This window comes from Bacillus sp. MUM 116 (assembly GCF_001866655.1).
In the GTDB taxonomy this organism is placed as follows: domain Bacteria; phylum Bacillota; class Bacilli; order Bacillales; family Cytobacillaceae; genus Neobacillus.
Genome location: NZ_MLYR01000037.1, coordinates 1 through 57,671 on the forward strand (window position 1 = coordinate 1; position 57,671 = coordinate 57,671).

The following is a 57,671-nucleotide window of genomic DNA, read 5'->3' on the forward strand; positions in this document are numbered from 1 at the left end:
ATTTACTATTACAATCACAAACGGATGAAGGCAAAATTAAAAGACCTGAGTCCGGTGGAGTACCGAACTCAAGTCTTAAAAGTTGCATAAAAATATTTGTCTAACTTTATTGGGTCAGATCAAGTTGGTGCTTTTTTTGTTGTGTAATTTGACAATTTTAAAAAAAGGGGTCTAGTAGTTATTTATTAAATAGTTACCTTAGATAACTAATTAGTGAGGAGTGTGGAGTTTTCGAAATGCAAGGGTTTTTCCAACAATATTTAAGAGTATATCGTTCCTCTAATAAGCAAATTAAATGAGACGCTTAGAGAATTTGAGTTGTCCTACTCGTTTTGGCAAGTTATTTTGTACGTAAACAAATATGGGCAGTCAACACTCGTAGACATTTCCAATTATTATAATGTGGAAAAGCCTACCGTTACAAGAGCGGTCAAACGGTTACAAGAAAAGCACATTGTAGAAGTCATTTCCGGGAAAGATAAACGTGAGAAAATCATTCAACTGACTGAATTGGGGAAAGAGCGATATACAACCATCAGGAAGAAAATTACAGAGCTTGAATACAGTGTCATGGAAAGCATTCCTAAAGAGGAACAAAACGCTGCATTTCATTTACTTTCAAAATTAAGAGAAAACATTATTAAAGAAGGTAGAAAAAATGAATAAACCCAAATTGTGGACAAAGGATTTCCTGATCGTTTCAGCAGCAAACTTTTTTCTTTACTTTACATTCTATTTATTAATGGTAACCATCACATTATTTGCTTCGGAAAAATTTCATGCAACACCAAGTGAGGCCGGTCTTGCTTCAGGGATATTTGTTGTAGGAACACTGATTGCCCGTCTATTCTCTGGAAAATCAATTGACCGGGTCGGATGGAAAAAGATGTTATACATTGGCTTTATCTTATTCTTACTTACCACCTTATTATATTTTGCCGTAAACAGCCTTGGCTTTCTTCTTGTCAATCGTTTCTTGAATGGTGCCGCCATGGGGGTTGCTTCCACGGCAACAGGAACGATTGTGGCGAAAATTATTCCGAATGAAAGACGCGGGGAAGGTACCGGTTATTATGCATTAAGTGTGACGCTTGCAGCCGCGATTGGACCTTTCTTAGGGATGTTCCTTATGCAGCATTCAAGTTTTAATATGAATTTTATTGTTTGTCTTGTTTTTTTAGTCATGAGTTTTGTTGCTATTTTCTTTTTAAAGGTTCCGAAAATCAAACTATCGCAGGAACAATTAGCGAAAATGAAGGGATTTTCGGTTCATAATTTCTTTGAAGTAAAAGCCATTCCAATTTCGATTATTGGTGCATTGGTGGGCTTTGGGTACTCAAGTATCCTTACATTCTTAACTTCATATACAAGAGAAATCAATTTAGTTGATGTTGGAAGTTTCTTCTTTATTGTTTATGCTGTCTTCACTTTGATTTCAAGACCATTTACTGGTAAATGGTTTGATCAAAAAGGCGAAAATTTTGTCATGTATCCGTCCTTTTTATTCTTTGCCGTTGCATTAATCTTGCTTAGCCAGGTTCACCAAGGGATTATGCTGTTAGTCGCAGGTGCATTAGTCGGTCTTGGATATGCAACCTTCTCGTCCAGCGCCCAAGCGATTTCCATTAAAGTATCGCCAAAAAATCGGATGGGGTTGGCCACTTCGACCTTTTTCATTTTTGTTGATGGCGGAGTGGGGATTGGACCTTTTATCCTCGGCTTTTTCGTTCCTTTAATCGGCTACAGAGGTCTGTATTTTAGTGTCGGTATCGTAGTTTTTGCTTGTATCTTCCTATATTACTTCTTACATGGTCGAAAATATAGCCAGGGAAGAAGCGAACTTGTTGAATTACATTAATTAATAATAAAAAAGCACGCAGGGTTTGAACTGCGTGTTTTTTCATCAAGACCTTTTTGTTAGCTCTTCATTGCACCAAATAAAATAAAACAAACCCCCAGGAATATCCATAAAATTTTATAGAAAGAAATGTTTCCAACCATTCCTAAAACGCCAATGGTTGTGGTAAGGATTAAAATAATTGGTCCCACAAGAGCAAGCGAACTATTCACCATTAAGGCTTTTTCAATTGAGTTAAATTTGATCATTAAAATAGCGGCAGTTATTTCAATACATCCTGAAAGAATTCTTAATAAGGCCATTCCCAATACGATTTTTTCAATAAAAATAAACATTTTTGCCCCCCGAAAAAAGAATATCTTCCACAATATATGCGGTAATTTCAAAAAGAAGGACAGGTTTTAAGAGCATGATGAAGGAATGATTAAATGGGATCCTTTTTCACTAGGAATAGAATGGTTGACGAAATCAATTAAATATGATATTAAAATAATGTGTTAGCACTCTTGATGATAGAGTGCTAAAATAATGATAGAATTGTTGATATAAAACTTGAAAGGAGCATTTTAATGGAAACGAAACAGTTTCAGGCTGAATCAAAAAGATTATTGGATATGATGATTCACTCCATTTATACACAAAAGGAGATTTTTTTAAGAGAGTTAATTTCCAATGCGAGTGATGCGATTGACAAAATCTATTATAAGGCCCTAACAGATGAAAACTTGAGCTTTGATAAGGAGCGCTACTACATAAATGTAGCCGCTGATAAAGAAAATAGACTTCTAAAAATCACCGATACCGGTATCGGAATGACAGCGGAGGAACTTGAAAATAATCTTGGTACGATTGCCAAGAGCGGCTCGTTAGCATTTAAAACGGAAAATGAATCAAAAGATGGCCATGAAATCATTGGACAATTTGGGGTGGGCTTCTATGCTGCCTTTATGGTTGCTGATGTCGTAACCGTGATTAGTAAGGCATTGGACAGTGACCAAGCTTACAAATGGGAATCAAATGGGGCTGAAGGCTATACCATCACTCCGTGTGAAAAAGATGCAGTAGGAACAGAGATTATTTTAAAAATTAAAGAAAATACCGAAGAGGAAAATTATGATGAATTTTTAGAAGAGTACCATTTAAAATCCATCATCAAAAAATATTCAGATTTTATCCGCTATCCAATTAAAATGGATGTGACCAGTCGCAGACCTAAAGAAGGCAGCGAAAACGAATACGAGGACTTTGTGGAAGAACAAGTCATTAACAGCATGGTGCCAATTTGGCGGAAAAATAAAAAAGAATTAACGGATGAAGACTATCAGAATTTCTATTCGGAAAAACGCTACGGATTTGACAAGCCAATTAAACATATTCATATTAGTGTTGATGGTGCCATTAGATATAATGCAATTTTATATATCCCAGAGAAAACTCCATTTGATTTTTATTCATCGGAATATGAAAAAGGTTTAGAGCTTTATTCCAATGGCGTCTTAATCATGAATAAATGTGCAGACCTTCTTCCTGACTACTTTAGTTTTGTTAAAGGAATGGTCGACTCAGAAGATTTATCACTGAACATCTCGCGTGAAATGCTTCAGCATGACAGACAACTTAAACTGATTGCGAAAAATATTAATAAGAAAATTAAGAGTGAACTCCAAGGCTTATTAAAAAATGAACGCGAAAAGTATGAGGAATTCTATCAATCGTTTGGCAGACAATTAAAATTTGGCGTATATAGTGACTATGGAATGCATAAAGAAGAGTTGCAAGACTTATTATTATTCTATTCTTCAAAAGAGAAGAAAATGGTTACTTTAGATGAATACGTATCAAGAATGCCTGAGGATCAAAAATATATTTACTATGCATCCGGCGAAACGATTGAAAGAATCGAAAAGCTGCCGCAAACCGAGGTAGTTGCGGATAAAGGCTACGAAATTCTTTACTTCACTGATGATATTGATGAATTTGCCATCAAGATGTTAATGGCTTTCAAAGAAAAAGAGTTCAAATCGGTTTCAAGCGGTGATTTAGGAATTGATGCAGATGAGGATAAAAACAATAATGAATCTGAAGAAAATGAAAATAAAGAGCTTTTTGAAGCATTGAAAAAAATCCTATCCGATAAGGTAAAGGATGTTCGGGTTTCAAAACGATTAAAGAGCCATCCAGTATGTATCACCGCTGATGGCGAAATTACCTTGGAAATGGAAAAAATTCTAAAATCCATGCCTGGAAATCAAGATGTAAAAGCGGACCGCATTTTAGAAATTAATGTTCATCATGATGTGTTTGCTTCCCTAAAAGATGCATTTGAAAAAGATCAAGAGAAATTGGCTTTATATACCAACCTCTTGTATAATCAAGCATTGTTAATTGAAGGCCTGAAGGTTCCAGATCCTGTAGAATTCACAAACGATATTTGCAAAATTATGGTATAAAGATTAGAGCTGTCATTATGGCAGCTCTTTTCTTATAAGAAAAACCGGGGGATCCCCGGTTAACTTGTTGTTGATTTGTTAATGGATTTAATTTTATCATCGTTTCTTCGCTGCGGGACGGTATTTTCGTCGCCAGGCATTAGCCTCCATCCCTTTGTAACCACAATCCGCAGCCATGTTCCAGGAATCCATGAGGTCACTAAAGCAAGCATGACAAGAATAGCGAAAAATTCCTGGTTAATAATGCCTGTCGTGTAAGCCACAGATGAAAGAACAATTCCCGGTCCTCCACGGTCATTGATTGCCAGTCCCAAATTAAAGCTGGTGAAACGGTCCTGTTTCATCATTCGTGAAGTAAAATAAACGGCGGCCGTTTGTGTTAAAGTGGCAAATAATAAATAAGTTAAGAAGAACCATGGATTAAAATGCCTTACAAGATCTAATTGTAATCCTACGGTTGCAAAATAAATGGGGATGAACCACGAGAAAGATATATTGGAGACACTTTGCTCAAGTCGTTCGGATACAGGATTCGGTAAAGCTACCTTTGCGATAATACCTGCGAGCAGGGCTCCAAAAATGGTTTCTACCTTTAGACTTCCGGCAAGGGAAGCGAGCATGAACATGATAAATAGAAAGTATCCCAGGTTAGAGGATCGGAATAAGAGGTTCTGCTTTACAATCGTTAAACGTTTAAAGAGGAGATACCCTAGTAGCAGCGTGCCAAAAATAAATCCTAACGATATTCCAACACTTGTAAACGCTGTACCAACCGTAAAGACACCTTTCTGGCTCGCAATGGCAGTAGCAAATCCTAATGCAACCCAAAGAAGTACATCATGGATTCCGGCACAGGCAATTACAATTTTTGCAAACCGTGTATGCATAATTCCAAGATCATTAAAAATTTTTGAAATAACGGGAATTGAGGTAACAGCAATTGAGATGGCAATGATGATTTTCATGGCTAATGCATTGTTAGCGCTTCCTAAATATGGAGTGATATTAAAAAAGTCTGCTGCAACCCAGCCTACGATAAATGCCGGAATTGTTGCACCGATGACGAGTGCGGAGGTTATTTTCGCATCCTCCTTATTAAAGCGTGTTTGAAACTTCAGACCCGAACAAAACATTAACATTAGTAAACCAAATTGATAAAGTAAGCCAAATAATTTATCCTCGGTCGGAAAGCCTAAAAAAAGCCATTTAAACGCATCAGGAAAAAAATGTCCCAGTAGCGTCGGCCCGAGGACTAAGCCTGCAGCAACCTCACCAATCACGCGTGGAATGAACATCCGTTCCGCAATAAACCCAAGTAAATGGGCCATTGCTAGTAAACATCCCATCGCAAGGAGAAAATGACTAATTTCAGCTCCGGTTAAACTAAACATTTCAAAACCCTCCTTGAAAAGTTTTTTCTTTTTAGGGTATGCGAAAGTTGTCCAATGGTCATGGACAACTTTGAATTTTTGCCAAAATTAGGTGATTCAAGAAATCTTTTTGGAAAGGTCCTCATTTTTTTCAATCCAAATCTTTCCGGTTGAATGAAAGCTGCAATAATTAAAGATTTCGAGCTGATAACCTGTCCCGTTCGGAAGGGTAAAGGTGTATGCCAATTCCTTCTCTGAATGGTTCCCGTAAAAAATGACGCTTTCAAAGTATTCAATAGAAAGCCCAAATTTGCTCAATTTTACGATGGAATATTTGATTGGTGAAAGATGATCATGTGTAGTTTGTGAACCTCTAATGGTAATGGTCTTATTCTCGATATTAAATTTTGAACTGAAATAGAATGGTGAATCGGTTCTTAATCCCCAGCTAACTTCCGTACTTCCTGGTTTCAATGGTTTTACAGATTGACGCCGAACCCGTTTATTTAATAAATGTAAAATTCCCCTAAAACATATGCAGTTTGCCCTCCTTTGTCAATTGTTACTATATTATCTTCATCATGACGGTAAATTGTAACGGCAAATCCCCAGTATGTCTTATTTTTATAAAAAATATTAAGAAAACGAATAAGTTCCTCCTTCTTACACAAAATATAAAAAAATAAAGGAGTGTGAGAGTATGAAAAAAATAGTTCTCTTACTGGTTTTGTTGTTCCCTATCAGTTTTAGCAGTTATTTTCAGACGGTTCATGCAAAAGTAAGCGGGGACCCGCAAGCTGAAAATAAAGTCATCTCTGAAAAAGAAGCCGGGAATATTGCTTTAAAAAAGGTAAAAGGTAAAATTGTCAAAGTTGTCCTGGAAGAAGATGATGGCAGATCCGTTTACGAAGTGAAAATTAAAAGCGCAGGCATTTTTTATGAAGTGGAAATCGATGCGAAGACAGGTAAAGTGTTAGAGGTTGAAAAAGAGGGATCCAACGGTGATGATGACGGTCATGGTAACGATGACCACGAACATGGTGATGATGACGGACATGGTGACGACGATCATGGAGATGATTAATAAAACTTTTAAAACGCTGCACGTCATTTTTTGATGTGCCGTTTTTTATCTTGAGGAGAACTCTTATGATAAAAAAATACTTCATCCTTATTATTTTGCTATATAGTTGTTTAGCACAAGCGTATCCTTCCTATGCGGAATCAGTGGAAGCAGAAAAAAATAAAGAAATGGAAAAGGTTGTTCCCGCTCCAAAAATAGAGAAGCTCAAGGAAACGGAAGAAAATGCCGATACCGAAAAAGAAGCGGAAGAAGATAACGATTCTGAAAAAGAACCCGATGGTGAAAAAAAAGATAGTGAAAAATGGGATTCAGATTTAACTTGTACAAAAGATATAAAGTATACACTAGCCCAAAAGCAGCGTCTTGATCAAATCTATCACCGAATTTACATGGACTATATCAGCTTGATTGAAACGTATGCCTGGGCAGGGGCACTCAGCCAAGAAGAAAAGCTTCTTCGCTACAAAATGTTGAAAAACTACATACTAACTTTTCAAAAACGAAACTATAAGTGGTGCAGTGAATACGAGGAAGATGAGTGGGAAGAGGAATGGTTTAATAGTGATAATGATTAAAGAAATTTTAGGGGACACTTTATATTAGGATTGTCGCTTTTAAAATGAGCAAATTTTTTGACATCCTAACCAATTTTTACGTAAGCTTAATGAGTTGTAACATACAACTATTTTGTTGTGCAAGGGGGAAATGCAGATGAAACTAGTAGCTATAGTTGGAAGTATTCGGAAGGACTCATATAACTTGAAGCTGGCCAAATATGTTCAAAGAACCTATAAAGACCGTTTTGACCTTGAAATTTTGAATATTCGAGACCTTCCTCATTATGACCAAGATATCGAATTAAATCCGCCACAAGTGGTTTCTGATTTTAAGAAAAAAGTAGCAGAGGCAGATGCTGTTCTTTGGATCACACCAGAATACAATTATTCGATTCCGGGAGTATTAAAGAATGCAATGGATTGGTTATCCCGTGTCGATAAAGTGATGATTGGAAAGCCATCATGGGTTATGGGGGCAACAATGGGAACACTTGGAACCGTTCGGGCCCAACAGCATTTGCGTGATATTCTTTTCTGTCCGGGAATTGGTTCACCAATCATGCCGGGAAATGAAGTATATGTTGCTCAAGTTCATGAAAAAATTGATCAAGACGGAAACCTTACCCACGAACCAACCATTAAGTTCTTAGATCAAGTTGTCAATAACTTTATCCAATGGTCTAGCCAACAAAAACAACTTGTGTAACAAATTAACCTCAAAACCAACACTGTAAATAGAAAACAGTGTTGGTTTTTTTATTCCTTCAAACATTTTTTCCAAATTATGCAAATGAATAATTTGTCCTATTTTTGATTCTGAATCATATAGATTTAGAGGGCTTGTTTTTTATAAAAAAAGGGGAGGGTCAACATTGAAGTTAAAGAAATCTTTAGCCTTATTGTTAACGGGAGGGTTGGCAGCAAGTCTATTTTTAGCAGGCTGCAGTTCCAAATCAGGAGACACAGGAAAAAGTAGTTCCAATGTAATCAAAATTGCGACACAAACACCACTTTCTGGCGGTAGTGCGACCATAGGGGAAGCGATTAAGCTGGGGGCACAGCTTAAATTGGACGAAGAAAAAGCAAAGTTTAAGGAATTAGGCTTTGACTTGCAATTGGTTCCGTATGATGACCAAGGGGATCCGAAAAAAGGAGTGGCCAATGCTCAATTGATTGGTGCCGATAAATCCATTATGGCGGTGGTCGGGCACTTTAACTCAGGTGTTGCAATTCCATCATCAGAGGTCTATGAAAAATATGCGATTCCAATGGTTTCACCAGCTAACTCTGCCGTTGAGGTAACAACAAGAGGATTAAAAACGGTAAACCGAATTGTTGCCCGCGATGATTTCCAAGGCCCTGCCGGTGCAGAATATGCGGTGAATACTTTACATGCGAAAAAGATCTTTATCGTACAGGACAAAACAGCATATGGTACAGGTCTTGCAGAAGCTTTTAAAAAAGCGGCTGAAGAAAAGGGTGCACAAATCCTTGGATTTGAAGGAATTACCGTTGGTGAAAAGGACTTTAACGGGGTTCTTAACCAAGTTGTCTCGAAAAAACCAGACCTTGTGTATTTTGGCGGAATCTATGCAGAGGGCGGCTTGTTAATCAAACAAGCGCGTGAAAAAGGCATCAATGTTCCATTCATGGGCGGAGACGGCATGGATGCTTCCACTCTTGTTGAGATTGCTGGTGACGCGATTAAAAACACCTATATTACTTCTCTAGCTGGGGACTCTACCAAATCTGCTGATGGGAAAAAGTTTATCGAAACCTATAAAGCTAAATTTAACAAAAATACAGAGTCCTATTCAGTATATGGTTACGATACGATGGGTGTTGTTTTAAAAGGAATTGAGGATGCAATTAAAGCCAATAACAACAAAGTGCCTACACGCGAACAAGTTCGTGATGCCGTTCGCGGGGTGAAAGATTTTCAAGGTGTGTTAACGAAGGTAAGATTTGACGGCAACGGTGACAATGAATATGCGAAAGTGTTTATTTATAGCTTTAAAGAAGCGAAATATCCGGCAGAATTTGTTGGGGAAGTGAATAAATAAGTTAATAGTTTGAAAAGGGTATTACTCAAGGGAGAGTACCCTTTTCTTCTATGAATTTTGGGACAAGGGGGTTCATTATGCTGAATGAAATGGTCCAGACAATTCCGCAGGTGCTGATTGATGGACTTACATTAGGGGCGGTCTATGCCGTTATTGCATTAGGGTACACCATGGTGTATGGGATTTTGGAATTAATTAACTTTGCCCATGGGGAAATTTTTATGACTGGCGCCTTCATGGGAACAGCAATTTTACTCGTTTTAACAGGAATGGGCTGGATGTCTGCAGTACCGGCCATTGTCATGTTGATTACGGCACTCCTCTTAACGGCACTTTTGACAGGTTTACTGGGAATGGGGATTGAGAGGGTAGCATACCGGCCATTAAGGAATGCACCTAGGCTGATTCCTTTGATTACGGCGATTGGAATTTCCTTTTTATTGCAGGATATTGTGAGATTCATAGCTGAATTGAAAAAAGGCAACTATATTGTAACAGGTCCAAGCCTGTTTACCCATCAGCTATCCATCAAAGCTTCATCACTTAGTTCTGTTTTTAATGATGCCAATATTAAAACTTCCTTTGTTATTGTGCTTGTCACAGCCGTAATCATGATGATTGGTCTTGATTTATTTGTTAATCGGACTAAATGGGGAATGGCGATGAGGGCGGTTGCTCAAGATCGCGAAACCGCTTCGTTAATGACAATTAACGTGAATAAAGTAATTTCGATGACCTTTTTTATCGGGTCCGCACTTGGCGGGGCAACGGGCGTCCTTTTTGCTGTTCAATATGGAACGATTGACCCGTACATTGGCTTTATCCTTGGTTTAAAAGCATTTACTGCAGCAGTATTGGGCGGAATTGGAAATATCCGTGGAGCAATGCTGGGCGGTTTATTGTTGGGACTGTTAGAAATGTTTGCATCTGCCAATTTATCACTTCTTTCAGGCGGCGTCTTCGGTGCTGAATACAAGGATGTATTTGCCTTCATCATTTTAATTATCGTATTACTGTTTAAGCCGGAAGGTCTTTTAGGCAAACCGGTTACTGAGAAAGTGTAGGTGAGAAGATGAAATCTTTATGGAACAACTATAAAAATAACAAAGTTTTTCAGGGGATTTTTCTGCTCATATACATTGGAATTACATCATTAAGTTTATTTTTTGCCCAGAAGTCGGTGATTGCGTTTTTACTTTTATTAGCTTCTCTATTACTCTTGTATTTTACAAATTTTAAGAATCTAACAAAATGGATGATCGCCTTTGTTGTATTAGTATTTTTACTCCCGTTTACGGCGAGTCAAGGGGATGCTTATCAATCCTATATGGAAGTAGCTACGCTGGTGGGGATCTATACATCGATGGCCCTCGGTTTAAATATCGTTGTCGGAATGGCGGGACTGCTTGATTTAGGGTTTATTGCCTTTTTTGCGGTGGGGGCCTATTCATATGGAATTTTTGCGACAGCGCAGGCAAATAATTTTATGCCATTTGGACATTTTCCGCTCTCGGGTGAGAGCTTTTGGTTCTTTATTATTATTGGCTGTTTGGTGGCGGCATTGTTTGGGGTTTTACTAGGAATACCGGTTCTGCGGGTAAAAGGGGATTATTTAGCGATTGTTACTCTCGGCTTCGGAGAGATTATCAGAATCATTTTTAACAACCTTGATCGACCGGTTAATATTACAAATGGTGCAATGGGGATACCATCGGTTACTCCACCGCGATTGTTTGGCATTGATTTTCTTTATCCAAGCCAATTTTATTATGTTGTCCTTGTGATTTTATTGTTTACGATTTTTACCGTCCGCCGCTTTGAATATTCGAAAATCGGCCGTTCCTGGAAGGCTGTCAGGGAAAATGAAATTGCCGCACAGGCGATGGGAGTTCCATTAGTAAGGACGAAACTGATGGCTTTTGCGATTGGCGCTTCGTTTTCGGGGATGATGGGGGTGGTTTTTGCCGCCAAACAAGCATTTGTAGACCCCACCAGTTTTACCTTGCTAGAGTCAATAACGATTTTAGTCATGGTTATTTTAGGAGGAATGGGAAGTGTTCCCGGAGTTATTCTTGGGGCGGCTGTTATGACGATTTTGAACTTGCAAGTATTAACAGAGCTTACAAATTGGTTAAATCAGCTAAATACATCGGGGGTTCTGTCGATTCCAGATGCTCTTTCACCTTCAAAAATGCAACGGCTGATTTTTGGATTATTGTTAATCCTGTTCGCATTATACCGGCCCAAGGGACTCTTACCAGCTAAAAATCGCAAATACGATGAAAAAGAAATACGAGATGGAAGTCTGGAAGCAAAAAGTACAATCACACCTGATCCATCGCAGCTTGATAAAGCGCAGGAGGTGTAAGGAATGGCAATTTTAGAAGTGAAAAATTTAACGAAAACATTCGGTGGACTTACTGCGAATAATGATGTTTCGATGACCGTTGAGAAAAATTCAATCACAGCGGTGATTGGCCCGAATGGAGCCGGAAAAACAACTTTTTTTAATATGATTACAGGGGTATACCAGCCAACCTCTGGTTCGATTTTGCTTGAAAATGAATCATTAGTTGGCTTAAAGCCTCATGAGGTGTGCAAAAAGGGAATTGCCCGCACCTTTCAAAATATCCGTTTGTTTAATGAAATGGCTGTCATTGAAAATGTCTTGGTTGGCATGCATATTCATTTAAGGGCAGGGCTTTTTGGGATTTTGTTTAATCTTCCCGGGATTCGAAAAGAGGAGAGGGTTTCTGAAATAAAGGCATTTCAATTATTGGAATATGTCGGGCTGGCCGACTTGCTAAATGAAAAAGCCTGCAATTTAAGCTATGGCGCCCAAAGAAGATTGGAAATCGCAAGAGCGCTCGCAGCGGGGCCAAAGGTTCTCTTATTAGATGAACCTGCAGCAGGAATGAATCCGAAGGAAACGAAGGAATTGACACAGTTGATTAAAAAAATGCGAGATGAATTTAATCTAACAGTGATATTAATTGAACATGATATGAAGCTTGTAATGGAAATTTCCGAGCATATTGTGGTCCTCGACCATGGGGAAAAAATTGCAGAGGGAAAGCCGGAAGAAATTCGGAATAATCCGAAGGTTATCGAGGCTTACCTCGGGTCAGGGGCTGTTCACGCTGGTTAGGGGGGAAAGAATGCTTCAATTAAAAAATGTAGAAACTTTTTATGGCGGGATACAGGCTTTAAAGGGGATTGATATTTCGGTAGATAAAGGGGAAATTGTCACGCTGATTGGCAGTAATGGTGCCGGGAAATCGACGACATTAAAATCCATCAGCGGGCTGGCGAAAGTTAAAGCTGGCAGTATTGTTTATAAGGGATCTACTATTTCGAATAAACCGGCACATGAAACAACACTTTTGGGGATTGCCCATGTTCCCGAGGGAAGAAGAATTTTTCCAAGATTGACGGTAAAGGAAAACCTGTTAATGGGGGCGTTTTCGGTAAAAAGTAAGCAGGTGATTGAAGAACGGCTGGTGCGTGTCTTTCATTATTTTCCGAAGCTTAAGGATCGCCTTGAGCAAAAGGGAGGTACGATGAGCGGCGGGGAACAACAGATGCTTGCGATTGGCCGAGCACTGATGATGAAACCGGACTTGCTTATGCTTGATGAGCCCTCGATGGGCCTGGCACCCATTATCGTCGAACAAATCTTCGAAATCATCAAAGAACTTAACGAGGAAGGGATCACCATCCTGCTCGTCGAACAAAATGCCTACCAAGCCCTGCAAGTCGCCCACCGCGGCTACGTCATCCAAACCGGAGAAATCAAACTCCAAGGCAATGGCTATGAATTGATAACCAATGAAGAGGTTCGGGATGCTTACCTGGCATAAATTGAAAGGTTAGAATAACGACAAAATTCGGATGGTGATAGGCATCACCCGAATTTTGTCAAAAAGGAAGAACAGTTCGGAGAGCTGTTCTTCCTTTTTTTGAATTTTCTTTTTCTTGTTTATATTTTTACTTTATCACACTATTATTTTACCACTTTACCAAACTAAAATATCGTAGTATAATTTTTCACATAATAAATTTGATGAGGTGATTGTTTATGATAATAACAATTAAAAATAACTACAATTCCATTATGGCACACCATCATCAAAACCATCATCATTCTTGTTGATTGCTAACTATTATTAACTCGATAAAGAATTTTAAAATGACAACAAAATAATGAGTGTAAATTTACAAGAGAGGATTTTTCATCATGGAAAATAAAAAATGGGGTTTATGGATATTAACAACGTTTGTTGTTGGAAATATGGTTGGCGGGGGCATATTCATGCTTCCCAGCAATATGGCTCAAGTGGCAAGTCCGTTTGGATCAATGTCCGCTTGGGGGATTACGGGATTAGGTGTTTTATTTATCGCACTTGTTTTTGGGAATTTAGCAACAAGGAAGCCGGAGCTAAAGGCCGGACCGCAGAGTTATGCGCAAGCGATGTTTTCATCGCCGAAAGCAGGACGTCTTGCCGGTTATAGCATGGCATGGGGATATTGGGCAGCAAACTGGGCCGCGACTACTTCCGTCATCATCACGTTTGCCGGCTATCTGTCCACTTTCTTTCCGATTATGCAAAGTACGAAAGTGATTTTTACAGCTGGAACTTTCTCATTGGAATTGGGCAAATTTATTTCTTTCATGGTATGTACGGTTATGCTTTGGGGGATTCAAACGATTTTATCAAAAAGCTTTAACGGCGGCGGTAAATTGAACTTCATTGCAACGGCGGCAAAGGTAATTGGGTTCGCTTTATTTATCGTCGCGACATTGTTTATTTTTGATGCTGCAAACATCGGAAATGGCACGGATTTTGTTGATAAAGCTGGAAAATCCGCATTATTTGGCAGCCAAATCAATTCGGCAGCGATTTTAACCTTATGGGCATTTATTGGGATTGAGTCAGCGGTTATGCTTTCAAATCGTGCAAAGTCCCAAAGAGATGTTAAAATGGCAACGATTATTGGCTTAATTATTTCACTTGTTATTTATATCGGAATCACACTTTTAACGATGGGGGCTTTGCCTGCCGAAGCGTTAAAGACTTCACAAAAACCTTTAGTGGACGCGTTGGGACAAGTCGTGGGTTCAGGCGGAGGAAAACTCATGGCCTTGCTTGCCCTAGTTTCATTATTTGGTTCAACTGTAGGATGGATTGTCGTGAGTACTGAGGTTCCTTATCAGGCGGCCAAAGTTCAATTATTCCCAGCGTTTTTTGGTAAAACCAATCGAAAAGGCAGTCCGGTTAACTCATTAACATTGACCAATATTATGACACAAATCTTTTTGTTCTCAACGATTTCCGGTACGATTACAGAGGCCTATAATTTTGTAATTGTAGTCGCAACGCTTGCCTACCTGATTCCATATTTGGTATCGGCACTGTATCAATTAAAACTGATCCTAACTGGTGAAACCTATGACACGATTAAAGGCTCAAGAGTATTGGATGGAATTATTACAGTTTTAGCCCTTGTTTATTCGTTGTGGGTAATTAAAACCGGAACGGCAGACATGAAAACATTCGTATTAGGAATTGGGTTGTTTGTAATTGGTTTGGTTTTATATCCGTTTGTGATGCAGGAGCGGAAGGCGGTCGAAAAAGAAAAAGAGACAAAAGCAGCTTAATTTGATTTGAAACAGGATGACCTACTGTGGTAGGAGCATCCTTTTTTTTTGGTTAGATACCTCCAAATATTGGAATGCATAGCTAAGATAAGTTTGGCAGCAAATCAAGCATCATAGCCGCTTGTAATGCGAGCCAAAGTTCAGCTACATTGCTGGTGTCATCTAGGCGACGCCCTGTAATTTGTTCAATCCGGTTAATTCTGTAGACTAACGTCTGTTTATGGATATGTAATGTTTTTGCAGCACCCTGCCAAGAGCGATTTTCACGCAGATAGACATAGAGTGTCAAAGGCAACTGGCTGTTGTGACGTGTGTCATATGCTAACAAGTCGCCAAGGATTTGTTCTACTAGCTCCCTAGCTTCACTCATGCTTCTGGGCAAGAAAGGGGATACAGGTGATTCTTCGCTATAGTAAACAACTGTTTTTTCGTGTGTCTCTGCTGCTCTTAACGCCCAGAGGGCTTCTTGATACGCCTCTTGTGTACGTGTAGAGTGCTTAATAGTATTACTGATTCCCAAACGTATGTTGGTCGGCAACTCAGCCTGTAAACCGGAAAGCGCGACTGCAGTAGACGGGAGAAGGATAACAAGAACATTTTCACGACGAGTTAACAGATGCGGAATACCGCTAGCATATAACTGGAGATGCAACCATGCGTGGTCGAATTGCTCTGCTTCTACTGAGCACGCAACAATACACAGGTGTTCGTTTTCGAGTTCATGTTCAGCCAATAAAAGGGAAGCAGCGTCAGCTGTAATTCGTCCTTCAATAAGGCCAGTCAAGATCTCAGCTCCTAATCGTCTTTGGCGTTCATGCAAACCCGTATCTTTTTCAACCACCAGTCCTACAATTGTTGCGATATGGCGTAGTACTAAGTTATCAGGGATAACTGATGAATGAGTAATGGCCACCAATAACGCGGGTCGGGAAGAAGGAACAGACATTTGTACCCCTTTGGCTTCATTCTGTTCTAATCTTTGTATAGTGAATGAGTGAGATATATCCCTGCAACGTATATCTACATGCATATCCAAAATAGGATTCGACAACTTCCCATCATGGAATAGTGGCTTTCTATTAACTGGGTCTATAACATAAATCGTACAATTAATAATCTCGCCGAGCATTCCGAGTATTATAGCAGGAGAAGTAGTATGTATGAATTGTCGGGCAATTTCGTACACACGCAACGTCTGCACTACTCGCGAGTGCTCTTTGTGGGTGTTAGCATCTGCTACAGCACGTGAAATGGCCATCCAAGGAACCTCATAAGCAGTTAACAAAATGGGAAAGTTGTTGCGATCAGCTTCAGCTAGTAGAGGATTAGTCAACTCAGGAGCAAACATCCCTTCCGCAATTGCTATCCCGCTCACTCTTCCATCTATGAGGCGTTTTAAGTATGTCTCTTGCTCCTGTGCAAGTCTTGGAATGGCCAGACCAGTAGTCATGATTAATTCACCCCCGGTCATCCATGGGGCTGGGTCGGGTAGTTCACATACATGTGCCCAGGTGATATGGCGTTCTAGTCCGGCAGTTCCCGCAATAACCTTCGTCTGCAAGTGTGGATTACTGACCAGCTCACGAATAGTAATTGTCATAAGCATTCATCCTATCGTACGAAATTTATTATAAAGTTTGTATTTTTAGACGTATTGCGAAGCAAGTAAACGAAACACTATACTGAATTTACAGAATTTACTGAATTGATACAATCTTATGAATAAATTTAGTATATCACTATCAGCCTTGGAATGAAAGTGAAGGTCATAGGACTACGGTTTATGGAGGAGTGTAATTATAATGCCGCATTTTAAACATCTGTTTGAAAAAGTGGTGATTGGTAATACAGAGTTGAAAAACAGAATTCTTAGTACTGCACATCAAACCAATCATGTTGTAGACGGTATTCCTATATCAGATATGACAGCCTACCATGTAGCTCGAGCTAAAGGTGGGGTCGGTCTTATTATTCTTGAAGCAGCCGCAGTGCACAGATCGGGGATGCTGACTAGTAAAACTATTGCAGGATACGACAAAAAGGTAGTACCGGCTTATTCTAAAATTGCTAAAGAATTACATCAGTACGGAACGAAAGTATTCGCTCAATTATTTCATGGAGGCAGAGAAGTTGTATCGAGCGATTATCGCAATGCTGCATGGGCTCCGTCTGCAGAACCTAGTTTGCGCTTTGGAGTTATGCCCAGGCCTATGAGCCTTGAGGACATTGAGGAAGTGATTGTAGGATTTGCTCTATCTGCCAAATTAGCCAAAGAAGCAGGACTCGATGGGGTAGAAATTTGTTGTTCACATGGATATCTTCCAGCGCAATTTTGGTCTAGTCATAGTAATTATCGAACAGACCAATACGGTGGATCCTTCGAGAATCGTATGCGTTTTATTGTTGAAGTCATGAAACGTGTCTGGGAGGGAGTCGGTGAAGATTACACCGTGGGAATCCGAATGAGTTCAGACGAAATGACCATGGATGGAACGAATATAGCAGACGCTGTGAAAATAGTCGAGTATTTGGTAGAACAGGTTCGAGTTGACTTCATAAATGTTACAGCAGGAGATTCCAGTACGTATGCTGGATCCACTCATATTGCACCACCATCTCCCATGAAACATGCGTATGTCTCGCCTCAAGCTTTTAAGCTGCGAATGGCAGGCGCTGTTCCGGTTTTTGTAGGATCTCGAATTATTGATCCTGTAGAGGCAGAGAAAATAATAGCAAATGGAAAGGCGGATGTCATAGGAATGACTCGGGCTTTAATTGTCGATCCTGAAATGCCAAATAAGGCAATGAGAGACGAACTTCAATCTATTGATGCTTGCCTGGGATGTCTTCAGGCGTGTATTGGTCATTATCATAAAGGACTTATCATTGGATGCGTTCAGAATCCGATAGCTGGTAAGGAGGAAAAGCTTCAACTGTTTATAGAGTCTTCAAAAACCAAACAGCATGTAGTAGTAATAGGAGCAGGACCAGCTGGATTGCAAGCTGCCTTGACTGCTGATGCTCAAGGACATGAAGTCACTCTCATTGACCAGAGCGAAGCAATTGGTGGATTACTACGAATGATGCGGCGAGCTCCAATGCGTCAGGAAGTTGCGGAAACTATGCTGGATAACTATTCACGAAAGTTAGCCAAAAGCAATATAAATATCCAGTTAGGAAGTAAGGTCAGTAGGGAAGATATAGTAGAATTGAACCCTGATGCAATCATCTGTGCGGTAGGTTCGCGACCATATGTGCCTCATATGGTAGGGGCTAACGATCATCGCGTGATAACTGTAGACGATATTTTTAGCAATAAATCCCAAAAAATAGGACCTCGTGTGTTGGTGTTTGATTTCTGTGGTGACTGGCCAGGAATGGAAGCAGCTATATTCTTGAAAGAAAAGGGCCATGAAGTAACATTGGTCTCTTCGAAGCTTCACATCGGTCAAGAAGTTCACCAATATCTTCGAAACGAATATCTAAAAAAACTCTATCAATTGAATGTACATCTTCGACCACATTATGATTTTGGCGGTATTCATGAAGATGGTGTGATAATCAGAAATCTATTTTCATATACCAGGGAAACAATGAAAGAATGGGATACTGTGGTTTTATCACTGGGCCGCATTCCCAATAGTGAGTTGTATGAACAAGTGAAAGATTTGGCTCCAGTTGTTCGGCAGATTGGAGATTGTTTGGCACCCCGGACTATTGAAGAAGCAACTAATGAGGGGATGACCACGGCTCTAGAAATAGGTCACATGACAGATAAAATACATTTATAGAAGGAAGTGAACAGAATTTCTAAATTAGTTCCATTAAATAAACGTTTCATTCAGAAGAAAAAAATTGGGTTCTGATGCATGCAATCTATTCGAACAGCCATTATTATTTTTAGCATTATTGAAGTGATGCATATGTTTAAAACGAACAGCTCCTTCTATGTGTGAAAATCTATCCTTTTTAAAAGAACTTGGGGAATTCCCTGGCACGAGAATTAGATTAAGTAAGAGAGGGGTTCGAATATGACAAATCAGACAAACAATGAAACGGTGTCATTGGAAGTGAAAATGCCTGTTGAACATGAAGTATCAGAAGACTTGAAAAAAATACTGATCGAAATGTCTAACGAAATAAATCTTGGAGATGACTTCAGCAAATTGGAATACTTTAACCTCTTCTTGATTGGACTAATCCTTCCTGCGTTGCTAATGATTGGGGGTTGGTTCTTATGAAATCAGCAAAAAAGCTTGAAATATCAATTTCACAGGAAGTAGCCCAAGGAAGTTGGCCATTACCAAAAAAAGAACGAACATGGACTTCTTGGGGCCTTACAGGAGTAGCCTTGAGTGCCGGAGTTGCAGCTTGGAGCTATTCCATAGGAGGTTTTGTTGCCAACTACCTTAATGCAACGATGGGAACGATGGCAATGATTGCAGGGTGTTTGGTCGGCATGTTTTTTGTAATAATGGCAACCGTTCCTGTGAGTATAAAATACGGAGTAGAAAACATTGCTTCAAGCAAATCGATATTAGGTCAAAAAGGATCTATATTTGCGATTTTTCTGCAGTATGCTTCCATTGTTGGTTGGAACTGCTTACTAATTATTCTTTTCGGTAAAGCAGTAGGAGAAGTGCTTTTTTCCGCAGGTTTACTTCATTCATTTTCCCAACAGGTTGTTACAGCCATTAGTTCACTGGCAGCCATTTCAATCAGCTGGATTTCGTTACGTGGTGGTTCAGCAGCCGTGAAAAATACTTCCCTTATTATTAGTCTACTTGTTGGCTTAACCGGTATTTTAATCATGTATAAATTAATTAGCACGGTTGGGATTAGTAAAATATTTCATGCAAAACCGCTCGCATCCTCTGGTGATCGACTTTGGGATTACACAACTGGTTTTGAAATTTTAGTTGCAAGTGTTCTTTCGTGGTGGCCATATATGGGAGGCATTGTTAGAATGGTTCCGAGTTCTGGGAAAGCTTTATGGCCAACCTTGCTTGGGATGGGATTACCGACTGGTGTCATTAGTTTAATTGGACTCTTTTCGGCTCTTGCAACCGGAAACTATGACCCTACTAAATGGTTTGTACAAGTCGGTGGAATTGGTTTTGGAATTATCGCTTTACTGTTTTTAGCTTTGGCGAATATAGGAACGGCAATTGTAGGAGCATATACAACTGGAATTGGTTTGCGTCAAATTAAATGGATTGAAAAGAAAACAACGTGGAATCAAACGACACTTATCGTGCTATTACCAGTTGCTATCATTAGCGTGTTCTTTCCGGATCAATTTTTAAATGCAATTCCGTCCTTCCTAGCATTTCTAGGTGTAGCATTTGCTCCAATTATTGGGATTCAAATAGCGGATTATTTCATTTTACGAAAACAAAGTATTTCACTGAATCATCTTTACTTGAATGGAAAGGAATCACACTATCATTTTTGGGGTGGAATAAACTTAGCTGCATTTGTTTCATGCGTTGTAGGTTTTTTTATCTATATCTATTTACTTGATCCTATTACGTATGCATCAGCGCCAATATTTAAATATACGACTGCTTCAATTCCAGTAATTATCTTATCGGGATTTTGTTACTATTTGATCACAAAGATCTTTGTCATACCTTCGAATAAAGGTGGTTACCAGAAATAGATAATCGATGTAGTTTACCATATTAATAGGAGGAATTATAAATGGAAAAAACAGTGGTAACAGCAACTTTAAATGCAAAAGCGTTTATTAATGGCAAATGGGTTGAGGGAGAGGGAGAACTGGTTCAGCTAAAAAGCCCTGTTAACGGTGAAATACTTGGAACATATAGAGAAAGTTCATTGGAACAAGTAGATTTAGCCATTAAAAGTGCAAAGGAGGCTCAAAAGAAATGGGCTGAGGTTCCACTACTAGATAAGCTGGATTTACTTAAAAATGCACATGAGATTGGAAAAAAATATGGAGAAGAAATGGCTAGATTAATCACATTAGAAATGGGCAAAACAATCACTGAGGCGCGTGAAGAAGTATATGAACTTGGTATTTCTAACTTTGAACATGCGATAGGTGAAGTCCAGAGATTAAGAGGCACGACATTACCAAGTACGTTTGAAAGAACGAATAATAAAAGAATTCATGTAACACAAGCGCCAATTGGTGTAATTTCTGTTATTACGCCGTGGAACTTTCCAATTTCTTTATCAGCAGAAATTTTGCCTTATGCATTAGCAGTTGGAAATACTGTCGTGTTTAAGCCATCTGAAATTACCCCTTTCAGTACTGAATTGCTAGTTAAGCTTTTTGATGAAGCCGGCTTTCCACCAGGAGTGATCAATTTAGTACAAGGGAAAGGAAAGGTGGGTAATAGAATAGTAACACATGAGGATGTAAGAGGAGTCACCTTTACAGGCAGCACAGCTGTTGGAAAAAGGATTGCTCAATCTGCAGGTCTAAAAAGGACTCTGCTGGAGTTAGGCGGAAATGGTCCTCAAATCGTAATGGAAGATGCTCATTTGGAAGAGGCAGTAGAAGCAGCGGTTAATGGTTGTTTTTATAATGCCGGGCAAGTATGCACAGCCGCAGAACGGATTTTAGTTCATGAAAGTATCCATGATCAATTTGTTCAGTTACTAGTGGAAAGAACGAAGAAAATTCGCTTAGGTAATCCATTAGAGGATTGTACAGAAATGGGACCTTTATCAAGTGAATCAATCGTGAAGAAAATGAATGAACATCTTGAAGATGCAGTAATGAAAGGTGCACAGATTATTTATGGCGGTAAGCACAAAGGGCTGTATTTTGAACCAACAATCCTCATCAATGCTAATCAATCAATGCTTCTAGGAAAAGATGAGACTTTTGGTCCTATAGCACCAATTATTAAATTTAGAACTAGGGAAGAAGCAGTAGATATTGCCAACGATACACCTTATGGACTTACTGCGTCAGTATTTACATCGAGCTTAGAAGATGCATGGTATATGGCGGACCAACTTGAACATGGAACGGTTCATATTAACGAAACAACTAACTATTGGGATTTTCTTGCTCCGTTTGGTGGTATGAAGAATAGTGGTAATGGAAGGATTTTAAGTCAGTGGGTGTTCCAGCATTTGACTGAAGTCAAACAAATCACGTTTGATCCTACTAAAACGAAGCGGAGATAATAATAAAGTGAAACTTCAATCAGTGGGGATTTTTCCCCACTGATTGTTAGTTGAACCAATCGGGCTTTTTCGGGCAGTTGATCTCCACCTTCTTCCTGCTTACGCAAAGCCCTGAAGAGGGGTTTACTGCCCGTTAAAGCGGGATAAAAAAGGGTAACAGAGAGGGGCAACATTCAACGTTGTCCCTTTCTGTTTGTTAAAAAACAAAAAAGAAGGTCCTTTCATATTAACCATTTACATAATAAATTTTTCGAGGTCTGCCCTTTGAGGTAGGGGCTTCCTCACCGATGATTTCCGCAATGCCCTGCTCGACCAAGCCGTTTAGAATTCTTCTGGCATTTCGCGGCGTCATTTTCAACCAGTCCGCAATATTCGCTGCGGTAATCGAGTTTCTCCCCAGTCTTTTTTGAATGGACAAAATTTTATTAAACGTGGTGATCGTGATCCCACTATCTTTCAGCTTGTCACTTATTTCTATGTTATCGGTTCGATAACTATATGTAATACTTTCTTCTTCTTTAAGTGGTCCCTCAATCGTTCCGTTTGTATCAACGAGGAAGGCAGAAAAGGCACCGTAATTTTGGGCATGATTTAAGGCTAATCTGGCATTCTCCTCCGCAGCAAGAGCGGAATCTCCAAAACCAATTCCGATATTTGCATGGAAATCCGTAATCAAGGCTAATTCTTCCAAGAGAGAAGAAATTTGCTGGCGCGAATTATGCAAAGAACCTCTTGTAGAAAAAATCATAAACGTTCCCACTCCAATCGTCATAAACGATCCTGAAATGGATTCAGAAAAATTAAGTACAGCTGACTGTAATTCCAAGTTCAATCGATGAAGGTCATATGACACAGTGTGGAAATCTGATTTTTTCTCCATTTTTTGTACTTGTATTAGCAGTGTTGCAATTTGTGACTGTTTAAAATGCAAAGTCTCCCACTGCTGAATCGCTTTAGTCAATGTTTCGCGAATATTGCTTCGAGTCGGCGTAACCCGGTAGACAGGGATGCCTTGAGAGCGAAGCTTTTCATAAATCGAGTAAAGACAGGTTACACATAAATTCACTTTTCCGTTATTAAATAATTTTTGATGGAAAGCCAATAGGTCGTCGTGTGGAGTATCATGCAAATATTCGTGAACATAAACTTGTTTGCTTGAAATCCCAAGATCCTGATATGTTTCATTTACATCACGTTCCGTCAGCATATCAATGCTGATACGTTCTAGGCTTGCCCCATTCTTGTATCCGATTTCTAGAAGGGTTTTGGTTAAACTTGCTCCATCTAACCCAAGGAAGAAAAACGGCTGGTCCGTGCCGCTTGTTTGTGCGGCGTTATAAAGGCCTGGACCTGCAAACACCCATAAATCTGTCCGGTGTTGATTTTGCTGTAAAATGGTTGTTGCTTCTTCCATATGTTGATAAGTAAACGGAATGGCTTCCATTCTGTCATTGTATTCAGCAGCAATGTCGCAAATTAATTGAACAAAATCACTTGGCCCTACAATACCGGCTCTAGGTTTCAAAAAAGCCACCACCAATTCATGAACAAAAATATTTTCCAAGTAGTTACATTATAGCAATAAAGCGGATTATTTTTAACTATGAATATTTTCGGAAGAAATATTTCAAATAATAAAAGAATTTTTTGAAAATTCAATTGACAAACGTTCCTAATATTTGTATAGTGTCAATAAGGGAATATATCAGGAATAATTCCATAAATGATTAAAGGAGGAAAATCGATTGAAGGGAAACGAACTTTTGCCTTTAGTAGATAAAGAGAAATTTAGACATGTGATTGGTCATTTTGCCAGCGGTGTTTCGATCATCACTGTTAACCATCAGGGAGTGGATTTTGGTATTACAGCAAGCGCGGTTAGTTCATTATCATTAGAGCCCCCAATGCTGCTTGTTTGTGTCAATAAGAGTACTGGAACATGTCATGCGATATCTGACGAAGGATCATTTACCGTAAATATTCTCGCCGAAAATCAAAAAGAATTGGCATTACAATTTGCTCGTGCAAATACGGACAAATTCAATGATGTTTCCTTTAATTATGGGGAATTGGGAAATCCCGTTTTAGAAAATACCCTTGCGCAGCTGGAATGTAGAGTTGTGGAAGAAGTTACAGGGGGAACGCATTCTGTTTTTCTTGCGGAGGTAGTGAAAGCGCATTCTGTTGAGGGCGATCCGTTAGTCTATTTTAGAGGGAAATTCGGCCAATTTTCTGAATCATAACGATTAATCATACAAACTTATAAAAATCGAAGGAGGAATTTAAATGGCATTAATGACAGGAAAACAATACAAGAATTCATTAAATGATGGCAGAGAAGTGTATATTGATGGGGAAAGGGTCTCAAACATTGCTGAACACCCGGCCTTTAAATCAATTATTGATGTGAAAGCTAGAATGTACGACATCAATCATGAGGAAAAATATGCAGACAAAGTAAAAGCAGTATTACCAGATGGAGAAGAAATCTGCAGAGGATACAAAACACCTGAAACAAAAGAGGATTTGAAAGCTATTCGAACGTATGTAGAAACTGTGTTGGATGATCTTGAAGGCGTGGTTTATCGTGTTGGGGATGAAACAATTGGAGAAATGTGGTCCTTATATGATGCCCAAGAAAGATTGAATGAAATCGATCCAACCTATGCAAGAAATATTAAGTACCATGTTGATCGGGTTGCAAGAGAAGACTTGTTCCACGTTTCAGCTAATACTGACCCAAAAGGTGACCGCAGTAAGTTATTCAGCGGTACAGATGGCGGCACATTGCTTCATGTGGTGGAAGAAAACGATAAAGGAATTGTTGTAAAAGGGGCAAAATTTGAAACTGCAGCCGCTTATGCCCACCAAGCATTTGTAAAACCAACAATTTTAGACTGGGAAGCAGGAAAAGAGGCAATGGCACCGTTTGCTTGTGGATTTATCTGCGACATGGGTGCACCAGGACTTAAGCATATCTGCCGTTCCTCGATTGGAACAGGGAAAAACCCAGCAGATTATCCTATTTCTACTAAATTTGAAGAGATTGATACATTACTAATCTTTGATAACGTCCTGATCCCATGGGAAAATGTACTGTTCCATCGTTCATTAGAATCTGCAGCCTATATTCGCTCGACTTTACACCGTTATTCTGCCTTTAACTATACACTTAGGATTTTGCGCAGAGCAGACTATTTACTCGGTGCAGCATTATTGAACGTAGAACAAACTGGACTGACTAAGCTTCAGGCAGTAAAAGAAAAAATTGCCCAATTGATTACGTATCGTGAAGGAATCAATGCCCATTTAACAGCTGCAGTGGCCGATGCAGAACGCAGCCCAGGCGGCTTAATGATGCCAAATCAATCATTGTTATATACCGGAAGATTATTTGCATTACAGAATTTCCCCGCAATGGCACATTTGACAAGAGAACTTGTGGGAGGACAATTGGCTGTAACTCCAGACACCACAACAATGTCTGATCCGCAGATTATCGATTATATTGATCAATATTATTCTGTTGGAAAATGGACTGCAGAAGACCGTGGAAAATTACTTTACTTTGCGCGTGATTTGCTAAATTCTTCTTATGCTGGTCATATGGTTACATTTGAATTGTTTGCTCAAAGTCCGCCATTTGCACAATACATGGCAGCATTCAATAACTTTGACGCGGAACCAATGCGTGAAATGGTAAGGAAAGCTGCAAATCTTAATACAAAAACAACTCTTTCAGTTTAAGAATAATAGAAGGGAGCGGTAAAAATGCAAACAGTTGTGGAGGGAGCTTTACAGCTTCCGGCATCAGTGCTTACCATTGGAGCGCTGGATGGAGTGCATAAGGGACATCAAGCATTAATTAAAACCGCAAAGGAGAGGGCAACCGAGCTAGGGGTTCCATTAGTGGTGTACACGTTTGACCCGCCGCCAAGGGTTTATTTTAAAAATGCGATGTTGCTATCTTCCTTGCCTGAGAAACTGTTAAAGCTTGAATCTCTTGGAGTAGACTTTTGTATCATCGCTCCCTTCAATGAACACTATATGACAAAGGAAGTAAGCTCCTTTATATCTGAAATTACAGAACTTAATCCGGTAGAAATTTGGGAAGGGCCGGATTTCCATTTTGGAAAAAATCGTGAAGGAACGATTGATACTTTACAGAAATATTTTTCCGTAAAAATCATGCAGTCATTAAGGTGTCCATCGGGTGAAATTATTTCCTCGAGCCGGATTCGAACTCTTTTTAAAGAGAATAAGCAAGTTCAAGCTGAACAACTTTTAGGCTGGAATCTTCCAGAGGTGTTAATAAAGGAAAATCAATATATTCTAATGAATTAAAAGGAGTCGTTAAAAATGGCACATACAAGATATCGTAAATTTGAAACGAATAAATTTTATCCTACTAGTTTCGGAGAAAAATCTCATCATGTAGCAAATGAATTTAGTATGGTCGTTCGTGCCGGAAATCGGATTTTTATGAGAGGGCAAACCGGATTTGATATAGAAGGAAATTTTCATGGTTTGAATGATGTCATTGAACAAACAGAAAATGCGTGCCGCTGCATTAAGCAGCTTTTAGAAGAAGCAGGCGGAAAATTGGAGGATGTCTGCAAACTTACCACCTATGTAACAGATCGGAATTATCGAAAAGATGTCTACAGTGTGATTGCAAAACATTTTAAAGGTGTTTATCCAGTAAGCACGGGTCTTGTTGTTAACGGACTGGCTCTTCCTGAAATGCTGGTCGAAATTGATGTAGAAGCAGTCATTAGTGATGAGGAGTAAATAATAGAAGAAACTAGTAATCATAAAAAATAGAATAAGATGGGCAGCATATGATGAGCTTTTGCGTTTGCAGCTCCGTTTTTTAATAAAGGAGGAAATATGATGACATTTTCTGTGGCGGCAAGGTGCGCAACTACAGGAGCTTTAGGGGCAATTGTTACTTCAAGCAGTCCGGCTGTTGGGGCGAGATGTCCTTGGATTAAGTCTAACGTTGGAGTGATTCTCACACAAAATGTAACAGACCCTCGCTTGGCTGATATAGGATTAACAACATTGGAAAAAGGCTATGATGCACAAGCGGCAATTAGGACAATGACAGCCGCTTCGGATTTTCCTGAATACCGGCAATTAGCTGTTGTAAATGCAAATGGAGATGCTAGCGTTTTTACTGGTGATAGAGCCCTTGGGATTCATGGTGAATTTTATGCTGATAATGTGGCCTGCATTGGAAATCTATTAAGTGATTCGACCATTCCAAAAATGATGGGGCATTATTTTAATAAGCTTCAAGATAGTCCCTTAGCAGAACGACTTATTTCCACCATTGAACTAGGATTTGAAATGGGAGGAGAGCTGGATGGTGAGCATTCCATTGCCCTCTTAATCTATCATCCTGATGCTCCATTTGCTTATGTAGACCTGCGAATTGATTACAGCGATGACCCACTTAATGATTTGAAAAAGCTTTGGGAGATTTATGGTCCTCAATCAGAAAACTATAAAGTAAGAGCGCTTGAACCTGAATCTGCACCGTCCTATGGAGTGAAAGGGGACGAGTGATTTTAGTGTTGCAAGAAAGAGGTGTGTGATAGAGGCATGCAAATCAATATTGAAAGATTACTAGCGGATATTGAAAAGTACTCGAAATATGGTGAAAGTCCAAATGGCGGGACAACCAGACCAAGTTTCTCGGAGGCAGATATACTTGTTCGTGAACTTTTTATCCATGAATTGGCGGACATGGGCTTAAGTCTGATAATCGACGGCGCAGCAAATATTTGGGGACGGTTAAAAGGGTCCGGGAAAAAGGAAGGCTGTCTTGTCATCGGTTCTCATTTGGACGCTGTCCCGAATGGCGGAAAGTATGACGGAGCGCTTGGGGTTTTAACCGCGAAGGAGATGATTAAGACCCTTACAGAGAATAATATTGTTTTAGATCACGATGTGGAGATTGTCTCTTTTACAGCTGAGGAGTCCAATGATTTCAATTTATCTACGTTTGGAAGTCGATCCTATGTCGGTAAATTAACAAAAGCTTTGCTTGAAAATGCATGTGATTCTAAGGGGAATTTGATAAAGGATGAATTAGAGAAGGTCGGCGGCTCACTTGGAAAATTCCCGGATATGGAAAAGACATTCAAGGATAAAAAAGCATTTATTGAGCTTCATATCGAGCAGGGGCAGCGTTTAGAGAGCGAGAATATTTCTTTAGCCATCATTGATAAGGTAGTGGGGATGTATCGAAGTACCCTGAAGGTAATCGGTCAATCCAATCATTCTGGTACAACGATGATGGAGCACCGAAAAGATGCCTTGGCCGCTGCGGCGGAAATCATTCTCCTAATTGAACATATTTGTAAAAATGAGGGGAATGATTTAGTCGGAACGGTTGGGAAACTGATTGTATCTCCGAATGCTACAAATATTATACCGGGCATGGTAGAATTTACTTTTGAAATAAGAGGAGAATCAGAAAATCAAATCTATGAAGTGGTAAACAAAATTCAAGATAATTGGAGACAAATTGCGCTTGAAAGAGAAGTAAAAGTAGAGGAGAAGGTTTTTTTAAACCAAAAACCAATTATCCTTGATCACCATATTGTTTCGGCTCTTCAAAATACTGCAGCAAAATTGGATGAACCTTATCTTAAATTAGCTAGCATGGCTGTACATGATGCTGCCCATATGGCTTCTGTTACAAAATCGGCGATGGTTTTTGTAAAGAGTAAGGACGGGAAAAGTCACTGTCCAGAAGAATTCAGCAGTCCTATGGATATTGAAAAAGCAGGTAACCTTATGCTTCATGCTTTGATTCATCTTGATGAGAAATTAGATTAAGAATGCGAGATTAATTCTTATACGGAACCTACAGACGTGAAAACGAAAAGTTTGAACGTCTTTTAAAGATTGGACAAGAATTTACTTTGAATCTATTTTTAGTTAATATTAATCTTGTCTTTTGACCGATAAAGAAATTTTTCATTTTCTGGACTTATTTTTGAATTTTCCTAATATTCAATTTCGTGATTGACAGGAGAAAAAACCGTTTGTATAGTGTAAATAGGGTATAGTTAAGGAAAATATCCTATAATAAAATTTTCCGTATGCCAATGATAAGTGAGGGGGTAAAACTCTATTTTAACGTTTCAATGACAGCGGTTTCAAAACCTGGTCAAATCATAACATGAGCTATTGGAAACATGTATAAGCAGATATGTTTTACCATCCTGTATTGATCGCGCTTAAGAAGGAGGAGTAGATCTTTTTGAACACATTCGTAACCTTATGAACACTTTACCTACACTGTTTATTTCACTTCTTTTGTATTCACTTCTAAGGTCAAATTACATGGGTTCATGTAGATTTATCCATGGCATCAAATGTACAAAAAATCATTCCAGAGCATTTTAACATAGTTAATATTCTAAAAATTTTAAATGTTTTTTATTCAAGGGATATTTAATGGTTAATTCCTTATTTGAGGTTATTAAATGAAGAAGGTAATTTCAAAATGATGTTGAACGCTTCAGAAGATTGATGTGAAAGGAAAAATTCTGACGATTGTTCAATTTGAAAGCGTTCACAGCATCAAATTCTTTTATAAACGAACTAAACGTATTTGAGAGCTATTTTACAAGATGTAATAAATGGTTTTTAAGTAGAAGTGCGAGATTGTATCTCATAAATCAGGAGGTAACAATATGGAAAAGAATACGTATTTAAAACGTTCACTTGGGCTATGGCAAATTGTTATGCTCGGTATGGGGTGGATGGTTCCGATGGTTGTATTTGATACGTTTGGGATTGCTTCGGAAGCATCAAATGGACTTGTTCCTCTTGCCTATATGTTCGCTTTAGTTGCAATGCTATTTACTGCATATAGCTATGGGAAAATGGTACGGGCGTTTCCAAGTGCAGGTTCATCCTATACGTATACACAAAAGACCATGAATCCGCATCTCGGTTTTCTTATCGGATGGGCGTCGTTGCTTGACTATTTGCTTATACCTATGGTTAGTGCTCTATTAAATCAAATTTACTTGACCGCTATTTTTCCTAGTGTTCCACCATGGATATGGATTGTTGGTTATGTTTTAATTGCTACAACTATTAATCTATGGGGTATTAATGCTACAGCCAACGTCAACACATTTCTAATTATTTATCAAATTCTGGTTATCGTTTTCTTTATCATTTTAGGAGTCAAAGAATTAAATCAAGGCATGGGAGATGGAACTTTATTTACATCCCTACCTTTTTATAAGCCGAATTTTCAAATTTCGGGTGTGATTGCTGCTGCTACCGTTTTATGTTTTTCCTTTTTAGGGTTTGATGCGGTGTCAAATTATGCGGAGGAAGCTCTTAATCCGAAAAAAGACATTCCGAAAGCCGTTTTTATTACTGCAATTGTCGGGGGTATTATCTTCGTAGTTGGATCGTACTTTACGCAATTATTATTTCCGGATGTTTCGAAATTCAAAAACCCGGATGCTACCGCACCGGAGATTTCATTTTATGTGGGAGGTAAACTATTTCAATTGTTTTTCCTTGCGGCATCATTTGCCGGGTCATTCGCTTCAGGGCTTGCTTCACATGCCAGTGTATCAAGACTTTTATACGTTATGGGACGTGATAATGTTCTTCCTAAAAAAATATTCGGACATTTACATTCACGTTTAAGAACACCTGTCTACAATGTCATTTTAGTTGGAGTCGTTACCCTTACAGCGCTTCTTTTTGATTTGGAAACAGCTACTGAATTTATCAACTTTGGTGCGCTTATTGCTTTTACCTTCGTTAACTTATCGGTTATTGCACATTACGCAGTTAAATTGAAAAGGTTTAAGACGCCTAAGGACTTTTTTCTCCATATTGTAATACCTGTGATAGGGGCATTATTCGTTGCTGTACTCTGGTATAATCTGCAGCTAGATTCCTTTTTGCTTGGCATCGGCTGGGTTATTATAGGTTTTATCTATCTTTTGTATATCACAAAATTGTTTAAGGTTAAGCTTTCTACCCTAAAATCTTCTGAGGCAGGTGTTGAGAAGATAAATCCCGATCAACCGGAAAATTCAACCGTCACAACCTAAATGGTGACAGGCACCGCTTGTGGACAATTCGTCATTTTTCCATATGGAGTGGACAAATTCCAGGAATAAATTTGTTGACAATTATCAAAATATTTTGTAGATTATATATAAGGAAATATTCCTTAATAAGTCCCTAATTATTTAACACTAGTTTCATGGTAGTAATAGGTTAAGAGATTTTTACCCGGTAAAACATCTAAGATTAAGTCATAAGAGATAAATATATATTTTTAGGAGGTAGTACCCATGGTAAGTCCGCAAACAGTTTCCCAAATTGAAAATTTGATTGAAGCAGATAAGAAGCATTATTTACACCCAACAACGGTGCCGAGTTTGTTCCAAAAGAATGGTCCGAAAATCATCTTCCAAGAAGGGAATGGGATCCATGTAACAGATGTAAAAGGAGACACATACATTGATGGTGTTTCAATGCTTTGGAATGTTAATTTAGGACATGGAAATAAGGAACTTGCACAAGCTGCCTTCGATCAGATGAGTTCGATCGCTTACAGTTCCTCCTTTTATGGCTATACGAATCCAAATGCTGTTCGCTTAGCAGAAAAAGTAGTTTCCCTCGCACCTGGAGATTTATCTGCCATCTTCTTTACATCAGGCGGCTCTGAATCAAACGATACTGCATTCAAGCTGGCAAGATTTTATTGGAATTTAAAAGGACGTCCAAGCAAGAAGAAAATCATCTCTATTAGCCGCAGCTACCATGGTGCGACTGTATCTGCTGGTACGGCAACCGGCATCGATGCCTTCCATAATTTTGCTGGATCAAGAGATATTGATATCATCAATGCGAGAGGGCATGTAACCAATTGTGAATTAGGCGATAAAACGGATCCGAATTACGCTGGCTGTATTCGCGATACCATCGAAAAACTAGGTTCAGAAAACATTGCCGCTGTAATTCTTGAACCAATTCAAGGGGCAGGCGGAGTTCATGTTTCACCGGAAGGATATTTAAAGGCGGTAAAAGAGCTATGCCAGGCAAATGATATTCTATTAATTGCCGATGAAGTTATTTGTGGTTTCGGACGTACAGGTAAGTGGTTCGGTGTTGATAATTGGAATGTTGTGCCGGATATTATGAGTGTCGCAAAAGGAATTACTAGTGGATATGCCCAACTTGGAGGAGTCTTAGTAAATCAAGAAATTAGAGATACTATTGTTCAATACGATCAAATTTTGGGACATGGATTTACGTATAGCGGACACCCAACAGCATGTGCAGTCGCATTGAAAAATATTGAAATTTTTGAACGCGATAATCTTCTAGAAAATGTAAACAACATGGAGGATGTACTGAAAAAAGGCTTCGCTTATCTGGCTGATAAGCATCTACATTTCTCAAAATCGAGAGCAGTAGGTCTTCTTGCCGGTTTTGATCTCCAGGCTGACCGCGATACAGATACACCTTTCGAACAATCGATTCGCGCCGCATCATTTGTGGTTGAACATTGTTTTAAAAATAAATTAATCCTAAGGGCAGCAGATTTTGAGGAAGGAAAAAATATTGTTGCCATTGCACCGCCGCTCATTATTAATAAAGAAGAAGTAGAAGAGATTATAAGTATAGTAGACGATGCATTAACAGCTTTTGAAAGAACACTTTAATTTTGGAAAAATAACAGGTCAGCGATGAGCTAAGGAGAGGCTCTCTGACCTGTTTATTTACATAGATTAGGAGGGATGTCAGTGGCAAATCAAGTATTAAAAATGAGTAGTAAAATAACTGAGTTTTTAAATGGAACTAAAAAACTATATATTAATGGTGAATTTGTAGAATCCTATTCTTCTAAAACATTTGAAACCTATAATCCTGCAACAGAGGAAGTTTTGGCAACAGTATATGAAGCTGGAAAAGAAGACATAAATCATGCAGTAAAGGCAGCAAAAGCTGCTTTTGAAGAGGGCACTTGGTCAAAAATGTCGGCCGCGGAACGGGCGAGATTAATCTATAAATTGGCGGACTTGGTAGAGGAACACCAGGAAGAATTGGCACAATTAGATACACTTGATAATGGAAAACCCATTCATGAAACACGGGCAGTCGATTTGCCTGGTACCATTGAACAGTTCCGTTATTTTGCCGGTTGGGCTACGAAAGTAATGGGACAAACCATCCCTGTTTCCGGTCACTACCTAAACTACACACGCCATGAACCAGTTGGCGTGGTTGGGCAGATTATTCCTTGGAATTATCCAATTAATATGGTTTCTTGGAAAGTGGCACCTGCCTTAGCTGCCGGCTGTACCATCGTCTTGAAGCCAGCTGAACAGACACCATTATCAGCCCTTTATTTTGCAGAGCTTGTTGAAAAAGCTGGTTTCCCGCCAGGTGTCATCAATATCGTCCCAGGCTTTGGCGCGATTGCTGGAAATGCCATTGTTGAACATCCGGATGTTAACAAAATTTCATTTACTGGTTCGACACCAATCGGTAAGCAAATTATGAAAAAAGCCGCTGATACGATGAAGCGATTAACCCTTGAGTTAGGCGGGAAGTCCCCTAATATTATCCTTCCAGACGCGGATCTTTCCAAAGCGATTCCGGGTGTGTTTGCTGGCATTATGTTTAATCAAGGGGAGGTCTGCAGTGCCGGTTCACGTGTTTATGTTCATCGGGATCAATTTGATGAAGTGGTTTCCGGCATGGTGGAACTGGCGAAAAAAGTTAAACTGGGGAATGGATTGGATGAAGAAACATCGATGGGGCCGCTTGTCTCGAAAAGACAGCAGGAGCGGGTTTTTGAATACATTAATACTGGTGTACAGGAGGGTGCAAAGATCGTTTCAGGTGGGGGCAAATCAGATATAGGATACTTTATCGAACCGACCATCTTTATAGGTGTAGAAGAGCACATGACGATTGCAAAAGAAGAAATTTTCGGACCAGTTGTCGTCGTTATGGCTTATGATACGGTTGATGAAGTAATCGAACGGGCAAATCATTCACCGTATGGACTCGGTGCAGGCATCTGGACGGAAAACGTCAAAGCTGCTCATAAAATTGCCAACCAGCTAAAATCAGGCAGTGTCTGGATCAACTGTTACGACGCTATCGACCCTGCATCTCCATTCGGCGGCTACAAACAATCCGGATTCGGCCGCGACCTAAGCGCATACGCTCTAGAAAGCTACACAGAAATCAAAAGCGTATGGGTAAACTTGGACTAATTGAACATCCGGCAAGATTCGGGTGGTGCATGGCATCACCCGAATCTTGTTGAATTTATCAATTAGATTTTTGGGGCAACGATCATCGTATGGCTTCCTAGTGCGTTGGTCTCGTTCATATGAATATCCAATGATGACTGAAAAAATAAATAGGGATAATAGAATTTTCTTAACTACTTTTTTCATTTCAAAATTACCCCGCTACTACTTTAAAATATTAAAATAATTCCTTAGTTCCCCCAATTATTCCATATTTATCTTCTAAACTCAAAACTTCAATTCTGCATATTTCTAGATTTTTAAAAAATCATCATATTTTTATTGGTTAAGGCATTACCTAAAAATGGGGGTGCTTACATTGAAAACCGACAAAAAGACCATCTGCAACTTGTAAATGCCCAAATCCGTATCAATAACTACTCGCGAACAAAAAAATTAGTTTTAGGTTCAATATTAGCCGCCCTTGCTGCCATTTTTCAATCGGCTGGAATTTTTGTCGGATTCGGATATGCTTTTAGTATTTTAGCCACCATGCCAATCGTGCTTTCCGCAATGATTTCAATCCGTCTCGGTTTAATGTCATATGTCTTAACGATATTACTGCTACTTATCATACAACCTAGTGAATTAATCGTTTTTCCGTTCACCACCGGTCTATTGGGAATATCCTTAGGCATGGCCTTCAAGTGGTGGGAAAATTGGATTGCCATTACCTTTTTTGGTGGAATTTCATTATCCGTTGGAATTCTGTTCTTACTATATATTGTAAAGTTTCCTGTATTGGGACCATCCGTATCTCATACCTTTCAATTCCCGATAGTTCTTGTGATTCTGCTGTTTACTTTATTTTATAGCATGATATGGATGGGGCTGAGTAGAAAGGTTTATAAGCTGTTATTTAGAACCACGATAAAACGCAGAAGTTTTTAAAAAAGGGAGTAATGTAAATGTCACGATTGCTAGAATTTCGAACAATCTTTCAAACTATAAAATTGGCCTGGGAGCAGAAAAAAAAGGCCGTAATGGTCTTGTTAATCGGGGTGAATGGATCTGCTTATCGGCTACCCGGTACAAAAATGATGATGACCGATGACGGAGAAATGAACGGTACGATTAGCGGAGGATGTTTAGAAAGCGATATATTCGCTTATGCAGAAAAAGCCTTTAAAGAAGATATTCCACTTATTCAAAAGTATGATTTAAATGAAAATGAAATATGGAGTTTGGGAATTGGCTGTAAAGGTTCATTAGAAATTTTCATTCTTCCGGTTTATGAGGATGATCTATTTTGGGAGACGACGGAGAAGTTCCTGAAAGAAGATGGAGAATTTGCTTTTATCCTGGAGGTTCCAACAGGTACAAAGGCAATCATTGCGAAAGATGGAGAAATTATAGAAGCCAATGGTTCGTTGCTGCCTCCTCATGTGTACCAATTGGCGTTAACTAGCATGAAATCCCAAACCCGCGCTGAAATCATGATTTCAGAAGGACGCCGTTTTGTCATTGATGTGATTCGTTCAAGTCAACGCTTATTCATCGCTGGTGCGGGAAAAGATGCAATTCCTGTAGCCGATTTGGCCGCAAAAGCTGGTTTTACCGTCACAGTATTAGATCCACGCAGTGAATTTAATAATGAACGGTATTTCCCTCATGCTGCACATCTTATCGAAGATCCAGAATCCCTTGATCCAGCAAATGTACGTAACGCCTGGTGGGTGATCATGAATCATTTACAATATCGTGATGAAGCTGCACTACAGCTAGCCTTAAAAAGTAATCCAAAATATGTCGGTGTTTTGGGTCCAATCTCACGGACGAAGGAAATGCTGGAAAATTTGGGTAAATATCCTTCTGTGTTTAATAAAATCCATTCTCCGGTTGGATTAGATATTGGCGCCGAAACAATGGAAGAAGTGGCCGTAAGTATTGTGTCAGAACTCATGATGGTTCGGTCGATGAAATCCGGAGCATCGTTGAAAGGAAAAGGAAAAATTCATGCCTAAAATTGGGGCAATTATACTTGCCTCTGGAATGTCCAGAAGGATGGGCCAGCCAAAGCTATTATTACCTTTAGGGGGAAAACCGCTTTTTCGATACCCGATTGAACTTGCCAAAAGACAGCAACTTTATCCAATTGTTTTCGTCGCAGGAGAGCATTTTGAAGTTTTTAAAATACATGCAGCTGATTTGGCAGAAGTCGAATTCATTAAGAATGAAAATTACAGAACTGGGATGTCTTCGTCTTTAAAATTAGGAATTGAAAAAATAGAGGGCAGAGTGAATGCGGCATTTATTTTTTTAGCCGATCAGCCCTTTGTTCAGGATTTGGTTGTTCAAACATCAATCCAAGAGTATGAAAAGGAAATGTCCAAAGGAGGAGTACGGATTGTCCGCCCTCAATATATGAGTGATTTAGGCCACCCCATCTTGCTTGATAAAAGTTTATTCTCTGAATTTCTTGGTTTGGAAGGGGATCAAGGTGGAAAAGAAATTATAAAAAAATATCAAGTTAATACTAGGATTTTAAATTTTACAGAATCCATTTGGGGGATGGATATTGATACAGCACAGGACTATCAAAACGCAAACAGTATGGTTAATAGAAATAACTGATTTATCATTCCACTTCAAAAAATCCTATCCTGGTTTGGTCTTTGCGTAAGTTTCTTATGGATTGCGTCCTCATCCAATAGCGCCTTATTATCGGTAGTTTGTATGGCGCTTGCGATAGATAGAAGTTGCCGAATTGAAAACAAATCAAGTAATACTATAATCGACACAAATCGGGTGGTGCCTGACACCACCCGATTTGTGTCGAAAAGCTTCTTGTAGATCCAAAAGTACTTCTGAAAATTCTGTTGACTTATCTTGCAAATGGTATGATATTATAAATATAAAACAATGTTTCATCTATAAAACAATATAGAAAAGGAAGTGAAAAAAATGGCTTTTATGCAAGTAAATGATTTAACCATTCATTATGAAATAGAGGGAAACGGAAAGCCTTTAATTATTTTACACGGGATGGGGAATAATTCACAATCATGGAAAAAACAGCTGAAGGGGTTATCCGAACAATTTACCGTCATTGCATGGGATGCGCCAGGATATGGGAAGAGTTCCGACCCAAAAGAAGAGCTGAGGGAATTTAAGGAATTTGCCAATGTTTTAAAAGGATTTATTGATAAACTTGGATTTGAATCCGTCATCCTTCTTGGTCATTCAATGGGATCGGCGATTGCAATTGACTTTTGTTCACGTTTTCCTGATTTAGTGGAGGCGCTGATTATTTCGGATGCAACAAGAGGTTCAGCGGCATTAAGTAAAGAAGAAAATGAAAGCAAACTAAAAAATCGAGTAAATAACATTGAAACATTAACACCAGAAGAGATTGCAAAACTCCGTGTAAAAAGCCTGCTCTCACCGGAGCCTAATACCGAAGTATTAAAGGAAGTGGAAAGAATCTATTCCCAAATAAGGCCAATGGGTTTCCGTTCGGTTGCATATTCCCTTTATCATTTAAATAATATGGACCTATTATCCACCATTCAGGTTCCTACTCTAGTAATTTGCGGGGAATTTGACAAAGTCACACCAGTAGAAGAATCACAGATTTTCCATGAAAATATACAAGGTTCAAAATTAGTCATTATTCCTGGGACAGGGCATTTGTGTTATCAAGAAGCACCAGATACTTTTAATGCTATTATCCTGGATTTTGCGAATGTTTTAAAAAATCAAAAGGATGTTCCGGTCAATCAATAAAATATTTCAAGGACATCTACCCATTTTTGCTGAAAATTTGATAAAATTGTAAAAACAAGCATGTTATTAACATTAAGATGGTGAAAGTTTATGGCAAAAGATGAAAAAGAACGTTATAACGCCAATTCCTTGGTTAGGGGATTGGAAATTTTAAAGCTTTTTAGTGAGGAGCGTCCAACTTTATCCTTAGTGGAAATTGCCAAAGAATTGGATGTAAGCCGTACGGTCCCTTTTCGACTATTGTACACCCTTCAATCACTTGGATATCTTCATCAAGATGAAAATACGAAGCGGTATAGTTTAACTCCTAAAGTATTAGAGTTAGGTTTTTCTTTTCTTAGTACATTAAAGCTGCCGGAAATTGCTCAGCCTTATATGGAAAGATTGAGGGATGAAACCGGAGCATCCTGCCATTTATCGATTTTGGATGGCAATGAGGTTGTTTATGTTGGCAGTGCGCCGGCACGAGGGGTTTCGGCCGTAACGGTTAATATCGGATTGAGACTGCCTGCTCATGCTGTTGCAAATGGAAAAGTTCAGCTTGCCTATCAGCCGCAGGAACGTTTAAATCAAATCTTATATGGTTCCAACCTAAAACCTTTCACGGAGCGAACGCAAACAGATTATATTGATTTTCAGCAGGAGCTTTCGGTGATTCGCGAGCAGGGGTATGCGATGACAAAAGGTGAACTGCATCAAGGGATCCAATCAGTAGCCGCTCCTATATTTGATCGCAGTGGGAAAGTAATGGCGGCAATTAATGTTGTGGCCAACGAGACCATTTTTCACAATGAATTTATTGAAAAAGTGGCAATTCCAAAGGTACTTGAAATCTCCAAAGTATTATCCGGATTTTTGGGATTCCATTCATAAGAAAAAAAGAAAGCTTGCGTGAATCGCAAGCTTTTTTTATTTAAAAATGTTTTATATAAGAAACGTATTTTTGTTTGATAACATAAATATAGTTTTTTTGTTGACATAATTTTCGTAAAATTTTAAAATAAAAACATAAGCAAAACTATGTTTTATATTTAAAACATAGCGATGCCTTTTTTAAAAAAAGGAGGAGTACTAGTTCATTTTTTTGCAAATTATTGTAAAGTTATAAAATCAATTTTGGAAGCGTGTACATTTGGCATCGGTAAAAACAAAAAGGGGTGTTTTTATGTTAAAAAGCAACAAAAGGTGGATCTATATTGCTGTACCGATTTTCTTTTTTTGGTTTTTCGGGCAAATTGATAAATTAGGTATTTCAATCATCCAGACGGATCAGGGATTCCTGAATGATTTGGGATTAACGGGTGCCGATAAAATGGCGAAAATCGGAATGATTACCTTTGTTTTTACAATTTCTTATGCCTTTTCAAATGTATTTTGGGGATTTATCATCGACAAACTGGGAGCAAGGAAAACCGGAATCTTTGGTCTAATCGTCTGGGCCATTACAATGGTAATTGGTGGATTATCGACTTCTTATGAGATGTTTATTGTGAGCCGGATCATATTGGGAATCGGTGAAGGGATGATGATCCCAATATGCGGAAAATTTATTTCCAACTGGTTTAATCAGCGTGAGTTTGGTAAAGCCCAATCTTCATGGCTTGCCGGAAACTATTTTGGTCCTGCATGTGGTGCTGTTATTATTACGACTGTCATTGCCACTTTTCATTGGCATGCTGCTTTTTTCTTTCTTGCCGGGTTTAACCTTTTAATCGTACTGCCAATGTTTATCTTCCTTACTCGGGATACTCCCGAAGAACATCCACGACTTGATAAAAGTGAATTAGCCTATATACGCCAGAATGATTCATCCGTAAACATGAAAAAACAAAACTTTGCTCAAGACTTCCGTTATTGGATTGTCTGGTTTGGAATGTTAGTGGCTTCCTTCTTATTCTTTGGAATTAGTGTTTGGCTTCCGACTTATTTAGTTGGAGCAAAAGGTTTTTCGAAAGAGGCTATGACCGGAATTACCTCCTTATCTTGGCTTTTTGCTTTAGGTTTCGTCGTTCTCTGTGGAATTTTGTCCGATAAGACAAAGCGTCCAAGCTTACTTGCTACCATTTTATTTATGTTAACCGCATTATTTTTAACTATTGCCATTTTGACTCCACAACCTGTAGTGGCCGGTGTATGTATGGGCTTAGCTATGGGTGCTCAAGGAGGAGTCTTCCATTTAAGTAATTTATTTATTGTCAAATTTTCAACTCCGGAAACAGCGGGACGCGCAGCTGGATTAATGGGTTTCACCAACATTCTCGGAGGCTTTTCAAGCTATATCATGGGTTGGATGGTCGATCTTTCGCATGGAGACTTTGGCCCATCGATTGTGATGTTAATTATTACTTCTGCACTCGGATTCATCGCATACCTCTTTACATTGAAAAAAGAAGCTGAGGAAATCAAAATTGAAAAAATGTCTAATAACCAAGTTACGGCATAAAATCTCCACATTTCATGTTGATTGTTACCTATATAAAACGTATTTTTATATTTAAAAATTTCTCAATATTTATAATTGACAATTATAATGTTGAGATTTAATATTAGATTATAAAGAAAACAATGTTTCAAATATAAAACATAAACTGAGGAGTGTTGAGAATGACTACTGAAAAATTTAATTTGGCTGAATTTGAAAAGAAATATGTTGCGAGATTAAATGACCGTACTTTAGATTGGAACGTTTTAAAATTTCAGGAAGAAATCGATCCAACTTATCGCAGGGCACAAATGAGATACATCGGCCGCGGTGCTACAGCTAACAACGATGCGAATGTTATCCAAGCTGAACACTTTACATTAAGCACAATGGTTTTACCAGCAGGATGCCAGGGACCGCTTCATTTACATGATGATGTCGAAGAAGTTTTCTTCGTCATTAAAGGAAGCATCACAGCACTTATTCAAGAAGAAGGCAGTGATGAAGTTCATGAAATCGTTTTAAATGAAAGGGATTGCATCAGCTCACCCCCTGGAGTATACCGCGGACTTCGAAATGACAGTGATGAAGAAGCATTAATGCTTGTTATGCTGGGAGCGGTTAAGCCAAATCTTCCAACGTATCCAAAAGGAAGTGCATTGGAAGAACTTCGTATCAATCGCGCAAAGGAAAGAGAAGCAATCATTAAAGGAAATTAATTTGAAAATTAGGCAGTTGTTTCTTTGCTAAAACAAACTCCCTGATTGTTGTAAAAGACTTGTTTGACAAGGATGGTCCTCTTATTTCTATACAGGATCATCCTTGTCAGCTTTATAAAAGAAATTTGGGGTTGAACTAATGGAGGTGGCATCATGTTAGGAATCACACACTTAAGGCATATTGGATTAATTACAACCGCTCTTAAGGAGCAGGCCGATTTCTATGAAAAAATCTGGGGGCTTGATAAGGTAGCCGAAGATGAAAACACAGTTTATTTTCGCGGGGCCGGTCCCGAAAATCATATTTTAAGTCTTCATGCAGGTGAGAAAAGAGGACTTCATCATATTGCCTTTGGAATGGTTGATAAAAATGCAGTAGACCGTGCGGCAGAAATTCTTGTATCGAAAGGTGTAAGAATTGTATCACAGCCAGGATATTTAGATGAAGAGGGAAAGGGATATGGTCTTCGTTTTCTTGACCCGGAAAATCGCTGCATTGAATTGTCTGCGTGGGTTGAAGTCCATACAACTATTTGGAACAAGAAAAATGTAGATCCGGTAAAACTTAATCACGTCGTTATGAATACAAAAGATCTGGATATGATTACAGCTTTTTATACAGATGTTTTAGGGTTTAAGGTTACAGACTGGAGCGAGCACCAAATGACCTTCCTGCGCTGCAACAGAAAACATCATTCTATTGCCTTTAATCAAGATAATCATGCTTCTGTTAACCATATTGCCTATGAAGTGGATACAGTCGATGAAGTAATGAGAGGAATTGCAAATGTAAGAAAAGTGGGTTACCAAGAGCTTTGGGGTCCTGGCCGTCATGGTCCTGGAGATAATATCTTTTGCTACTTCCAAGACCCAGGGAAGTTTGTCATGGAATATACCTGTTATTTGGAAACGATTGAAGACGAATCTGAATGGAGAGCGCGTGTATGGAAACGTGTTCCACATCTGATGGATCAATGGGGAATTGCCGGACCTCCAAAACCGGAAGCACGGAAAGCGATGGCTGGCATTCCTGATCCGGGATGGGCAGCTTCAGAAACGTTAGTTTAAAGGTATAAGGAAAAGGGGTGTCGAAATGGATTTAGGGCTAAAAGATAAAGTAGCGGTAATAATGGGCGGTACATCCGGGGTTGGTTTGAAAACCGCTGAGATGTTTTTACAAGAAGGGGCGAAAGTAGCCGTTTGCGGAAGAAATGAGGAAAGAAAAGAAAAAGCATATGACCACTTGCTAAAATTCGGGCCGGCGGAATCTATTTATGCCGCTACCTGTGACGTAACCAACAAGGCCGATGTAACGAATTTTATCGAAAGCACAGCTTCATTCTTTGGCGGCATCGATATCCTTGTCAATGCAGCAGGCCAAAGTGTCATGGGATATTTCTTTGATATCACCGAAGAACAATGGGAGCAGCAAATTCAATTAAAATATTTTGCCATTATTTATGCAGTTAAGGCAGTTCATCCACATTTAGTGAAGCGTGGAGGCGGGAGAATCATCAATATCAATGCTACCTTGGCGAAAGAACCAGAAAGACATATGGTTGCAACAGCAGCTACGAGAGCAGGTCTATTAAATTTAAGTAAAACTTTATCTCAGGAGCTTGCGGCAGATAATATCCTTGTCAACTCTGTGAGCCTTGGTCTGATTCGAACGGATCAATGGGAGAGAAGAAGAATGAAAAATGCCCCTGAAATGAAAGTAGAAGACTATTATGCAGACTTGGCGAAAAAGAGAAATATCCCGTTAGGAAGAGTAGGGGAAGCAGAAGAAGTGGCGAGCGTGATTATATTTCTGGCTTCCAGCAAGGCAAGCTATGTAGCGGGTTCAACAATTGAAACAGCTGGAGCGCTGGGGAAAGCGCTTTAATAATAGATAAAGGCGGAATAAATGATGAGTGAACAAAAGCAAATGGAATTTACTACTGCTGATGCAGTGGTAAAAGAACTTGTTCGTGCGGGCGTGGAAGTCGCATTTGGAATTGTCAGCATCCACAATATGCCCATCTATGATGCCATACTTCGCGAAGGCAGTATTCATTTAGTATGCTCACGTGGTGAGAGCGGCGCAGCAAATATGGCGGATGGATATGCCAGAGCCACAGGTAAATTAGGAGTTGTGATTACAAGTACCGGAACGGGAGCCGGAAACGCGGCGGGTTCCTTAATTGAAGCATGGGCAGCCGGAGTTCCTGTACTTCATTTAACCGGTGAGGTTGCATCTCCCTATCTTGGGACAGGAAGGGGCTACATCCACGAGTGTAAAGATCAGTTGTCAATGATGGAAGGTGCCTCTAAAAAAGCTATCCGTTTAAGAAGACCGGAGCAAGCAGCCGCGGTTGTCAGACAAGCCATCCAGGAAGCGTTTGCATACCCATCCGGACCAATAACACTCGAAATTCCGATTGATTTTCAATCAGCTATTATTCCGAATCATTCAATAGAAGAAATTAAATCAGTGACACCAGTTAATCAAGTGATTCCTTCTGTTCCTGATGAGGTAATAACGAAAATAAAGAATGCCCATCGGCCGGTAATTTGGGCAGGCGGCGGAGTGATTACCTCCGGTGCATCAAAGGAACTTCAAGAACTGGCTGAAAAAATAGGTGCAGCCGTGGTTACGAGCCAATCCGGGAAAGGAAGTATTCCGGAAGATCACCCACAATGTATTGGTCATTTCGCGGCATATGAGTTGACAAAAAATTTAATAAAAGACGCGGATTTATTAATTAGTGTCGGGGTGAGGTTTAGAGGAAATGAAACCTCAAACTGGAAAGTAACCGTTCCGGTTGAACATATTTCCATTGATGCTGACTTTCATTCTGTCAATCGAAACTATGAAGCTACTTATAGTTTAGTAGGGGATGCCAAACAAATCCTTCAGGCTTTAAATCAGGGAGTATCGAAAACTTCTGTTTATCCCGATCCAGCATATCTGGATGAAGTACAGTCTGTACGGGAAGAATTGCGTTCCCAGTTAAGAGCAACCCTTGGACCATATGAACAAATCCTTGACGGAATGCGCAAAGTATTGCCTCGTAATACGATTTTAGTCAGGGATGTTACCGTACAAGCCAACGTTTGGGGCAGCCGCTTATTTGAAATATATGAACCAAGAACATCCATCCACGCCTCGGGAGGAGGAATTGGTCAAGGATTGCCAACAGCGATTGGTGCGCAAATGGCCGATAAAAATCGCCAGGTCGTTCTTATGGCAGGAGATGGCGGTTTCATGGTCAATGTTGGAGAAATGGCCACTGCCGCAGAGGAAAAACTGCCCATGATCATTGTTCTATTTGATGATGCTGGATATGGCGTGCTGAGAAATATCCAAAGTGCTGCTTACGGTCGTCAAGTTGCGGTGGATTTAATGAGTCCTGACTTCGTGTTATTAGCTCAATCCATGGGATTTGATGCAGCTCGAATCGGTTCTCCAGCAGAATTTGAAACAGAACTGGAGAAAGCAGTAAACAGCAAAAATCCAGCCATGATTGTTGTAGATATGGATGCAGTCGGACCAATGGCAAAACCATTTGGAGGACCTCCAGGAGCAGCAGAAGCATTCAAACCAAAAAAGTTGTAAGGAGGAATGAAAATGGTCTCAACATACCCAGAAGTATCAGGAAAATATCTTATTGGGGGCAAATGGATTCAAGCTGAAAAAACTGCCGATGTCATTAATCCTGCTAATCTAACTGAAGTAGTTGGAGAAGTGGCGATTTGTTCAAAAAATGAAGTAGATTTTGCAGTAGAAACCGCTGCTAAGGCATATGAAAGCTGGTCTCAAAGTGAGATTGAAGATCGGGCACACCGCATGAAAATGGCGGCAGAAGAGATAAAAGCTATCGTAGAAGAGAATGTTTCACTGCTTGTCCGGGAAAATGGAAAAGCATTAGTGGAAGCGAAAAAAGATTTGGTCCGTTGTTCAGATATTATGATTCAAGGTGCTGAAGAATTATTGGAATGGTGGAAACCGGAAAGTCTTCCGGGAAATCAGATGGTACAGGTCCGCAAGCGTCCACGTGGAGTTGCTGCCATCATTTCTCCTTGGAATTCACCGATGATTCTTACATTTAAACGTGTCATACCAGCTGTGTTAACAGGAAACACAGTAGTTGTGAAGCCGGCGACCAGCTGCCCACTGACGATTATGACATTTTTAAAAGTAGTTGCTTCTTATTTTCCGGATGGTGTCATCAATGTCGTTACGGGCTCAGGTGCTGTGATTGGTGATGCACTTTGCACGGACCCTAGGGTTCGTACGATCGCTTTTGTTGGCAGCACAGAGACGGGGAAAGAAATTATCCGTGCGGCTTCCGGTACGGTTAAGAAACTTTATATGGAACTAGGTGGCAATGACGCAGCGATTATTCTTTCTGATGCGAATTTGGATGAAGCAGCCGTCAAGCGCCTTCGTTTCGGAGTCTTACGCGCGGCAGGGCAAGTTTGCTCAGCGATCAAAAGAATCTATGTTCATGAATCCAGGTACGATGAGGTTGTTGGGAAATTAAAGAAAGAATTTAGTCATATTCGAGTAGGAAATGGCATTCAGCCAGATGTGGAAATGGGCCCATTAAACAATAAATCGCAATATGAATATGTAAAAGGTTTAATTAAACGTGCAGAAGAATCTGGTGCAAATGTTTATACCGGCGGAATTCAATTAGATCCTGAAAGCTGGGAACAAGGCTATTATATTTTACCTACTATTATTACTGGAGTTGACCAGCAAAGTGAAATTGTCCGTGCAGAACAATTTGGCCCAGTGATTCCAATCCTGCCATTCTCAGAAGTGGATGAAGCCGTTCAGCTTGCGAACGATAGTGAGTTTGGTTTAAGAGCATCTGTTTGGACAGAAGACACGGCTCTGGCAGCGAAATTGGCAGACCGACTAGAAGCTGGAGCTGTTTTCCATAATAACCATAGCATCTTCCAAGATCTTCATTTAGATTTCCCTGGTCTGAAAGAAAGCGGCTTATCCCGTGAAGTTAGACATTGCGGTTTGGAATATTTCGCAGACTCTTACGGATTCGCAAATTAATAGGGGGAATATCAGATGAAAATCGGATTAATTGGAGGAGGAAATATTGGGAAGTTCCTCCTCCAGAGCATCAATATCGATGGCCTGCTGCCAAACTCAAAAATCGTTGGCCTTTACACTCGAAATGAATTATCAGCTAAGCAGCTGGCGGAACAATTTGTTACGGAGCGCTTTTCTACAATTCAATCAATTATTCAATCAAATATGGATGTGATCATCGAGGCGGCTACCGTCCAGGTGGCAAAAGACATTGCTGTACCTGTCCTTGAAAGTGGGAAAGACTTAGTCTTAAGCAGTGTTGGAGCACTTGCTGATTTGGATTTTTATCAAAAGCTTGAAAAAATATGTCTTGAAAAAGGGACAAAAATTTATTTACCCTCTGGTGCCATTGGCGGCCTGGATGTCCTAAAGGCAGCAAAATCCATTGGGGAACTTCAAACGGTTTCCATCATAACGAGGAAGCCGCCCAAAGCATTGCCTGGAGCTCCGGAAGACAGAGAACAAGTGCTGTTCGAGGGTACCGCTGCAGAGGCAATTGAATTATTTCCGAAAAATATCAATGTTTCGATTATCTTATCTTTAGCCGGTCTGGGACCAAAGCATACGAGCGTCAAAATTATATCTGATCCGAAGGTAGAAAAAAATAACCATACTATAGAAGCAACTGGTTCTTTCGGGAAGCTATCAATACAAGTGGAAAACAACCCGATGCCGAATAATCCAAAAACCAGCTACTTGGCAGCACTAAGTGTCCTATCATCATTGAAAAATATAGATGCATCCATTCTAGTTGGATAATGCTAAACTATTAATAATGGATGTTCTTTTAATATAATAAATCTTTAACCGGTAGACCCGATTTATGTACGAAAATCTACTACTTAGGGGGAATAAGCAGATGTTAAAAACAAACGTGAACTTAGAAGAAATGTCGCAAAAAGAAGCAATCGAATATTTGAAAGAATCTGTGCAACCTGAAATTGGCGCAATTCCTGCTTATCTTTTAGGAGATCCCACTGTTTATGATATTGAACATAAAAAAGTATTTTTAAAAACTTGGCTGTTTGTTGGCCATGAATCAGAAATTCCGAAAAAAAATGATTTCATTACTCGGGATGTTGCCGGTTATTCTGTGATTATTTTAAGAGGCGCTGATGGGGAAATTCGCGGTCTTTATAATATGTGTACACACCGCGGCATGAAACTTTGCCGTGCCGATGCCGGAAATAAAACGATGTTTACCTGTCCGTATCATGGATTTAATTTTAAAAATAACGGTGATTGCGTCGGCGTGCCGCTGCAAAAAGATATATATGGCGAGGATTTCGATAAATCTGGAATGGGTCTTTATAAAATCCGGATTGAATCCTATAAAGGTCTTCTATTTGGAACTTGGAATGATGAAGCAGAATCGCTGGAAGATTTCCTAGGTGATTTTAAATGGTATATCGATATATTGGCGGGACGCGCAGAAATGGAAGTTTTAGGTCCGCCGCAAAGATTTATTATCCACTCAAACTGGAAAATTGGTGCGGATAACTTCGTTGGGGACTCCTATCATACAATGGTAACGCATGGCTCGATTGCCAAATTAGGGATGGTTCCAAGCGCTACTTATTCTAAAAAGGGATATCAAATTTACACTGATCATGGACATGGTTTAAATCTTGGTACTCCAAATCCGGATTTTGCTTTCCCTGAGGAATTAAGAGAAGAATATAGATCCAATTTGACTGAAGAGCAACATGAAGTATTATGTAATCTGAAAAATATGATTGGTAACATTTTTCCTAACCTTTCTTTCTTAATTTCTCATACGAAAATAAAAGGGCAGTTAATTTCGAATACCTCCGTACGCCTTTGGAGACCAGTTGGTGTCGATAAAATGGAGGTCATTACCTGGTTCTTGGTGGAGAAAAATGCATCAGAGGACTGGAAAAGAAGATCTCGTGAATCCTTTGTTTTAACCTTCAGCCCTTCAGGAATTTTTGAACAGGATGATACAGAGGTATTTACGGATATCACTGCAGCGGCATCAGGAACCATGCCGTTAGTAAAACAGCTAACTTTTAACTATACTATGGGTTTGCACAGAAAGCCTGTTGAGAATTTTGCTGGTCCGGGAGTAGTCTACGACGATAAATTTACAGAGGCGAGCCAAAGGAATTTCTATCGTTATTGGTTGGATTTGATGACTAAGTAATCTCAATGGTTGGATTGAATGTTTGGCAGTGGATTTAATGAAGGAGCTTTCACTGATTGGGGGAATCAAGAATGAGTATCGAAAAAATGCTGGCGACCTATGAATTTGAACAATGGTTATACCGTGAAGCAAAATTTCTTGATGATATTGATTTTGATGGATGGTTTAATTTACTTCACCCAAATATTGCTTATCAAATGCCGGTAAGAGTCAACAAAGAAGGGGTAGAACGTCCTGATTATTCGTTAAATATGTTTGCTTTTGATGATGACTACGAATTATTAAAAATTCGTGTAGACCGTTTAAAGACCGATTATGCTTGGGCTGAAATCCCGCCTTCTCGTACAAGGAGATCTGTTAATAATGTACAGTTGCTTGAATACACTCCGAATGAAAAAGCGGTGGTAAACAGCTATTTAACTATCTACCGCAGCCGAAGTACAGATATCCATCATGATCTGATTTCGGGGGAGCGCCACGATGAATTCACGTTTGCCGATGGAGAGTGGAAGCTTTCCAAGCGGGAATTCATTGTGGATCAAACCACTTTAAATACAAGAAATCTTGCAATCTTTGTATAAGAGCTATTTGTATGAAAGTATAAACCAGGGAGGAATGGTTCATGGAAATGGTCTTAAAAGATAAAGTAGTTTTGATTACAGGTGGCGCTTCAGGCATAGGTGAAGCTGTCACAAGACGTTTTATACAAGAAGGAGCAAAAGTGGGCATAATCGGCCGCTCTAAAGAAAAGTTAGCAAAAATGAAAGAAGAATTTGGTGAAAATATCGTTACTTATCAGGGTGACGTAAGTAAATACGAAGACAATGAGCAAGCGGTCCAAGCAACTGTTGAACAATATGGAAAGTTAGATGTTTTTATCGCAAATGCTGGCGTATTCGATGGATTTGCTAAATTTGCCGATGTGACTCCTGAAGCACTTTCCGACGCATATGATTATCTTCTCGACATTAACTTAAAAGGCTCTTTTTTCGGAGCAAAAGCTGCTCTAGAAGAACTTCAAAAAACAAATGGAAATATTATTTTTTCGGTGTCAGGTGCAAGTTTCTATCCTGATGGTGGAGGCGTTTGGTACACAGCAAGTAAGCATGCTCAAGTTGGACTGATGCGCCAGCTTGCGTTCGAACTCGCTCCCAATATTCGGGTAAATGCGGTAGCTCCAGGAGGGACTTTGACAGAACTCTCGGTTATTCCACCACTTCATCCATTTGTTAAAATCGTGGATAATGAGACGAAAGCAAGCAGCATTAAAAAGCGAAACCCACTCCAACTCGCTCAGATGCCAGAGGATCATGTTGGGGCCTATGTATTGCTTGCTTCCGATCAGGCTCGAGCCATAACTGGTGAAGTGATTTCAAGTGACGGGGGATTGGCTGTCCGCGGTCTTGGTTGATTTGTAAATGGGGGAGGGGTTTTAATGAACGAGTCTTTGACTGCAAAACAGCCATTGGCTGGAAATAATGTTATCAATCAACTTGCCTTTGTTGTGAACGATATTGAACAGGCATCAGAGGCATTTTCAAAACTTTTGGGGATACCAATGCCTAAATGGTTTTTAACAGGAGATCGCACTGTTTCAAAGGTAGTTTTTCGAGGGGAACCTACTGATTCCCGAAGTAAACTTGTTTTTATGAACACCCCGACTGTACAATTTGAATTAATTGAGCCGAATAATGAACCAGGAACAATAAGGGAGTTCCGGGATACGGTTGGAGAGGGAATTCATCATATTGCCTTTGATGTTGATTCGATAAAAAATACCCTCCCTGTTTTTGAGGAGAACGGTTATCCGCTCCTCCAAAGCGGGGAATTTACCTCTAGCGATGGCCGATACGTTTATGTGGACACACTAAAGGAACATAAGACTTTAGTTGAATTGCTTGAAAGTGCTGAACCAAGGGATACTGCTCCAAGTACTGAGATATTCACTCCACTCCTTGGCACGAATAAAGTAGAACAGCTGGCGATCGTTGTGAAAGATTTAGATGCGGCGGCTGAAGCATATTGTAAGTTGTTAGGTGTGGAAAAACCGCCAGTAATCCAATCAGGTCCAAGTGAGGTTACTCAGGTTGTTTTTGAAGGGAAACTAACTGAGGGAAAATCCCAGTATATGTTTATAAATACCCCGCTAATACAACTAGAGTTAATTGAACCCGGGGAATCCCCAAGCACATGGAAAAAACACCTTGATACATATGGGGAAGGTATCCATCATATTTCATTTGTTGTAGAGGATATGAATGGAAAAATAAAAATGCTTGAGGATATGGGCTATCCGGTCATCCAAAGGGGAAACTTCTGGAATGGTAAAGGGCGGTATGCTTACCTGGATACTACTTCAACATTTAAAGTAATTATAGAATTGCTAGAAAAATATTCATAAAAAACCAGCTTTTGAGCTGGTTTTTTATTGTTTTAAAAGGTGAACTAAGGTTCACTTTTTATGCGTATTATAATATCATTTATAGGTGAAGACTTAAAGAGTTTAAAAAAAGGACCTGCCACCTACGGCAGATCCTCCTATCATATCAATGGCCAACTTCAGCGTTATCGACATGTTTTATATGTTTTTGATTAAGTGCAATAAAGATAACGGATATCAAAACAAACGCTGCTCCAACATAAAATGGTACGCTCGAGTTATACCATTCAGCCAATTTTCCGGCAAAATATGGAGCAATCGCACCACCGATGAAACGTAAAAAGCTGTACGCAGCAGACGCAGTAGAGCGTTCAACAGGAGCAGAGTTCATTACTGCAGTTGTAATTAGCGTGTTGTTATTTCCTAATAATGCTCCGGCAACAATAACGGCTGCAATTATGACCCATTGTGTAGATGTCCAGATTCCCATGACAGCTAACACAACTGCAAACAAGGTTAACATGAAACACATGGATTTTACGGTTCCAAACCGTTTTTGAAGAATTGGTGCCATAAAAACAGAGGTAACAGCAAGTAAAATGCCCCATCCAAGGAAAACAAAGCCGATACCATGTTCATCCAGCCCCATAACAAACGGAGCGAAAGCTAGCAATGTAAAGAAACCAAAGTTGTATAATGCAGCTGCTATACCAAAAACTAATAAGGAACGGTGTTTTAAGGCTTTGAATGGATCTTTCAGAGATGTTTTAGTTTGCGATATATTTCTCGGTTTTGCATTTGGCATTAAGGTAATAAGACCAATAAATGCAATGACCATTAAGGAAGCCACACCTAAAAAAGGACCTCTCCAAGACATAGCTCCAAGCCAGCCGCCGAGTAGTGGACCAACTGAAATCCCCAGACCAATCGCTGCTTCGTACAAAATAATGGCTTTTGCTGTACCACTATTAGATAGTGAGACAATTGCAGCTAAGGCAGTGGCAACAAATAGTGCATTTCCCAGTCCCCAGCCGCCGCGAAGGCCGACAAGTGCCCAAATATTATTTGATAACCCGCCTAGTAGTGAGAATACTGCAATGATAATAATCCCGGTGAGCAATGTCCATTTAATTCCAAGCCTTGAAGAAACCAAACCGGTAATCAACATGGCAACGGCCATAACAGCATTATAACTTGTAAATAAAAGAGACGTTTGACTTGGCGTAGCATGGAGTTTTTCACTGATGGTTACAAGAATTGGGTCAACAAGACCTAAACCCATGAAGGCTATAATACAAGCAAAAAAGACAGCCCAAACTGCCCGCGGTTGACCTTTTTTAACTGATGCTTTCGAAGTCGAATCTGCCTGTGAAGAAGTGACAGATTGTGGTGTTGAAGACATATACATTTCCCCTTTGTTTTTATCTGTTTTTTTAAAATTAAAGAAGTCCTTTAAATGAATTTCGGATGACATCCCCGCGGCTAATGATTCCAACCAAAACGCCGTTTCGTACAACCGGAACTTTTTTAATTTGTTTTTTTCCTAAAATTGCCGCAATGTTTTCCATTTCCTCATCCCATGAAACTTGATAAACTTTGGTTTTAGCAATTTCCATTACATTTAACGCCAAAATTTTTTGTTCTCTTTCCTCGAAATCCTCATTATCTCCTTTTATAACAAAGGCATAGTAGAAAGAGTCGACGATTCGGTCTTCATGTTTACCTATATAACGAAGAATATCGCCATCACTCACATAGCCAACTATTTCGTTCCGGTCGTTAACAACCGGTAAACCGCTGATACCATGCTCGATAAATTTTTCAATAACAGAACGTACCGTATCTGAATCCTTCACTTTGTGGACTTGGCTAATCATAATTTCATGTGCAAGCATGTCATTCCCCCCCTTTTGTAAAAAGCTTCACATATAAAAAAGTTGTATTATAAAAGTATATATTTGTATTATACAACCATTTATATCGTTGTCAATAGTATATTCCAAGTTCTGGATATTTTTTACAGTTTGTTATACCGCTAAATAGATTATTTATTTTAAAAAAATATTCCGTATGGTAACATGTGATAGAGAGCATTGACTAAAGTGAGGTGGATTAAACATGAGAGATAATCCGGTGGAAATCATTGACCTTGAGCTGGCAATCCTAATTCGCCGCGTCACTTCAGCTAATCGAAAAATTGGCCATCTTGATCGGTCCGCCTATCTTTTATTACACCGAATTATTGCAAAAGGACCTGCAGGCACTAAGCTTCTAGCAGAAGAATTCCAACTTGATATTTCTACTGTAAGCCGGCAAACTGCTGCTCTTGAACAAAAAGGATATGTTTACCGAATACCAGACCCTTTGGATGGCAGGGCTTACAGCCTTCAGATAACAGATTTGGGGAAAAAGGAATTTCTTGAGCACCAGGAGGCACGGATAGAGTTAATCGGAAAAAATTTAGAGGCCTGGTCTGATGAAGAACGGCAACTATTTGGACAGCTTTTACGAAAATACAATCGTTCTGCAGTACCTACCTAAACCGAACAATGTGAGACATTGTTTGGTTTTTATTTTTTAGCCCAAAAAAAGGAAGCTCAAAAAAGCTCCCTACCATGAATGCACCAATGCCGCAAATTGATTGATGGTCGTTGAATTTGAAATCCGCACCCGCCTCATCAGCAGCATTTCATCAGCCTCACCTTTTTCAATAAATTGTCCTGGCTTTGTGGTTGTTGCATATTGATAATATTTTTTTGTTTCTTCAACAACAGTAGAATCCACATGACCGAAAGGATACGCAATGGCAATGACGGGTTTTCCGGTTACCTGCTCAATTTTTTCTTTGGACCCCTCAAGTTCCTCTTCATAATTTGTAATCTTCGGAAGGTCGGCATGTGACATTGTATGGGACTGAATCGAGAATATCCCGGAATCCGCCATTTCTTTTATATCAGCTGAAGAAAGCCGTGAAGGATTTTTATCAATTGACCCGGCAATGACATATTCAGTCGCAGCGGGATGAAAAGTGTTATCCTGTAATTTTTGTAGAATCCAAAATGCCTTCAGATTGTTTTTCATTCCATCATCAAAAGTAACAAGCACCGGTTTGTTTACTTTATTAACTTCTCGCCAATTTTCGAATGTCAGGAATGTATAACCATGATCCTTTAAATAACGCATCTGTTCTTCAAAGTTTGCTGGTGAGACGAACAACTCCTGCATTCCGACCCCTTTGTAGTCATCAATAGCATGATACATTAGAATAGGGATATGCTGTTGGAAGGTTAAAGTAGTTTTTGCAAGAAGCTTTTCAACACCATCTTCTTGAACGGAATAGGCCTCTACATGGTACTCTCCTCGTTTTCCGGAAAATTCATTCGTATCAAATAAGAATGAAAAATCTTCAGCAGTGTCCGTCGAAGTAAAGGTTTTCATATTTTCCGGACCATCTGCTGTACGCCATATATGGTAGCGGATTCCTGAAACATTTTCTTTCAGATCTTCAGTTGTAATTGTTGCATTTGTTGATTCAAAAGTTAAAGGACTTATTGAAATAGTAGCTTTCGGTTGAAAAATAGGCCGATTGCCCACTTCAGGCACAGAATCGTCTGTGAATGTTGCCTCCGTTTTCTTCGTATGAGTAATCTGCTTATTTTCCTTACTCATTTTAGCCTTTGCTTCTTTTAAGCTGCATCCTGCAAGTAATGTAGTGCAAATAAAGGCGAAGAGGATTAACTTGTTCATTAAATCCATCCTTGTAATATAGTAATCTCGGTGATAATCATATCATTTTGCTAGTAGGAAGGATATATCGATTTATAGATTTTTATAGGTAAAATAGTCTAGTTCTATCATGTACTACGAGCGGACCCGTTCTTTAGCTTTTCCCTTCATTAATGGATCGAAAGATTTGTGTATACATACTTCCCTGAACAACATTTTCTAAAAAAAATTCACTGATTAGTTTTAAGTATTCATCATCATCAAACATTTTTTTGTTTTGTAATTCCATTTCTGCCAATCCCTCATAAGTGGAAAAAAAGGAATATGTATGATCCTTTCCAGAAACAGGAGTTAAGATTTCTACTTTATGATTATAATTTTCATTCCGAAAAGTTTTAATCTCTTTTAAATTTTCAATCGCTTCTTTAAATTTATCCTGTTTAATTTCGAATGTTTGGTAAACAAACACAGTCATTGTTTTACCCCCTGAAAAATGATGAACAGACATAGCTTTAACCTTTCCGAAACCTTTTTTATTATGCGCTGAAATATTTTTGTATTTCCACTTACTTCATGGTAAACAATACAACTAATTCTAGGGAAGATTAGGAACCAAGGATGGTGAATGTAATTGGATACTTACTTGATTTTGATGACAGTCATTTCCATTCTTATTGTCGTTGTAGGAGTGTCGGTATTTAAGTGGCATGCGTTTATTAGTTTACTCGTAGCCAGCATGTTCTTAGCATTAGTGGCAAGGGTCCCACTAGATAAGATTGTTGCAGCCTACGAGACAGGAGTTGGCAGTGTTTTAGGACATTTAATTGGAATTCTGGCCCTGGGTACCATTTTGGGAAAAATGATGGCCGATTCTGGTGCAGGGATACAAATCGCGGAATTTTTTATTCGTTCTTTTGGTGTTAAGAACCTGCCGTGGGCGATGCTGCTTTCAGGTTTTATTATTGGGATTCCTGTATTTTTTGAAGTAGGGATCTTAATTTTATTACCATTAGTCATATCAATTTGGAAAACTTCAAAACAAAATATTTTACTCATCGCCCTGCCCTGTATAACAGGTTTATCGGTTGTTCACGGACTTGTACCACCACATCCTGGTGCACTGGCGGCGATTAGTATTTATAAAGCCAATCTTGGAAAAGTTCTTATCTATTCACTTATTGTGGCGATTATTCCGGCAATATTAGCGGGGCCTTTGTTTGCAAAATGGATTCACAAACGAGTAATTCCTGAAGGGGAGCCGGAATTAATTAGAATTGAAAACAGATCTACCTCTTTACCTGGTACAGGGATTTCTTTTTTCATCATCTTACTGCCAGTTATTTTGATGGTGTTATCGGCGATTGCACCCTATTTGGGATTAACTTCTGGTTTAATGAAGTTTTTTACCTTTATTGGAAGTCCTGTAATAGCGCTACTAATTTCAGTGTTTGTAGCTTATTATTTCCTTGGGATGCGCAAAGGGATGGACCGAAACCTACTTAAAAAATTAACAGAAGAATGCTTGCTCCCGATTGGTTCTATTGCGCTTATTATTGGTGCCGGCGGGGGATTTAAAGGTATCTTAATTGAGAGTGGGGTAGGGGACACTATCGCAAAAATGGCCGATAATTTATCGTTGTCCCCACTAGTTCTAGCTTTTATGATCGCAGGCCTAATTCGAATTGCCACCGGCTCCGCTACGGTTGCCCTTACGACTGCGGCCGGAATCGTATCCCCGGTCATTCAGCATATGTCGGGAGTTAACCTTGAATTGCTGGTAATTGTAACAGGTGCAGGGTCATTAATGTTTTCACATGTGAATGATGCCGGGTTCTGGATGGTGAAAGAATATTTAGGGCTAACGGTAGCAGAAACCTTCAAAACGTGGACAGTTTTAGAAACGATTCTTTCTTTTATCGCTTTTGCGGTTGCAATGATTTTAGATGCGATTCTATAAATCGGACTTTTTAGTAAGACTGTGTTAAATGACCTTGTTGATTTTTAAACCTTGTTGATTGAAGCGGAAGGCACAAAGACTCCTGCGGGAGTACGGTGCAGGGGAGACCCCACAAGGAGCGTAAGCGACGAGGAGGCTCCCCGGACCATCCTAAGGTGCGCGAAGTGCCTGGAGCGGAAATCAAAAGACAAATTTAACACAGCCTTTAGTAAAAAAAACCCTTCACATGAAAGGGTTTTCAAATTTTATTAGGTTATCTCGTTTCCTCCCAATCTGTATAGGTACCGCTGCCTTGACAGCCGGGGCATTCAAAGGAGTTAAAATAAGCAAATTCATTATACGGATAAACAGTGTAGCCTCTGCCTTGGCAATCAGGACATTTGCCTTGGTCTTTCATATTGGAGACAAAATTTTGATATCTGTTCTCTCTCCATTGATTATAGGAGTTGAGTAATCCCATTTCAATCACCTCAGTTTTTCATTAGTATGAGTAAAAAATGGAATTTTTATGCTCGTATATTTCAGCTAAAAACATAAATTGGTTGTATTATTAGATCCCATTGCGGAGAATTTTATTTAATTGATATAATGGTTCATGTCTTGAAAAGTAATACTCTTATTAATAGTTTATGTATTACCGCTCAAGTTTGTGAAATAATATTCGACAAAATTCGGGTGGTGACAAGCATTATGAATACGATTCTCACTTTAGCAAAAATTTTTGAAGAAAAAAATATTTCTTATCAGTTTGTAGGTCCTACTGCTTTGATCATTCAAGGAATTCAAATGGAGGATTCGGAGTCCATTTTTCTAGATGTTCAATGGGATGTATTTGAAACGGTTTATGATTTGTTTTTGGATTTCAGGCCTTCAGAAATCAGAAAAGACATTAAAAATTCTTCCTTTTCTTTTGGATACAATGAACATACGGTACATATTCATTGT

Annotated in this window: 55 protein-coding genes (1 of these 55 running past the window's edge); 45 read left to right on the plus strand and 10 right to left on the minus strand. The window is 39.3% G+C overall.

Annotated features, from left to right (window positions below):
* From BIV60_RS28360 to BIV60_RS10520, 3 genes are all read left to right on the plus strand, one after another.
* The coding region (locus BIV60_RS28360) for an IS3 family transposase (protein WP_141770449.1) at positions 1-90 on the plus strand (90 nt) is incomplete at its 5' end.
* A 228-nt stretch (positions 91-318) separates the two neighbouring features.
* Positions 319-666, plus strand: coding sequence for a MarR family winged helix-turn-helix transcriptional regulator (locus BIV60_RS10515; protein ID WP_256218378.1), 348 nt, complete (start codon positions 319-321; stop codon positions 664-666).
* A complete protein-coding gene (locus BIV60_RS10520) occupies positions 659-1,858 on the plus strand; it encodes an MFS transporter (RefSeq protein WP_071355692.1) in 1,200 nt (399 codons plus the stop codon). Before BIV60_RS10515 ends, BIV60_RS10520 begins: the two co-directional genes overlap by 8 nt.
* 59 nt (positions 1,859-1,917) lie before the next feature.
* Here BIV60_RS10520 and BIV60_RS10525 read toward each other — a convergent pair whose 3' ends face one another.
* Positions 1,918-2,193 carry a YqhV family protein gene (locus tag BIV60_RS10525; RefSeq protein WP_071355693.1) on the minus strand — a complete coding sequence of 92 codons (276 nt, stop codon included), beginning with the start codon at positions 2,191-2,193 and terminating at the stop codon, positions 1,918-1,920.
* Between the two features lie 234 nt (positions 2,194-2,427).
* Between BIV60_RS10525 and htpG the strand changes: the two genes are divergently transcribed.
* Entirely contained in the window at positions 2,428-4,308 is a 1,881-nt protein-coding gene (htpG, locus tag BIV60_RS10530; RefSeq protein WP_071355694.1) for a molecular chaperone HtpG, read from the plus strand.
* Between the two features lie 59 nt (positions 4,309-4,367).
* Here htpG and BIV60_RS10535 read toward each other — a convergent pair whose 3' ends face one another.
* Positions 4,368-5,699, minus strand: coding sequence for a cation:proton antiporter (locus BIV60_RS10535; protein ID WP_071355695.1), 1,332 nt, complete (start codon positions 5,697-5,699; stop codon positions 4,368-4,370).
* Between the two features lie 96 nt (positions 5,700-5,795).
* Complete coding sequence (locus BIV60_RS10540) at positions 5,796-6,152, minus strand: hypothetical protein (protein ID WP_071355696.1); 357 nt, start codon at positions 6,150-6,152, stop codon at positions 5,796-5,798.
* 226 nt (positions 6,153-6,378) lie between these two features.
* Between BIV60_RS10540 and BIV60_RS10545 the strand changes: the two genes are divergently transcribed.
* From BIV60_RS10545 to BIV60_RS10585, 9 genes are all read left to right on the plus strand, one after another.
* Complete coding sequence (locus BIV60_RS10545) at positions 6,379-6,762, plus strand: PepSY domain-containing protein (RefSeq protein WP_071355697.1); 384 nt, start codon at positions 6,379-6,381, stop codon at positions 6,760-6,762.
* Positions 6,763-6,827: 65 nt separating this feature from the next.
* Positions 6,828-7,337, plus strand: a complete 510-nt coding sequence (locus tag BIV60_RS29600) for a DUF2680 domain-containing protein (RefSeq protein WP_177177270.1) — start codon at positions 6,828-6,830, stop codon at positions 7,335-7,337.
* A gap of 136 nt (positions 7,338-7,473) precedes the next feature.
* Positions 7,474-8,025, plus strand: a complete 552-nt coding sequence (locus BIV60_RS10555; protein WP_071355698.1) for an NADPH-dependent FMN reductase — start codon at positions 7,474-7,476, stop codon at positions 8,023-8,025.
* Positions 8,026-8,191: 166 nt separating this feature from the next.
* Positions 8,192-9,382 carry a branched-chain amino acid ABC transporter substrate-binding protein gene (locus BIV60_RS10560; protein ID WP_071355699.1) on the plus strand — a complete coding sequence of 397 codons (1,191 nt, stop codon included), beginning with the start codon at positions 8,192-8,194 and terminating at the stop codon, positions 9,380-9,382.
* Positions 9,383-9,459: 77 nt separating this feature from the next.
* A complete protein-coding gene (locus tag BIV60_RS10565) occupies positions 9,460-10,446 on the plus strand; it encodes a branched-chain amino acid ABC transporter permease (protein WP_071355700.1) in 987 nt (328 codons plus the stop codon).
* A gap of 8 nt (positions 10,447-10,454) precedes the next feature.
* Positions 10,455-11,750 carry a branched-chain amino acid ABC transporter permease gene (locus BIV60_RS10570; RefSeq protein ID WP_071355701.1) on the plus strand — a complete coding sequence of 432 codons (1,296 nt, stop codon included), beginning with the start codon at positions 10,455-10,457 and terminating at the stop codon, positions 11,748-11,750.
* 3 nt (positions 11,751-11,753) lie between these two features.
* Positions 11,754-12,530 (plus strand): ABC transporter ATP-binding protein, encoded by a 777-nt coding sequence (locus tag BIV60_RS10575; RefSeq protein WP_071355702.1) that lies wholly within the window; start codon positions 11,754-11,756, stop codon positions 12,528-12,530.
* 10 nt (positions 12,531-12,540) lie between these two features.
* A complete protein-coding gene (locus BIV60_RS10580) occupies positions 12,541-13,242 on the plus strand; it encodes an ABC transporter ATP-binding protein (RefSeq protein WP_071355703.1) in 702 nt (233 codons plus the stop codon).
* A gap of 377 nt (positions 13,243-13,619) precedes the next feature.
* A complete protein-coding gene (locus BIV60_RS10585; protein ID WP_071355704.1) occupies positions 13,620-15,041 on the plus strand; it encodes an amino acid permease in 1,422 nt (473 codons plus the stop codon).
* Positions 15,042-15,123: 82 nt separating this feature from the next.
* On the opposite strand, the gene BIV60_RS10590 is transcribed toward BIV60_RS10585, so the two are convergent.
* Positions 15,124-16,641, minus strand: a complete 1,518-nt coding sequence (locus BIV60_RS10590; protein WP_071355705.1) for a PucR family transcriptional regulator — start codon at positions 16,639-16,641, stop codon at positions 15,124-15,126.
* 202 nt (positions 16,642-16,843) lie between these two features.
* On the opposite strand from BIV60_RS10590, the gene BIV60_RS10595 reads away from it, so the two are divergent.
* The 4 genes from BIV60_RS10595 (at position 16,844) to BIV60_RS10610 (ending at position 22,208) form a co-directional block, all read left to right on the plus strand.
* Positions 16,844-18,832 carry an oxidoreductase gene (locus BIV60_RS10595; RefSeq protein WP_071355706.1) on the plus strand — a complete coding sequence of 663 codons (1,989 nt, stop codon included), beginning with the start codon at positions 16,844-16,846 and terminating at the stop codon, positions 18,830-18,832.
* Between the two features lie 240 nt (positions 18,833-19,072).
* Entirely contained in the window at positions 19,073-19,282 is a 210-nt protein-coding gene (locus tag BIV60_RS10600) for a hypothetical protein (protein WP_071355707.1), read from the plus strand.
* On the plus strand, positions 19,279-20,703 hold the full coding sequence (locus tag BIV60_RS10605; RefSeq protein WP_071355708.1) for a purine-cytosine permease family protein: 1,425 nt from the start codon (positions 19,279-19,281) through the stop codon (positions 20,701-20,703). The genes BIV60_RS10600 and BIV60_RS10605 overlap by 4 nt, the downstream gene beginning before the upstream one ends.
* A 41-nt stretch (positions 20,704-20,744) precedes the next feature.
* Positions 20,745-22,208: an aldehyde dehydrogenase family protein gene (locus BIV60_RS10610; protein ID WP_071355709.1), complete on the plus strand. Its 1,464-nt coding sequence runs from the start codon at positions 20,745-20,747 to the stop codon at positions 22,206-22,208.
* Positions 22,209-22,434: 226 nt separating this feature from the next.
* On the opposite strand, the gene BIV60_RS10615 is transcribed toward BIV60_RS10610, so the two are convergent.
* On the minus strand, positions 22,435-23,733 hold the full coding sequence (locus BIV60_RS10615) for a helix-turn-helix domain-containing protein (protein WP_071355710.1): 1,299 nt from the start codon (positions 23,731-23,733) through the stop codon (positions 22,435-22,437).
* A gap of 220 nt (positions 23,734-23,953) precedes the next feature.
* Here BIV60_RS10615 and BIV60_RS10620 point away from each other — a divergent pair, with 220 nt between their 5' ends.
* The 25 genes from BIV60_RS10620 to BIV60_RS10740 all read left to right on the plus strand — a co-directional run bounded on the left by BIV60_RS10620 (position 23,954) and on the right by BIV60_RS10740 (position 51,064).
* A complete protein-coding gene (locus tag BIV60_RS10620; protein ID WP_083402205.1) occupies positions 23,954-24,451 on the plus strand; it encodes a flavin reductase family protein in 498 nt (165 codons plus the stop codon).
* Positions 24,452-24,494: 43 nt separating this feature from the next.
* Positions 24,495-25,955: a 4-hydroxyphenylacetate 3-hydroxylase family protein gene (locus tag BIV60_RS10625; protein ID WP_071355711.1), complete on the plus strand. Its 1,461-nt coding sequence runs from the start codon at positions 24,495-24,497 to the stop codon at positions 25,953-25,955.
* 24 nt (positions 25,956-25,979) lie between these two features.
* Positions 25,980-26,552 carry an FAD synthetase family protein gene (locus tag BIV60_RS10630; RefSeq protein ID WP_071355712.1) on the plus strand — a complete coding sequence of 191 codons (573 nt, stop codon included), beginning with the start codon at positions 25,980-25,982 and terminating at the stop codon, positions 26,550-26,552.
* A gap of 15 nt (positions 26,553-26,567) precedes the next feature.
* Complete coding sequence (locus BIV60_RS10635) at positions 26,568-26,999, plus strand: RidA family protein (RefSeq protein ID WP_071355713.1); 432 nt, start codon at positions 26,568-26,570, stop codon at positions 26,997-26,999.
* Positions 27,000-27,101: 102 nt separating this feature from the next.
* Positions 27,102-27,779 (plus strand): DUF1028 domain-containing protein, encoded by a 678-nt coding sequence (locus tag BIV60_RS10640; protein ID WP_071355714.1) that lies wholly within the window; start codon positions 27,102-27,104, stop codon positions 27,777-27,779.
* Positions 27,780-27,815: 36 nt separating this feature from the next.
* A complete protein-coding gene (locus BIV60_RS10645; protein ID WP_071355715.1) occupies positions 27,816-29,057 on the plus strand; it encodes a Zn-dependent hydrolase in 1,242 nt (413 codons plus the stop codon).
* Positions 29,058-29,920: 863 nt separating this feature from the next.
* A complete protein-coding gene (locus BIV60_RS10650; RefSeq protein ID WP_071355716.1) occupies positions 29,921-31,312 on the plus strand; it encodes an APC family permease in 1,392 nt (463 codons plus the stop codon).
* A gap of 246 nt (positions 31,313-31,558) precedes the next feature.
* Positions 31,559-32,935 carry an aminotransferase family protein gene (locus BIV60_RS10655; RefSeq protein WP_071355717.1) on the plus strand — a complete coding sequence of 459 codons (1,377 nt, stop codon included), beginning with the start codon at positions 31,559-31,561 and terminating at the stop codon, positions 32,933-32,935.
* Positions 32,936-33,016: 81 nt separating this feature from the next.
* A complete protein-coding gene (locus BIV60_RS10660; protein WP_071355718.1) occupies positions 33,017-34,498 on the plus strand; it encodes an aldehyde dehydrogenase family protein in 1,482 nt (493 codons plus the stop codon).
* Positions 34,499-34,819: 321 nt separating this feature from the next.
* Positions 34,820-35,428 carry a hypothetical protein gene (locus BIV60_RS10665; protein WP_256218379.1) on the plus strand — a complete coding sequence of 203 codons (609 nt, stop codon included), beginning with the start codon at positions 34,820-34,822 and terminating at the stop codon, positions 35,426-35,428.
* Positions 35,429-35,445: 17 nt separating this feature from the next.
* Positions 35,446-36,501, plus strand: a complete 1,056-nt coding sequence (locus BIV60_RS10670; RefSeq protein ID WP_071355719.1) for an XdhC family protein — start codon at positions 35,446-35,448, stop codon at positions 36,499-36,501.
* Positions 36,494-37,111 (plus strand): nucleotidyltransferase family protein, encoded by a 618-nt coding sequence (locus BIV60_RS10675; protein ID WP_071355720.1) that lies wholly within the window; start codon positions 36,494-36,496, stop codon positions 37,109-37,111. Before BIV60_RS10670 ends, BIV60_RS10675 begins: the two co-directional genes overlap by 8 nt.
* Positions 37,112-37,441: 330 nt before the next feature.
* Positions 37,442-38,263: an alpha/beta fold hydrolase gene (locus tag BIV60_RS10680; protein WP_071355721.1), complete on the plus strand. Its 822-nt coding sequence runs from the start codon at positions 37,442-37,444 to the stop codon at positions 38,261-38,263.
* A 90-nt stretch (positions 38,264-38,353) separates the two neighbouring features.
* Positions 38,354-39,136 carry an IclR family transcriptional regulator gene (locus tag BIV60_RS10685; RefSeq protein WP_071355722.1) on the plus strand — a complete coding sequence of 261 codons (783 nt, stop codon included), beginning with the start codon at positions 38,354-38,356 and terminating at the stop codon, positions 39,134-39,136.
* A gap of 292 nt (positions 39,137-39,428) precedes the next feature.
* Entirely contained in the window at positions 39,429-40,706 is a 1,278-nt protein-coding gene (locus tag BIV60_RS10690; RefSeq protein WP_071355723.1) for an MFS transporter, read from the plus strand.
* A 161-nt stretch (positions 40,707-40,867) separates the two neighbouring features.
* Positions 40,868-41,404, plus strand: coding sequence for a cupin domain-containing protein (locus tag BIV60_RS10695; RefSeq protein WP_071355724.1), 537 nt, complete (start codon positions 40,868-40,870; stop codon positions 41,402-41,404).
* A 153-nt stretch (positions 41,405-41,557) separates the two neighbouring features.
* Complete coding sequence (locus tag BIV60_RS10700; RefSeq protein ID WP_071355725.1) at positions 41,558-42,472, plus strand: VOC family protein; 915 nt, start codon at positions 41,558-41,560, stop codon at positions 42,470-42,472.
* 25 nt (positions 42,473-42,497) lie between these two features.
* Positions 42,498-43,289 carry an SDR family oxidoreductase gene (locus BIV60_RS10705; protein ID WP_071355726.1) on the plus strand — a complete coding sequence of 264 codons (792 nt, stop codon included), beginning with the start codon at positions 42,498-42,500 and terminating at the stop codon, positions 43,287-43,289.
* A 24-nt stretch (positions 43,290-43,313) separates the two neighbouring features.
* Positions 43,314-45,002: a thiamine pyrophosphate-binding protein gene (locus BIV60_RS10710; RefSeq protein WP_071355727.1), complete on the plus strand. Its 1,689-nt coding sequence runs from the start codon at positions 43,314-43,316 to the stop codon at positions 45,000-45,002.
* Positions 45,003-45,014: 12 nt separating this feature from the next.
* A complete protein-coding gene (locus BIV60_RS10715) occupies positions 45,015-46,460 on the plus strand; it encodes an aldehyde dehydrogenase family protein (protein WP_071355728.1) in 1,446 nt (481 codons plus the stop codon).
* A 15-nt stretch (positions 46,461-46,475) separates the two neighbouring features.
* Positions 46,476-47,258: an aspartate dehydrogenase gene (gene nadX / locus BIV60_RS10720; protein ID WP_071355729.1), complete on the plus strand. Its 783-nt coding sequence runs from the start codon at positions 46,476-46,478 to the stop codon at positions 47,256-47,258.
* Between the two features lie 100 nt (positions 47,259-47,358).
* Positions 47,359-48,663, plus strand: a complete 1,305-nt coding sequence (locus BIV60_RS10725; protein WP_071355730.1) for an aromatic ring-hydroxylating dioxygenase subunit alpha — start codon at positions 47,359-47,361, stop codon at positions 48,661-48,663.
* Positions 48,664-48,734: 71 nt separating this feature from the next.
* Positions 48,735-49,244: an aromatic-ring-hydroxylating dioxygenase subunit beta gene (locus tag BIV60_RS10730; protein WP_071355731.1), complete on the plus strand. Its 510-nt coding sequence runs from the start codon at positions 48,735-48,737 to the stop codon at positions 49,242-49,244.
* 41 nt (positions 49,245-49,285) lie between these two features.
* Entirely contained in the window at positions 49,286-50,074 is a 789-nt protein-coding gene (locus BIV60_RS10735; protein WP_083402207.1) for an SDR family NAD(P)-dependent oxidoreductase, read from the plus strand.
* Between the two features lie 24 nt (positions 50,075-50,098).
* Positions 50,099-51,064 carry a VOC family protein gene (locus BIV60_RS10740; RefSeq protein WP_071355732.1) on the plus strand — a complete coding sequence of 322 codons (966 nt, stop codon included), beginning with the start codon at positions 50,099-50,101 and terminating at the stop codon, positions 51,062-51,064.
* Positions 51,065-51,209: 145 nt separating this feature from the next.
* Here BIV60_RS10740 and BIV60_RS10745 read toward each other — a convergent pair whose 3' ends face one another.
* Both BIV60_RS10745 and BIV60_RS10750 read right to left on the minus strand, forming a co-directional pair.
* The gene (locus tag BIV60_RS10745; RefSeq protein WP_071355733.1) at positions 51,210-52,445 is read right to left on the minus strand and encodes an MFS transporter; all 1,236 of its coding nucleotides are present in this window, start codon (positions 52,443-52,445) and stop codon (positions 51,210-51,212) included.
* Between the two features lie 37 nt (positions 52,446-52,482).
* Positions 52,483-52,938, minus strand: coding sequence for a CBS domain-containing protein (locus tag BIV60_RS10750; protein WP_071355734.1), 456 nt, complete (start codon positions 52,936-52,938; stop codon positions 52,483-52,485).
* Positions 52,939-53,161: 223 nt separating this feature from the next.
* Here BIV60_RS10750 and BIV60_RS10755 point away from each other — a divergent pair, with 223 nt between their 5' ends.
* Positions 53,162-53,584 carry a MarR family winged helix-turn-helix transcriptional regulator gene (locus BIV60_RS10755; protein ID WP_071355735.1) on the plus strand — a complete coding sequence of 141 codons (423 nt, stop codon included), beginning with the start codon at positions 53,162-53,164 and terminating at the stop codon, positions 53,582-53,584.
* Positions 53,585-53,653: 69 nt separating this feature from the next.
* On the opposite strand, the gene BIV60_RS10760 is transcribed toward BIV60_RS10755, so the two are convergent.
* A complete protein-coding gene (locus tag BIV60_RS10760; RefSeq protein ID WP_071355736.1) occupies positions 53,654-54,790 on the minus strand; it encodes a polysaccharide deacetylase family protein in 1,137 nt (378 codons plus the stop codon).
* Positions 54,791-54,923: 133 nt separating this feature from the next.
* Complete coding sequence (locus BIV60_RS10765; RefSeq protein WP_071355737.1) at positions 54,924-55,244, minus strand: hypothetical protein; 321 nt, start codon at positions 55,242-55,244, stop codon at positions 54,924-54,926.
* Between the two features lie 177 nt (positions 55,245-55,421).
* On the opposite strand from BIV60_RS10765, the gene BIV60_RS10770 reads away from it, so the two are divergent.
* Complete coding sequence (locus BIV60_RS10770; RefSeq protein ID WP_371261526.1) at positions 55,422-56,726, plus strand: GntP family permease; 1,305 nt, start codon at positions 55,422-55,424, stop codon at positions 56,724-56,726.
* 253 nt (positions 56,727-56,979) lie between these two features.
* Here BIV60_RS10770 and BIV60_RS10775 read toward each other — a convergent pair whose 3' ends face one another.
* Complete coding sequence (locus BIV60_RS10775; RefSeq protein WP_071355739.1) at positions 56,980-57,186, minus strand: DnaJ-like cysteine-rich domain-containing protein; 207 nt, start codon at positions 57,184-57,186, stop codon at positions 56,980-56,982.
* A 230-nt stretch (positions 57,187-57,416) separates the two neighbouring features.
* Between BIV60_RS10775 and BIV60_RS10780 the strand changes: the two genes are divergently transcribed.
* Positions 57,417-57,671, plus strand: the start of a protein-coding gene (locus BIV60_RS10780) for a class I SAM-dependent methyltransferase (protein WP_256218380.1). 921 nt of this gene lie beyond the right edge of the window; 255 of the gene's 1,176 nt are visible here — the first part of the coding sequence; the start codon lies at positions 57,417-57,419; its stop codon lies beyond the right edge, outside the window.

Excerpts from the sequence above, each read along its gene's own strand:
- BIV60_RS10520 (WP_071355692.1), top strand. The coding sequence starts at position 659 with ATGAATAAACCCAAATTGTGGACAAAGGATTTCCTGATCGTTTCAGCA.
- BIV60_RS10525 (WP_071355693.1), bottom strand. The coding sequence starts at position 2,193 with ATGTTTATTTTTATTGAAAAAATCGTATTGGGAATGGCCTTATTAAGA.
- htpG (WP_071355694.1), top strand. The coding sequence starts at position 2,428 with ATGGAAACGAAACAGTTTCAGGCTGAATCAAAAAGATTATTGGATATG.
- BIV60_RS10535 (WP_071355695.1), bottom strand. The coding sequence starts at position 5,699 with ATGTTTAGTTTAACCGGAGCTGAAATTAGTCATTTTCTCCTTGCGATG.
- BIV60_RS10545 (WP_071355697.1), top strand. The coding sequence starts at position 6,379 with ATGAAAAAAATAGTTCTCTTACTGGTTTTGTTGTTCCCTATCAGTTTT.
- BIV60_RS29600 (WP_177177270.1), top strand. The coding sequence starts at position 6,828 with ATGATAAAAAAATACTTCATCCTTATTATTTTGCTATATAGTTGTTTA.
- BIV60_RS10555 (WP_071355698.1), top strand. The coding sequence starts at position 7,474 with ATGAAACTAGTAGCTATAGTTGGAAGTATTCGGAAGGACTCATATAAC.
- BIV60_RS10565 (WP_071355700.1), top strand. The coding sequence starts at position 9,460 with ATGCTGAATGAAATGGTCCAGACAATTCCGCAGGTGCTGATTGATGGA.
- BIV60_RS10570 (WP_071355701.1), top strand. The coding sequence starts at position 10,455 with ATGAAATCTTTATGGAACAACTATAAAAATAACAAAGTTTTTCAGGGG.
- BIV60_RS10575 (WP_071355702.1), top strand. The coding sequence starts at position 11,754 with ATGGCAATTTTAGAAGTGAAAAATTTAACGAAAACATTCGGTGGACTT.
- BIV60_RS10580 (WP_071355703.1), top strand. The coding sequence starts at position 12,541 with ATGCTTCAATTAAAAAATGTAGAAACTTTTTATGGCGGGATACAGGCT.
- BIV60_RS10585 (WP_071355704.1), top strand. The coding sequence starts at position 13,620 with ATGGAAAATAAAAAATGGGGTTTATGGATATTAACAACGTTTGTTGTT.
- BIV60_RS10590 (WP_071355705.1), bottom strand. The coding sequence starts at position 16,641 with ATGACAATTACTATTCGTGAGCTGGTCAGTAATCCACACTTGCAGACG.
- BIV60_RS10595 (WP_071355706.1), top strand. The coding sequence starts at position 16,844 with ATGCCGCATTTTAAACATCTGTTTGAAAAAGTGGTGATTGGTAATACA.
- BIV60_RS10600 (WP_071355707.1), top strand. The coding sequence starts at position 19,073 with ATGACAAATCAGACAAACAATGAAACGGTGTCATTGGAAGTGAAAATG.
- BIV60_RS10605 (WP_071355708.1), top strand. The coding sequence starts at position 19,279 with ATGAAATCAGCAAAAAAGCTTGAAATATCAATTTCACAGGAAGTAGCC.
- BIV60_RS10610 (WP_071355709.1), top strand. The coding sequence starts at position 20,745 with ATGGAAAAAACAGTGGTAACAGCAACTTTAAATGCAAAAGCGTTTATT.
- BIV60_RS10625 (WP_071355711.1), top strand. The coding sequence starts at position 24,495 with ATGGCATTAATGACAGGAAAACAATACAAGAATTCATTAAATGATGGC.
- BIV60_RS10630 (WP_071355712.1), top strand. The coding sequence starts at position 25,980 with ATGCAAACAGTTGTGGAGGGAGCTTTACAGCTTCCGGCATCAGTGCTT.
- BIV60_RS10635 (WP_071355713.1), top strand. The coding sequence starts at position 26,568 with ATGGCACATACAAGATATCGTAAATTTGAAACGAATAAATTTTATCCT.
- BIV60_RS10640 (WP_071355714.1), top strand. The coding sequence starts at position 27,102 with ATGACATTTTCTGTGGCGGCAAGGTGCGCAACTACAGGAGCTTTAGGG.
- BIV60_RS10645 (WP_071355715.1), top strand. The coding sequence starts at position 27,816 with ATGCAAATCAATATTGAAAGATTACTAGCGGATATTGAAAAGTACTCG.
- BIV60_RS10650 (WP_071355716.1), top strand. The coding sequence starts at position 29,921 with ATGGAAAAGAATACGTATTTAAAACGTTCACTTGGGCTATGGCAAATT.
- BIV60_RS10655 (WP_071355717.1), top strand. The coding sequence starts at position 31,559 with ATGGTAAGTCCGCAAACAGTTTCCCAAATTGAAAATTTGATTGAAGCA.
- BIV60_RS10670 (WP_071355719.1), top strand. The coding sequence starts at position 35,446 with ATGTCACGATTGCTAGAATTTCGAACAATCTTTCAAACTATAAAATTG.
- BIV60_RS10675 (WP_071355720.1), top strand. The coding sequence starts at position 36,494 with ATGCCTAAAATTGGGGCAATTATACTTGCCTCTGGAATGTCCAGAAGG.
- BIV60_RS10680 (WP_071355721.1), top strand. The coding sequence starts at position 37,442 with ATGGCTTTTATGCAAGTAAATGATTTAACCATTCATTATGAAATAGAG.
- BIV60_RS10685 (WP_071355722.1), top strand. The coding sequence starts at position 38,354 with ATGGCAAAAGATGAAAAAGAACGTTATAACGCCAATTCCTTGGTTAGG.
- BIV60_RS10690 (WP_071355723.1), top strand. The coding sequence starts at position 39,429 with ATGTTAAAAAGCAACAAAAGGTGGATCTATATTGCTGTACCGATTTTC.
- BIV60_RS10695 (WP_071355724.1), top strand. The coding sequence starts at position 40,868 with ATGACTACTGAAAAATTTAATTTGGCTGAATTTGAAAAGAAATATGTT.
- BIV60_RS10700 (WP_071355725.1), top strand. The coding sequence starts at position 41,558 with ATGTTAGGAATCACACACTTAAGGCATATTGGATTAATTACAACCGCT.
- BIV60_RS10705 (WP_071355726.1), top strand. The coding sequence starts at position 42,498 with ATGGATTTAGGGCTAAAAGATAAAGTAGCGGTAATAATGGGCGGTACA.
- BIV60_RS10710 (WP_071355727.1), top strand. The coding sequence starts at position 43,314 with ATGAGTGAACAAAAGCAAATGGAATTTACTACTGCTGATGCAGTGGTA.
- BIV60_RS10715 (WP_071355728.1), top strand. The coding sequence starts at position 45,015 with ATGGTCTCAACATACCCAGAAGTATCAGGAAAATATCTTATTGGGGGC.
- nadX (WP_071355729.1), top strand. The coding sequence starts at position 46,476 with ATGAAAATCGGATTAATTGGAGGAGGAAATATTGGGAAGTTCCTCCTC.
- BIV60_RS10725 (WP_071355730.1), top strand. The coding sequence starts at position 47,359 with ATGTTAAAAACAAACGTGAACTTAGAAGAAATGTCGCAAAAAGAAGCA.
- BIV60_RS10730 (WP_071355731.1), top strand. The coding sequence starts at position 48,735 with ATGAGTATCGAAAAAATGCTGGCGACCTATGAATTTGAACAATGGTTA.
- BIV60_RS10735 (WP_083402207.1), top strand. The coding sequence starts at position 49,286 with ATGGAAATGGTCTTAAAAGATAAAGTAGTTTTGATTACAGGTGGCGCT.
- BIV60_RS10740 (WP_071355732.1), top strand. The coding sequence starts at position 50,099 with ATGAACGAGTCTTTGACTGCAAAACAGCCATTGGCTGGAAATAATGTT.
- BIV60_RS10745 (WP_071355733.1), bottom strand. The coding sequence starts at position 52,445 with ATGTCTTCAACACCACAATCTGTCACTTCTTCACAGGCAGATTCGACT.
- BIV60_RS10750 (WP_071355734.1), bottom strand. The coding sequence starts at position 52,938 with ATGCTTGCACATGAAATTATGATTAGCCAAGTCCACAAAGTGAAGGAT.
- BIV60_RS10755 (WP_071355735.1), top strand. The coding sequence starts at position 53,162 with ATGAGAGATAATCCGGTGGAAATCATTGACCTTGAGCTGGCAATCCTA.
- BIV60_RS10760 (WP_071355736.1), bottom strand. The coding sequence starts at position 54,790 with ATGAACAAGTTAATCCTCTTCGCCTTTATTTGCACTACATTACTTGCA.
- BIV60_RS10765 (WP_071355737.1), bottom strand. The coding sequence starts at position 55,244 with ATGACTGTGTTTGTTTACCAAACATTCGAAATTAAACAGGATAAATTT.
- BIV60_RS10770 (WP_371261526.1), top strand. The coding sequence starts at position 55,422 with ATGACAGTCATTTCCATTCTTATTGTCGTTGTAGGAGTGTCGGTATTT.
- BIV60_RS10775 (WP_071355739.1), bottom strand. The coding sequence starts at position 57,186 with ATGGGATTACTCAACTCCTATAATCAATGGAGAGAGAACAGATATCAA.